The 55,158-nt window shown below is 52.3% G+C and carries 58 protein-coding genes and 2 tRNA genes (2 of these 60 running past the window's edge); 29 read left to right on the forward strand and 31 right to left on the reverse strand.

Features of this window, described 5'->3' with window-relative positions:
• Positions 1 to 66 carry the 5' portion of a type I glyceraldehyde-3-phosphate dehydrogenase gene (gap, locus tag ACTHUG_RS01365; protein WP_440385981.1) on the reverse strand. The gene continues 963 nt to the left of window position 1, outside the view, so only the first 66 of its 1,029 coding nucleotides appear in the window; it begins with the start codon at positions 64 to 66; its stop codon lies off the left edge, out of view.
• Between the two features lie 776 nt (positions 67 to 842).
• Between gap and ACTHUG_RS01370 the strand changes: the two genes are divergently transcribed.
• From ACTHUG_RS01370 to ACTHUG_RS01380, 3 genes are all read left to right on the forward strand, one after another.
• A complete protein-coding gene (locus tag ACTHUG_RS01370; protein ID WP_128582648.1) occupies positions 843 to 2,378 on the forward strand; it encodes a sodium-dependent transporter in 1,536 nt (511 codons plus the stop codon).
• A complete protein-coding gene (locus ACTHUG_RS01375) occupies positions 2,378 to 2,470 on the forward strand; it encodes a methionine/alanine import family NSS transporter small subunit (protein WP_036472778.1) in 93 nt (30 codons plus the stop codon). The genes ACTHUG_RS01370 and ACTHUG_RS01375 overlap by 1 nt, the downstream gene beginning before the upstream one ends.
• A gap of 308 nt (positions 2,471 to 2,778) precedes the next feature.
• The gene (locus tag ACTHUG_RS01380; RefSeq protein WP_128582649.1) at positions 2,779 to 3,156 is read left to right on the forward strand and encodes a hypothetical protein; all 378 of its coding nucleotides are present in this window, start codon (positions 2,779 to 2,781) and stop codon (positions 3,154 to 3,156) included.
• Between the two features lie 80 nt (positions 3,157 to 3,236).
• On the opposite strand, the gene ACTHUG_RS01385 is transcribed toward ACTHUG_RS01380, so the two are convergent.
• On the reverse strand, positions 3,237 to 3,932 hold the full coding sequence (locus ACTHUG_RS01385) for an LrgB family protein (protein WP_039861867.1): 696 nt from the start codon (positions 3,930 to 3,932) through the stop codon (positions 3,237 to 3,239).
• A 15-nt stretch (positions 3,933 to 3,947) separates the two neighbouring features.
• Positions 3,948 to 4,421: a CidA/LrgA family protein gene (locus ACTHUG_RS01390; RefSeq protein WP_003748145.1), complete on the reverse strand. Its 474-nt coding sequence runs from the start codon at positions 4,419 to 4,421 to the stop codon at positions 3,948 to 3,950.
• A gap of 14 nt (positions 4,422 to 4,435) precedes the next feature.
• Here ACTHUG_RS01390 and ACTHUG_RS01395 point away from each other — a divergent pair, with 14 nt between their 5' ends.
• The 6 genes from ACTHUG_RS01395 to ACTHUG_RS01420 all read left to right on the forward strand — a co-directional run bounded on the left by ACTHUG_RS01395 (position 4,436) and on the right by ACTHUG_RS01420 (position 9,242).
• Positions 4,436 to 5,329 (forward strand): LysR family transcriptional regulator, encoded by an 894-nt coding sequence (locus ACTHUG_RS01395; protein ID WP_440385982.1) that lies wholly within the window; start codon positions 4,436 to 4,438, stop codon positions 5,327 to 5,329.
• A gap of 244 nt (positions 5,330 to 5,573) precedes the next feature.
• Positions 5,574 to 7,046: a magnesium transporter gene (gene mgtE / locus ACTHUG_RS01400; RefSeq protein ID WP_440385983.1), complete on the forward strand. Its 1,473-nt coding sequence runs from the start codon at positions 5,574 to 5,576 to the stop codon at positions 7,044 to 7,046.
• A gap of 146 nt (positions 7,047 to 7,192) precedes the next feature.
• Positions 7,193 to 7,810, forward strand: coding sequence for a thiamine phosphate synthase (gene thiE / locus ACTHUG_RS01405; RefSeq protein ID WP_440385984.1), 618 nt, complete (start codon positions 7,193 to 7,195; stop codon positions 7,808 to 7,810).
• 42 nt (positions 7,811 to 7,852) lie between these two features.
• Positions 7,853 to 8,047, forward strand: coding sequence for a sulfur carrier protein ThiS (gene thiS / locus ACTHUG_RS01410; protein ID WP_204788032.1), 195 nt, complete (start codon positions 7,853 to 7,855; stop codon positions 8,045 to 8,047).
• Positions 8,048 to 8,105: 58 nt separating this feature from the next.
• Positions 8,106 to 8,399 (forward strand): YciI family protein, encoded by a 294-nt coding sequence (locus ACTHUG_RS01415; protein ID WP_063068398.1) that lies wholly within the window; start codon positions 8,106 to 8,108, stop codon positions 8,397 to 8,399.
• Positions 8,400 to 8,453: 54 nt separating this feature from the next.
• Positions 8,454 to 9,242 carry a thiazole synthase gene (locus ACTHUG_RS01420; protein ID WP_440385985.1) on the forward strand — a complete coding sequence of 263 codons (789 nt, stop codon included), beginning with the start codon at positions 8,454 to 8,456 and terminating at the stop codon, positions 9,240 to 9,242.
• 71 nt (positions 9,243 to 9,313) lie between these two features.
• On the opposite strand, the gene ACTHUG_RS01425 is transcribed toward ACTHUG_RS01420, so the two are convergent.
• The 9 genes from ACTHUG_RS01425 to ACTHUG_RS01465 all read right to left on the reverse strand — a co-directional run bounded on the left by ACTHUG_RS01425 (position 9,314) and on the right by ACTHUG_RS01465 (position 15,183).
• A complete protein-coding gene (locus tag ACTHUG_RS01425; protein ID WP_440385986.1) occupies positions 9,314 to 10,075 on the reverse strand; it encodes a uracil-DNA glycosylase family protein in 762 nt (253 codons plus the stop codon).
• On the reverse strand, positions 10,069 to 10,512 hold the full coding sequence (gene rimI, locus ACTHUG_RS01430; protein WP_440385987.1) for a ribosomal protein S18-alanine N-acetyltransferase: 444 nt from the start codon (positions 10,510 to 10,512) through the stop codon (positions 10,069 to 10,071). The genes ACTHUG_RS01425 and rimI overlap by 7 nt, the downstream gene beginning before the upstream one ends.
• Entirely contained in the window at positions 10,509 to 11,183 is a 675-nt protein-coding gene (tsaB, locus tag ACTHUG_RS01435) for a tRNA (adenosine(37)-N6)-threonylcarbamoyltransferase complex dimerization subunit type 1 TsaB (protein ID WP_440385988.1), read from the reverse strand. Before tsaB ends, rimI begins: the two co-directional genes overlap by 4 nt.
• A 162-nt stretch (positions 11,184 to 11,345) precedes the next feature.
• Positions 11,346 to 12,020 (reverse strand): glutathione S-transferase family protein, encoded by a 675-nt coding sequence (locus ACTHUG_RS01440; protein WP_440385989.1) that lies wholly within the window; start codon positions 12,018 to 12,020, stop codon positions 11,346 to 11,348.
• A gap of 8 nt (positions 12,021 to 12,028) precedes the next feature.
• Entirely contained in the window at positions 12,029 to 12,424 is a 396-nt protein-coding gene (locus tag ACTHUG_RS01445; RefSeq protein ID WP_049332227.1) for a hypothetical protein, read from the reverse strand.
• Positions 12,425 to 13,591, reverse strand: coding sequence for a beta-ketoacyl-ACP synthase III (locus ACTHUG_RS01450; protein WP_440385990.1), 1,167 nt, complete (start codon positions 13,589 to 13,591; stop codon positions 12,425 to 12,427). It lies immediately after the preceding gene.
• A 19-nt stretch (positions 13,592 to 13,610) separates the two neighbouring features.
• Positions 13,611 to 13,856 (reverse strand): GNAT family N-acetyltransferase, encoded by a 246-nt coding sequence (locus ACTHUG_RS01455; protein WP_440385991.1) that lies wholly within the window; start codon positions 13,854 to 13,856, stop codon positions 13,611 to 13,613.
• Between the two features lie 34 nt (positions 13,857 to 13,890).
• Positions 13,891 to 14,799, reverse strand: a complete 909-nt coding sequence (locus ACTHUG_RS01460; protein WP_440385992.1) for a flavodoxin family protein — start codon at positions 14,797 to 14,799, stop codon at positions 13,891 to 13,893.
• Positions 14,800 to 15,107: 308 nt separating this feature from the next.
• Positions 15,108 to 15,183, reverse strand: a tRNA-Phe gene (locus ACTHUG_RS01465).
• Positions 15,184 to 15,387: 204 nt separating this feature from the next.
• On the opposite strand from ACTHUG_RS01465, the gene ACTHUG_RS01470 reads away from it, so the two are divergent.
• A complete protein-coding gene (locus ACTHUG_RS01470; protein ID WP_440386149.1) occupies positions 15,388 to 15,948 on the forward strand; it encodes a hypothetical protein in 561 nt (186 codons plus the stop codon).
• A gap of 47 nt (positions 15,949 to 15,995) precedes the next feature.
• Here the strand turns inward: ACTHUG_RS01470 and coaD are convergent, their stop codons facing one another.
• From coaD to ACTHUG_RS01485, 3 genes are all read right to left on the reverse strand, one after another.
• Positions 15,996 to 16,508, reverse strand: coding sequence for a pantetheine-phosphate adenylyltransferase (gene coaD / locus ACTHUG_RS01475; RefSeq protein WP_070712092.1), 513 nt, complete (start codon positions 16,506 to 16,508; stop codon positions 15,996 to 15,998).
• 107 nt (positions 16,509 to 16,615) lie between these two features.
• Complete coding sequence (locus ACTHUG_RS01480; RefSeq protein ID WP_070712093.1) at positions 16,616 to 17,302, reverse strand: Bax inhibitor-1 family protein; 687 nt, start codon at positions 17,300 to 17,302, stop codon at positions 16,616 to 16,618.
• Between the two features lie 164 nt (positions 17,303 to 17,466).
• Positions 17,467 to 17,742, reverse strand: a complete 276-nt coding sequence (locus ACTHUG_RS01485) for an oxidative damage protection protein (protein ID WP_440385993.1) — start codon at positions 17,740 to 17,742, stop codon at positions 17,467 to 17,469.
• Positions 17,743 to 17,869: 127 nt separating this feature from the next.
• Here ACTHUG_RS01485 and glnE point away from each other — a divergent pair, with 127 nt between their 5' ends.
• From glnE to ACTHUG_RS01510, 5 genes are all read left to right on the forward strand, one after another.
• Positions 17,870 to 20,554, forward strand: a complete 2,685-nt coding sequence (gene glnE, locus ACTHUG_RS01490; protein ID WP_440385994.1) for a bifunctional [glutamate--ammonia ligase]-adenylyl-L-tyrosine phosphorylase/[glutamate--ammonia-ligase] adenylyltransferase — start codon at positions 17,870 to 17,872, stop codon at positions 20,552 to 20,554.
• A gap of 267 nt (positions 20,555 to 20,821) precedes the next feature.
• Positions 20,822 to 21,916 (forward strand): FAD-dependent oxidoreductase, encoded by a 1,095-nt coding sequence (locus tag ACTHUG_RS01495; protein WP_440385995.1) that lies wholly within the window; start codon positions 20,822 to 20,824, stop codon positions 21,914 to 21,916.
• Between the two features lie 168 nt (positions 21,917 to 22,084).
• A complete protein-coding gene (gene glyS, locus ACTHUG_RS01500; protein WP_440385996.1) occupies positions 22,085 to 24,148 on the forward strand; it encodes a glycine--tRNA ligase subunit beta in 2,064 nt (687 codons plus the stop codon).
• 162 nt (positions 24,149 to 24,310) lie between these two features.
• On the forward strand, positions 24,311 to 25,390 hold the full coding sequence (gene apbC, locus ACTHUG_RS01505) for an iron-sulfur cluster carrier protein ApbC (RefSeq protein ID WP_070459640.1): 1,080 nt from the start codon (positions 24,311 to 24,313) through the stop codon (positions 25,388 to 25,390).
• 59 nt (positions 25,391 to 25,449) lie between these two features.
• Positions 25,450 to 25,525: transfer RNA gene (locus ACTHUG_RS01510), tRNA-Lys, on the forward strand.
• 195 nt (positions 25,526 to 25,720) lie between these two features.
• On the opposite strand, the gene ACTHUG_RS01515 is transcribed toward ACTHUG_RS01510, so the two are convergent.
• The 6 genes from ACTHUG_RS01515 to ACTHUG_RS01540 all read right to left on the reverse strand — a co-directional run bounded on the left by ACTHUG_RS01515 (position 25,721) and on the right by ACTHUG_RS01540 (position 31,446).
• The gene (locus ACTHUG_RS01515) at positions 25,721 to 26,974 is read right to left on the reverse strand and encodes an ABC transporter permease (protein WP_440385997.1); all 1,254 of its coding nucleotides are present in this window, start codon (positions 26,972 to 26,974) and stop codon (positions 25,721 to 25,723) included.
• Positions 26,971 to 27,885: an ABC transporter ATP-binding protein gene (locus ACTHUG_RS01520; protein WP_440385998.1), complete on the reverse strand. Its 915-nt coding sequence runs from the start codon at positions 27,883 to 27,885 to the stop codon at positions 26,971 to 26,973. Before ACTHUG_RS01520 ends, ACTHUG_RS01515 begins: the two co-directional genes overlap by 4 nt.
• Before the next feature lie 28 nt (positions 27,886 to 27,913).
• On the reverse strand, positions 27,914 to 28,657 hold the full coding sequence (locus tag ACTHUG_RS01525; protein ID WP_440385999.1) for an SH3 domain-containing protein: 744 nt from the start codon (positions 28,655 to 28,657) through the stop codon (positions 27,914 to 27,916).
• Positions 28,658 to 28,703: 46 nt separating this feature from the next.
• Positions 28,704 to 29,447 carry an SH3 domain-containing protein gene (locus tag ACTHUG_RS01530; protein WP_440386000.1) on the reverse strand — a complete coding sequence of 248 codons (744 nt, stop codon included), beginning with the start codon at positions 29,445 to 29,447 and terminating at the stop codon, positions 28,704 to 28,706.
• A gap of 80 nt (positions 29,448 to 29,527) precedes the next feature.
• Positions 29,528 to 30,526 carry a BtrH N-terminal domain-containing protein gene (locus ACTHUG_RS01535; RefSeq protein WP_440386001.1) on the reverse strand — a complete coding sequence of 333 codons (999 nt, stop codon included), beginning with the start codon at positions 30,524 to 30,526 and terminating at the stop codon, positions 29,528 to 29,530.
• Positions 30,527 to 30,597: 71 nt separating this feature from the next.
• A complete protein-coding gene (locus ACTHUG_RS01540; RefSeq protein ID WP_440386002.1) occupies positions 30,598 to 31,446 on the reverse strand; it encodes an RnfABCDGE type electron transport complex subunit B in 849 nt (282 codons plus the stop codon).
• Between the two features lie 138 nt (positions 31,447 to 31,584).
• Between ACTHUG_RS01540 and ACTHUG_RS01545 the strand changes: the two genes are divergently transcribed.
• The gene (locus ACTHUG_RS01545) at positions 31,585 to 32,052 is read left to right on the forward strand and encodes a YchJ family protein (RefSeq protein ID WP_440386003.1); all 468 of its coding nucleotides are present in this window, start codon (positions 31,585 to 31,587) and stop codon (positions 32,050 to 32,052) included.
• A 264-nt stretch (positions 32,053 to 32,316) separates the two neighbouring features.
• Here ACTHUG_RS01545 and ACTHUG_RS01550 read toward each other — a convergent pair whose 3' ends face one another.
• Positions 32,317 to 33,105: an inositol monophosphatase family protein gene (locus ACTHUG_RS01550; protein WP_440386004.1), complete on the reverse strand. Its 789-nt coding sequence runs from the start codon at positions 33,103 to 33,105 to the stop codon at positions 32,317 to 32,319.
• A gap of 166 nt (positions 33,106 to 33,271) precedes the next feature.
• On the opposite strand from ACTHUG_RS01550, the gene ACTHUG_RS01555 reads away from it, so the two are divergent.
• From ACTHUG_RS01555 to ACTHUG_RS01570, 4 genes are all read left to right on the forward strand, one after another.
• A complete protein-coding gene (locus tag ACTHUG_RS01555) occupies positions 33,272 to 33,997 on the forward strand; it encodes a 16S rRNA (uracil(1498)-N(3))-methyltransferase (protein WP_440386005.1) in 726 nt (241 codons plus the stop codon).
• Positions 33,998 to 34,103: 106 nt separating this feature from the next.
• Positions 34,104 to 34,394: an acyl carrier protein gene (locus tag ACTHUG_RS01560; RefSeq protein ID WP_003748215.1), complete on the forward strand. Its 291-nt coding sequence runs from the start codon at positions 34,104 to 34,106 to the stop codon at positions 34,392 to 34,394.
• Positions 34,391 to 35,449 carry a beta-ketoacyl synthase N-terminal-like domain-containing protein gene (locus tag ACTHUG_RS01565; RefSeq protein WP_440386150.1) on the forward strand — a complete coding sequence of 353 codons (1,059 nt, stop codon included), beginning with the start codon at positions 34,391 to 34,393 and terminating at the stop codon, positions 35,447 to 35,449. The genes ACTHUG_RS01560 and ACTHUG_RS01565 overlap by 4 nt, the downstream gene beginning before the upstream one ends.
• Positions 35,431 to 36,120, forward strand: coding sequence for a hypothetical protein (locus ACTHUG_RS01570; protein WP_440386006.1), 690 nt, complete (start codon positions 35,431 to 35,433; stop codon positions 36,118 to 36,120). Before ACTHUG_RS01565 ends, ACTHUG_RS01570 begins: the two co-directional genes overlap by 19 nt.
• Before the next feature lie 106 nt (positions 36,121 to 36,226).
• Here the strand turns inward: ACTHUG_RS01570 and ACTHUG_RS01575 are convergent, their stop codons facing one another.
• From ACTHUG_RS01575 to cyaY, 4 genes are all read right to left on the reverse strand, one after another.
• Entirely contained in the window at positions 36,227 to 37,822 is a 1,596-nt protein-coding gene (locus tag ACTHUG_RS01575; protein WP_440418729.1) for a hypothetical protein, read from the reverse strand.
• A 187-nt stretch (positions 37,823 to 38,009) separates the two neighbouring features.
• Positions 38,010 to 38,516 carry an S-ribosylhomocysteine lyase gene (gene luxS, locus ACTHUG_RS01580; protein WP_004518928.1) on the reverse strand — a complete coding sequence of 169 codons (507 nt, stop codon included), beginning with the start codon at positions 38,514 to 38,516 and terminating at the stop codon, positions 38,010 to 38,012.
• A gap of 21 nt (positions 38,517 to 38,537) precedes the next feature.
• Entirely contained in the window at positions 38,538 to 38,957 is a 420-nt protein-coding gene (locus ACTHUG_RS01585; protein ID WP_314059153.1) for a DUF2251 domain-containing protein, read from the reverse strand.
• Positions 38,958 to 38,988: 31 nt separating this feature from the next.
• Positions 38,989 to 39,312, reverse strand: coding sequence for an iron donor protein CyaY (cyaY, locus tag ACTHUG_RS01590; RefSeq protein WP_440386008.1), 324 nt, complete (start codon positions 39,310 to 39,312; stop codon positions 38,989 to 38,991).
• 50 nt (positions 39,313 to 39,362) lie between these two features.
• Between cyaY and lptM the strand changes: the two genes are divergently transcribed.
• A complete protein-coding gene (gene lptM / locus ACTHUG_RS01595) occupies positions 39,363 to 39,554 on the forward strand; it encodes an LPS translocon maturation chaperone LptM (RefSeq protein WP_434061407.1) in 192 nt (63 codons plus the stop codon).
• Between the two features lie 17 nt (positions 39,555 to 39,571).
• On the forward strand, positions 39,572 to 40,792 hold the full coding sequence (lysA, locus tag ACTHUG_RS01600) for a diaminopimelate decarboxylase (protein WP_440386009.1): 1,221 nt from the start codon (positions 39,572 to 39,574) through the stop codon (positions 40,790 to 40,792).
• Positions 40,793 to 40,895: 103 nt separating this feature from the next.
• Here lysA and ACTHUG_RS01605 read toward each other — a convergent pair whose 3' ends face one another.
• From ACTHUG_RS01605 to ACTHUG_RS01615, 3 genes are read right to left on the reverse strand one after another with little or no spacing between them, the layout of a single operon-like run.
• Positions 40,896 to 41,123, reverse strand: a complete 228-nt coding sequence (locus tag ACTHUG_RS01605; protein WP_004518924.1) for a SlyX family protein — start codon at positions 41,121 to 41,123, stop codon at positions 40,896 to 40,898.
• 1 nt (position 41,124) lies between these two features.
• Positions 41,125 to 42,498, reverse strand: coding sequence for a Na+/H+ antiporter family protein (locus tag ACTHUG_RS01610; protein ID WP_254345313.1), 1,374 nt, complete (start codon positions 42,496 to 42,498; stop codon positions 41,125 to 41,127).
• A 60-nt stretch (positions 42,499 to 42,558) separates the two neighbouring features.
• The gene (locus ACTHUG_RS01615) at positions 42,559 to 42,732 is read right to left on the reverse strand and encodes a hypothetical protein (protein ID WP_159069369.1); all 174 of its coding nucleotides are present in this window, start codon (positions 42,730 to 42,732) and stop codon (positions 42,559 to 42,561) included.
• A 112-nt stretch (positions 42,733 to 42,844) separates the two neighbouring features.
• Here ACTHUG_RS01615 and ACTHUG_RS01620 point away from each other — a divergent pair, with 112 nt between their 5' ends.
• Both ACTHUG_RS01620 and adhE read left to right on the forward strand, forming a co-directional pair.
• Positions 42,845 to 44,164, forward strand: a complete 1,320-nt coding sequence (locus tag ACTHUG_RS01620) for an MFS transporter (RefSeq protein WP_440386010.1) — start codon at positions 42,845 to 42,847, stop codon at positions 44,162 to 44,164.
• Positions 44,165 to 44,485: 321 nt separating this feature from the next.
• Positions 44,486 to 47,101 carry a bifunctional acetaldehyde-CoA/alcohol dehydrogenase gene (gene adhE, locus ACTHUG_RS01625; protein WP_440386011.1) on the forward strand — a complete coding sequence of 872 codons (2,616 nt, stop codon included), beginning with the start codon at positions 44,486 to 44,488 and terminating at the stop codon, positions 47,099 to 47,101.
• Positions 47,102 to 47,356: 255 nt separating this feature from the next.
• On the opposite strand, the gene leuS is transcribed toward adhE, so the two are convergent.
• On the reverse strand, positions 47,357 to 50,167 hold the full coding sequence (gene leuS / locus ACTHUG_RS01630) for a leucine--tRNA ligase (RefSeq protein WP_440386012.1): 2,811 nt from the start codon (positions 50,165 to 50,167) through the stop codon (positions 47,357 to 47,359).
• 210 nt (positions 50,168 to 50,377) lie between these two features.
• On the opposite strand from leuS, the gene dnaJ reads away from it, so the two are divergent.
• From dnaJ to ACTHUG_RS01645, 3 genes are all read left to right on the forward strand, one after another.
• Positions 50,378 to 51,529: a molecular chaperone DnaJ gene (gene dnaJ, locus ACTHUG_RS01635; RefSeq protein WP_049322586.1), complete on the forward strand. Its 1,152-nt coding sequence runs from the start codon at positions 50,378 to 50,380 to the stop codon at positions 51,527 to 51,529.
• Positions 51,530 to 51,826: 297 nt separating this feature from the next.
• A complete protein-coding gene (locus tag ACTHUG_RS01640; protein WP_314598666.1) occupies positions 51,827 to 52,405 on the forward strand; it encodes a TMEM165/GDT1 family protein in 579 nt (192 codons plus the stop codon).
• 1 nt (position 52,406) lies between these two features.
• On the forward strand, positions 52,407 to 53,057 hold the full coding sequence (locus tag ACTHUG_RS01645) for a TIGR01621 family pseudouridine synthase (RefSeq protein ID WP_440386013.1): 651 nt from the start codon (positions 52,407 to 52,409) through the stop codon (positions 53,055 to 53,057).
• Positions 53,058 to 53,129: 72 nt separating this feature from the next.
• Here the strand turns inward: ACTHUG_RS01645 and ACTHUG_RS01650 are convergent, their stop codons facing one another.
• Entirely contained in the window at positions 53,130 to 54,056 is a 927-nt protein-coding gene (locus ACTHUG_RS01650) for a LysR family transcriptional regulator (RefSeq protein WP_003748251.1), read from the reverse strand.
• 175 nt (positions 54,057 to 54,231) lie between these two features.
• On the opposite strand from ACTHUG_RS01650, the gene ACTHUG_RS01655 reads away from it, so the two are divergent.
• Positions 54,232 to 54,981 carry a Nif3-like dinuclear metal center hexameric protein gene (locus tag ACTHUG_RS01655; protein WP_440386014.1) on the forward strand — a complete coding sequence of 250 codons (750 nt, stop codon included), beginning with the start codon at positions 54,232 to 54,234 and terminating at the stop codon, positions 54,979 to 54,981.
• A 123-nt stretch (positions 54,982 to 55,104) separates the two neighbouring features.
• Positions 55,105 to 55,158: the beginning of a ubiquinol-cytochrome c reductase iron-sulfur subunit gene (petA, locus tag ACTHUG_RS01660; RefSeq protein ID WP_070606098.1), read on the forward strand. It continues 528 nt past the right edge of the window; only the first 54 of its 582 coding nucleotides appear in the window; the start codon lies at positions 55,105 to 55,107; its stop codon lies off the right edge, out of view.

The following is a 55,158-nucleotide window of genomic DNA, read 5'->3' on the forward strand; positions in this document are numbered from 1 at the left end:
AAAAATAGCGCGCACTACTTGGCGGCCGATGCGGCCGTAACCGTTGATGGCAACTTTGATACCCATGGCTTTTCCTCTTCTTTTGGGTTTGGGTTGTGGATTGAATGGCGGCAATTATAGCAAAAATGTAGTGTTGTGTAATTAATGTTTTATTGAAAAATTTAGGTTCGATTATTTTTGATTGTAGATGATTAGAGTAGAAATGCAGGTTTAAATTTAATGTTATTTAATATTTTTTGAAATTTTATTTTTATTAATTCCATTTTTTGGTGTTTTATGTTCGTTTTAAATCATGGTAATGAAGGAAACGGGAAAAGGCGGATTGTTTTTGTTTATATTAAACGGAATTTTGGGACGGTTTCTTGATTACAACATGCAACAGTGAAATTTTCAGACGGCCCGGATTGGACGGAAGGAAAACAGGCCGTCTGAAATATTTTGATGACGGGGGATTTGAATGCGTTGGGTTGCCGCTTTTCCTTACGGAATAAGGGAAAGGCGGTTTTCGGCGAGGGCGGTTGTCAGTGGGAAGGGGAGGGAAAAACGGGGCTTGGGTGTTGCGTTTGGCTTGTATATAAAGAAGTGTATGAAGATTTTAGTCGTAGTGCATGAAGATTTTCCTTGCAATTTTAATGCAATACTGACTTGCCAACAGTGTTAAATTTTTTTACGATAAGGTCAGATTATGTTTGCATGGCCATAAGCGGTGCATTCTTTAAATGCCGGATATTATCCTTGTCCGAATATCTATTTTAACCGGCCGGTTTGTCCGACCTGATTTCTAAATATATACGCGCAAGGCCGGGAGGCCTTGACGACACTCGATTTTTAAGAGGTTCATTGTGTCAAATTCTCAATCCAGCGAACGCGCGACGTTTAGCAGTCGCCGTGCCTTTATGTTTGCCGCCATCGGCTCGGCCGTGGGCTTAGGCAACATTTGGCGTTTCCCTTACATCGCCTTCGACAACGGCGGCGGTGCTTTCGTCCTCCCTTACTTGGTTGCGCTGTTGACGGCAGGTATTCCGCTGTTGCTGCTCGACTACGCCATCGGCCACCGTTACCGCGGTTCGCCTCCTTTGGCCTTCCGCCGCCTCGGCCGTTGGTTTGAGCCGGTGGGTTGGTGGAACTTCCTGACCAACGTCATTATCTGTATCTACTATGCCGTGATTGTCGGTTGGGCGGCAAGCTATGCCTATTATTCTTTGACTTCGGCATGGGGTGCGGATCCGCAGGCATTCTTCTTCAAAGACTTCCTGCAAATGGCCGATGCCAAAGACTTGGGCTTGGATTTTGTCGGTAAAGTTGCCGGTCCGCTGATTGCCGTGTGGGTGTTTACGCTGGCGATTATGGCTTTGGGCGTGCAAAAAGGTGTGGCCGGTGCGTCCACATTCTTCATGCCTTTGTTGGTGGTAATGTTTGTCATCATGGTGGGCATTGCGCTGACCCTGCCGGGTGCGGCAAAAGGTTTGGACGCTTTGTTTACGCCTGACTGGAGCCGCTTGGCGGATCCGAAAGTCTGGGTAGCCGCATATGGCCAGATCTTCTTCTCGCTCTCCATCTGCTTCGGCATCATGATTACTTATTCTTCTTACCTGAAGAAAAAAACCGACTTGGGCGGCACCGGCTTGGTTGTCGGCTTTGCCAACAGCAGCTTTGAGTTGCTCGCCGGTATCGGCGTATTTGCCGCATTGGGCTTTATGGCTCAAGCCGCAGGCAAAGAAGTCAGCGAAGTGGCATCCAACGGTATCGGTTTGGCGTTTATCGCGTTCCCGACCATCATCAACCAAGCGCCGATGGGCGCGTTGATCGGCGTGTTGTTCTTCGGCTCGCTGGTGTTTGCTGGTGTGACTTCCATGATTTCCATCGTTGAAGTGATTGTGGCCGCAATTCAAGACAAAATGAACATCGGCCGTGTCAGCGCAACGCTGATTGCAGGCGTGCCAATGGCGATTATTTCCACCTTGCTGTTCGGTACGACCACCGGCCTGCCTGTGTTGGACGTATTGGACAAATTCATCAATACTTATGGCATTGTGGCTTCCGGTTTTGTTTACGTTTTGGCGATTGTCTTGTTGAACAAGCTGCCGGAACTGCGCAACCACTTGAACGCGCTGTCTTCCATCCGTGTCGGCAAAGTGTGGACCGCCAGCGTGGTGGTTACCGTTGCTATGCTCGGCTATATGCTTTATCAGGATACTGCCGGCCTCTTAAAAGAGAATTACAGCGGCTATCCTGACAGCTTCCTCAATATCTTCGGCTGGGGCATGGTGGGCGCCATCCTTGTATTGTCGGTCTTGCTGTCATTCTTGCCGTGGAAACACGGTCAGGGCTTCAACGTCAAAGACGAACATGAACACGAACGTGAAGGAGACGAATAATGAGTACTTCAGCCATTATTATGATGCTTGTCGCATTGATCGTCATTTGGGGCGGATTCATCGTCTCCGTCCTGCGCCTGCCTAAAGAATAAGGCTTGAGCAAATGAAAGGGCCGTCTGAAAGTCATTTTTCAGACGGCCTTTTTACCGCATAGCAAGGGGACGGAAGGGGGGGATCATCTTGGTGGACGGCATGGGCAAGATTTTTAATTATGGATGATCGGGTATGATGTATAAATTATATCTATTTGTTTTAAAAAGATTTAAATCCGATTATCGTGTTAATAAACCGTTGTTCCCTTCAATCTTTGCCCGCTGTTTTCTTTGTTCTAGAATAGAGTCCGCAATGCCTTTTATGAGGCATTAGGTACAGTATCCGTTTATTTGTTAAGGAGAACTTCATGGCTAAAGTACATCAACCAAGTAAAGAAAGTGATTCTGAAGATTTTGTTATCCGCCTCGATCCGCGCGAGTGGGACGGTACTTTTTCAGGAGAAGGCAAAGGTCCTAATGACGGCTATGATGATGACCATATCATCCGCCTTGATCCGCGTGAGTGGGAAGGTTTTGAGCCTGCACAGCCGGCCGCGAAGCCGATATTGGAATCCAAAGCTTTCGATGGCGATGAACTTTTGAGCCGTGCGTTTGGTGAGGCTGATCCTCTTGATTCTTCTGCCGGTCTTTCCTCAGACAATGCGACCTATTCAAGCAATGGTATAGGTTCATCTGCGTTGGATACCATTCATGATTTAGCAGAGGCTTCTATTTTCAAACTGTAATCGTTTCATAATATAAAAGGCCGTCTGAAACTAATATATGTTTCAGACGGCCTTTTTGTGTATGGTCATCAGGACGAAGCCTAACTCATCATCCAAATTACCAAATGCACCATGGTCGGGCCAAACAATACCATAAATAGTCCGGCCAAAATCATGGTCAGGCTGGCCATGACGCCTTCGGTTTCGTGGCGTTGTCCGGCGCGCGATGTGCCGAAGCCGTGGGCGGCATTGCCGAATGCTACGCCGTTGGCGGTACGGAAACGGATGCGGGTGAAGGCCAAAAACAGGTCGCCGAATATCATGCCGACAAAGCCGGTGATGATGGTGAACAGGGAAACGAGCGAGGCGGAGCCGTGGATTTCGCTGGCGAGGACGACGGCAAACGGCGTTGAGATGGAACGCGCCATCAGGCTGTTGGTTACTTCGTTGTTGAAGTGGAACATATGGCTCATGAGGAATGCGCTGACTACGCCGACAAACATGCCCACCATAATGGCGATGGAGAGGATGGGCAGTTGGCGGCGGATGACTTCGCGGTTTTCATAAATGGGGACGGCAAAGGCAACGGTAACCGGAGTGAGCAGGAAGACGATGCCTTGGGTATATTTGTGGTAGGTGTCGTAATTGACGCCGAATGCCAGCAGCAGGAGGATGGTGCTGACGGAGACGGTAACGACGGGGGAGAAAATCATTAAGGGTTTTTTGCGGTGGATTTTTTTGGCAACGACATAGGCAAAGCAAGTCCAGATGAAGCAGGCGAGGGCAGTATAGTCCATTTTTATTCTCTATTTTTAGGAGTGGAGTTTTTTGTAGAGGCGGCGTTTCCAGCGGTAGCAGAAATCGAGGGTCAGGGCGGTGCTGATCATCACGAGCGCAGTGCCGACGGCGATGGTCAAAATCAGCTGCCAACCTTCGGACATCAGCAGGTCTTGATATTGCAAGACGGAAACCATGATGGGGATGAAGAAAAAGACGAGTTCGCCCAATGCCCATTTGGCGCCGCGGTCAACCATGCCCGGGCGGATGATGCCGAGCCCCAAAAGGGCGAGCATGAGGAACAAGCCCAATACGCCTGAAGAAATAGGCAGATGCGTGAAGCGGACGATAAGGTCGGAGACGCCCCATACTGCGCCGATGATGGCAAGCTGCAAGGCCGTCTGAAAAAATCTGGTGAGGGAATCCATGATATGGGTGTGTGTTGAATGAAAGGCTTGATTATAGAAACCTGGTTTCTGCATAATATGAATTATTAAACGAATAATCATGCCTTAGAGGAATAATGGACTTCAAAAGCCTGTATTGTTTTGCCGAACTCATCCGCCTACAAAGTTTTTCGGCCACGGCTTCCGCGTTGAATTTGACGCAGCCGACGGTCAGCAAAATCATTCAGGCTTTGGAAGAAGAATTGGGCGTACCGCTTTTATGCAAAGAAAACGGACGCAAAAAGCGGCAGGTGCAGCCGACCGCAATCGGCGAAGAAGTCTATCGCCACGCGTTAAACCTTTTACACGAACGTGATTTGCTGCTGGCCCACATTGACGATTACCGCCATGTCAAAAGCGGGACGCTGCGTTTGGGTTTGGCCTTGTTTGGCAGCGATTTGCTCAGTCATGCGCTGTTTGATTTCCACCAAAAATGGCCGGACATTGAATTGTCGTTTTTGGAACAAGGCTCGCTCGCCATCGAGCAATCCTTGCGCAACAACGAACTCGATGCCGGACAGCTGCTCGCGCCGGTTCACGAAGACTTCGACAGCATCACGTTGTGCGACTATCCGCTGGTGGTCTTGATGCCGAAAAATCGGGCGAGACACGATGCGCTGATGCTCAAAAGCCTGCAACACGAGCCCTTCATTCTGTTCGGCGCCGGCTTTTCCCTCAACGAAACCATTCAGACGGCCTGCCGCAATCAAGGTTTTACGCCCAATGTTGTCTGCCGTACCGGACAATGGAATTTGGTTGCCGACATGGTGGCGCACAATATGGGCATTGCCCTGCTGCCCGAATACTATGCCCGAAAAATCAATCCCGATGTCTTTGCCGCCATTCCTTTGGTCGAACCCGAAATCCGCTGGCAGCTCACCATGGCATGGAAAAAACACCAACGCCCGACGCCGGCCTTAAGAGCTTGGTTGGACGTGGTCAGGGAAGCGTTCGGCAGGCGAAACAAATAAAATCAAATCATCAGGCCGTCTGAAAAAAGGGGTGTCGCTATCACCCGGTTTCAGACGGCCTTTCCCGTTAAAAATGGTAAAACGGCCTAAAAAAGAGTAGAATATACACCGTTTACAACTCTGCGCCTCTCAGCAGGCTCGAATTATGGACCTTCCCAGTTCGCCTTTGAACTTCCCATCAGACACACAACAACCATAATCATCCCGCCGAAATGCCTCCCCGCGTCCGGCGGGCGGAGCATTTATGAGCATCGAACAAACCCCTCCGAATCTCGACCATACCCCCGACAATGAAGCGGTGGAAGACCGTATTTCTGACGATCGTATTTCTGACGATATCGACCGCATCCACGCCTTATGCGAAATCCTCGAGCCGTCCTTTGAACAAATCGAAGCAGGCGTGCCGATTGAAGACGAAAGCCTGCGCGACAAGTTCACCGAGCTGACTGTCCTCTTGGCCGAATTGCACCCTGCCGACGTGGCCGCCGTCTTGGAATCCCTGCCGCCGCGCGAGCGTAACATCGTTTGGCTTTTGGTCGCCCCGGAAGACGACGGCGAAGTGTTGCTGGAAGTATCCGACGCCGTACGCGAAACGCTGATCGAGTCCATGGACAAAGACGAGCTGTTGGCCGCCGTCGATGATTTGGACGCAGACGAATTGGCAGAGCTGGCAGACGACTTGCCGCACCAAGTGGTGTACGAAGCGCTGCAAACGCGTGATGAAGAAGAACGCGAGCAGGTCAAAGCGGCGATGTCTTACGAAGACAACCAAGTCGGCGCAATTATGGACTTTGAATTGGTCAGCATCCGCGCCGATGTGACGTGTGAAGTCGTATTGCGCTACTTGCGCCGTTTCGACAGCCTGCCCGACCATACCGACAAGATTTTCGTGGTTGATGAAAACGACGTGTTGCAAGGCGTGCTGCCCATCCGCAAACTCTTGGTCGCCGACCCCGAAGACATGGTGGCGGACGTGATGGCCACCGATGTCGTGCGCTTCCGTCCCGAAGACGACGTGGAAGAAGCGGCGCAGGCGTTTGAACGTTATGACTTGGTCACCGCGCCGGTTGTCGATGAAAACAAAAAGCTGATCGGCAGAATCACCATTGACGAAATGGTGGACGTGATCCGTGAAGAGTCTGAAGCCGACATGTTTAACATGGCCGGTTTGCAAGAAGAAGAAGACTTGTTCGCCCCGATTTGGGACTCGGTGAAGAACCGCTGGATGTGGCTTGCCATCAACCTGTGTACCGCCTTTATCGCCAGCCGCGTGATTGGCGCATTTGAAGGCAGTATCGAGAAAATCGTCGCACTGGCCGCGCTGATGCCCATCGTCGCCGGCATCGGCGGCAACTCCGGCAACCAAACCATCACCATGATTGTCCGCGCCATGGCAATGGGACAAATGACCAGCACGCAGGCAGGCCGCCTGCTGAAAAAAGAAGTCGGCGTCGCCCTCGTCAACGGCATTATTTGGGGCACCGTGATGGGCGTGATTTCATGGCTGCTCTACGGCAACATCGGCATCGGTTTGGTCATGGTGGCCGCGATGACCTTGAACCTTTTGCTGGCCGCAACCGTCGGCGTCCTCATTCCCGTCATTATGGAAAAAGCCGGACGCGACCCTGCATTGGGCAGCTCGGTGCTGATTACCGCAGTTACCGACTCCGGCGGCTTCCTGATTTTCTTGGGACTGGCCACATTGTTTTTGTTGTAACAACCTTTATCCCAATCAGCAAAAGGGTGGGTTTGTAACATCCTTCTTGATTGTTTAAAATCATTTGATAAGGCCGTCTGAAAACAAATATTATTCAGACGGCCTTTCTGATAACATGACAACAATTTGTCCGATTCGGAGCCGCCATGAATTTCCCGCCACTCAAATCCCCCCTGAAATTTTACGCCGTCGTTCCCACCGCCGACTGGGTCGAGCGCATGGTCAAAGCAGGTGCCGACACGGTGCAACTGCGTTGCAAAACTTTGCATGGCGACGAATTAAAACGTGAAATCGAACGTTGCGTCGCCGCCTGTCAAAACAGCGCAACCCAGCTTTTCATCAACGACCACTGGCGCGAAGCGATAGAAGTAGGCGCATACGGCGTGCATCTCGGGCAGGAAGACATGGACACTGCCGACCTTGCCGCGATTGAAGCCGCCGGTTTGCGCTTGGGTTTGAGTACGCACTCCGTCGCCGAACTCGACCGCGCCCTGTCCGTACACCCCAGCTATGTCGCCAGCGGTGCAATTTTCCCGACCACGACCAAACAAATGCCGACCGCCCCGCAAGGTTTGGACAAACTGCGCGAATACGTCAGACAGGCACGCGGCACGCCCGTCGTTGCCATCGGCGGCATCGATTTGAACAATGCCGAAGCCGTACTTGCCACCGGCGTTTCCTCCCTCGCCGTCGTCCGCGCCGTTACCGAAGCGGAAAATCCCGAAGCCGTGGTTAAAGCGTTTCAGGCTTTGTGGGACCAATAAGGCCGTCTGAAAATAAGAAGTCTGACAAGAGGAGCAAACATCATGAAGATTATATTGAACAATGAAACCATCACATTAAACGGCACAACCGTTGCCGACCTTATCGCCCAAACCGCGCCGCAAAAACCGTTTGCCGTTGCCGTCAATACCCAGTTTGTCGCCAAAGGCGCGTATGCGGAAACGGTTTTAAACGAAAACGATAAAGTGGACATTGTGCGCCCGGTAGTCGGTGGATAAGCGGTTTTACTGCGCGTATAGCTGCGCTATTGGTTTAATGCTGAGAAAAGGAAAAGAGATGTTTATCGTATCGTTGGAATATATTAAAGACTTGGCTGCGGTTGAAACCTACCTGTCCGAGCATATTGCGTATCTCGAACGGTATTATCAAGCAGGTGTATTTGTTATGTCTGGACGCAAACAGCCGCGGACGGGCGGCGTTATCCTGATGAAAGCATCAGGCAGGGAACAGGTGGAAAAGTTAATTGCAGAAGACCCGTTTCACCGAGAAGGCGTAGCGAAATACACGATTACCGAGTTTATTCCGACTAAGGTCGCCGAAGGACTTGAAAACTATTTGGAAACTATCTAAACCGATTTTTCAGAAGGCTATTGCCCCAAAAATAATATTACAAAGGAATCCATCATGTTTACCCTATACGGAGAAACTTTCTCTTCACGGCTGCTGCTCGGTACGGCTGCTTATCCGACGCCGGAAATCCTCAAGCAGTCTGTCCAAATCGCGCAACCGGCGATGATTACCGTTTCATTGCGCCGTGCCGGTAGCGGCGGCGAAGCGCATGGGCAGGGTTTTTGGTCGTTGTTGGAAGAAATGGGTGTGCCTGTGTTGCCCAATACCGCAGGCTGTCAAAGTGTGAAGGAAGCCGTGACTACTGCGCAAATGGCGCGCGAAGTGTTTGATACCGATTGGATCAAGCTCGAACTTATCGGCGATGATGATACGTTGCAGCCGGATATGTTCCAACTTGTCGAAGCGGCGGAAATCCTGATTAAAGACGGCTTCAAAGTGCTGCCTTATTGCACTGAAGACCTGATTGCCTGCCGCCGCCTGCTTGACGCTGGCTGTCAGGCGTTGATGCCGTGGGCGGCGCCGATTGGCACGGGTTTGGGCGCGGTTCATGCTTATGCGCTGAAAGTCCTGCGCGAACGTCTGCCCGACACGCCGCTGATTATTGATGCCGGTTTGGGTTTGCCTTCGCAGGCGGCGCAAGTGATGGAATGGGGCTTTGACGGCGTGTTGCTGAATACTGCCGTTTCCCGTAGCGGCGATCCGGTCAATATGGCACGCGCTTTTGCGCTTGCGGTCGAGTCGGGCCGTCTGGCCTATGAGGCGGAACCTGTGGAGGCGCGTGAGAAAGCGCGCGCCAGTACGCCGACGGTGGGTCAGCCTTTCTGGCATTCGGCGGAATATTGAAAAATATTAGGGCGTGTCGAACACGCCCTTTTTTATTGGTGGAAAACCTGATTTCAGGTTAAACAGAATGTTCAGACGGCCTTGGCCAAAAGCTGTTTTAATGGCTTTAAGATTTGCCATGCTTGCGCTTTGAGTTGCGGCTGCATCAGCAGGCGGGCGGGGTGGGGAATGACGAAATGCGGCCGCTCTGCGCACAATTCGTTCATCAACCCGATCATGTCGGGGCTGTCGAAGATTTTGCCGAGAAACAATACTGCGCGCGCTTGCGAGGCGGTCAGCTCGTTTTGCATTTCGGCAAGCTCGGCGCGGATGTGTTCGGTATCGGGTAGGGCGGTGAACACGGGCGCGGTTTTGACCCATGCGGTTTTGTGCGCCTGCTCGGGCTTGAGGCCGATGGCGGCGAGGATGTTGTCGAGAAGCGTGCCGACGTCTCCGCTAAACAGCGTACCGTGCAGGCTGTCTTCGGTGGACGGACAAATGCTGACCACCATGATTTCAGACGGCCTGATGGTTACGTCAAGGCGGGGCAGATTGTCTGAATGCGCGGCTTTTTCTGTTTTTGCCGGTGTTTCGGCCATGGCCTTGGGCGCCGCTTCGGGAACGCGGACAGCAGGTTTGGCCGTTTGCGCAGTGGCAATGGCGGCGGTGCGTGCCTGATGGGCGCCTGCGGATAAAGTGCGCACGGCTTGCGCGGTATCGGCGGCAATGGTTTTGGGGCGGACGGGCGCGGCTGCGGCTTGGGGCGCGGCATGGATGATTTTAGCGTTTTGGTTCAGCCACATCGGGCCCAAGCCCAAGGCTTCGTGCAGGTGCAGGTAGCGGCTGCTTAACATGATTTCTCCATCAATACGGCATCTTCGCTGCCACCGTCGGGCAGGGCGTAGTAGTTTTTGCGGTGGCCGCAGGTTTGGAAGCCGTGTTTGCGGTAGAGCTGTTGTGCGGTTTCATTGCTTGCGCGGACTTCCAGCAGTAATCGGGTTGCGCCTTGCTGTTGCACTGTGTTTTGCCAGTGTTGCAGCAGGGTGGACGCAATGCCTTGGCGGCGGTATTCGGGCGCGACGGCAATCAGGTGCAGTTCGGATTCGTCAAACACGGTTTGCCACACGATAAAGCCGGTAATTTGGTGGTCGGTCTGGCTGAGCCAAACGCTGTCGGGATGGTGTTGAGCCGCTGATTCAAACTGTTCCGCCGTCCACGGCGAAGGATTGCCTTGTGCATCGATGGCGGCAAGGGTGGGGCAGTCGGCAAGTACGGCTGGGCGCAGGTTCACGGTTTGGCCTTTTGTTGGGCTTGCTCTTGCGCGGTCAGGGCAATTTTATTGCGGACGTAGAGCAGCTCGGCATGCACCGCATCGGTGGCAACATAGCGGCCGCTGCGGGCAAGTTTAAGATAGTCGGCGGCAGTCGGCATATCGGCCTGACCGTCAAAAGGCGGTTTGTCGGCGAGGGCAAAGGCATTGCCGATGCCGCCGCTAGGCGTTTTGCCCTCGGGCGCGGTAATGGCGGCGGCTTTGCCAACTGTGTAATCGCTCAAACGGACGTGGTTTTGCGTATCAAACCATGCGTAGAACACTTCGCCCATACGCGCATCGGTGGCCGCCAGGATGCAGCTTGATGGCGGCAGCAGCGAAGCGGCGGCATCGAGGCAGGGAATGCCGATCATGGGCGTGTCAAACGGCGTGGCCAAACCTTGTGCAACCGCCGCGCCGATACGCAGGCCGGTAAATGCGCCGGGGCCTTGTGCATAAACGATGCAGCCCAAATCGGCGGCCGTGATGCCCGCTTCTTTAAAGAGGTGTTCGATTTGCGGCAGGATTTGTTCGGATTGCTTGGTGCCGACGTTTTCGTGAAACAGGCGGATTTCGCCTTGATGTTCCAATGCGATGGACAGAAAGGATGTGCTGGTGTCGATGGCAAGAGTCGGGCGGTTGTCGGTTGGCATGGTGTTATTTTTTAGAAGGATATGGGTTGCCATTATAGTGGAACGGCGAGGGGGAACAAAGCGTTCAGGCGGCGCTTGGGTAAAAACGCCGTTTGCCGCAAAGCTATTCGATAAGTGAACCAAGGTTTCAGGCCGTCTGAAAACGTTTCAGACGGCCTTGTTTTATTTGTCGAGTTTCAATAAAGGCGAACCTGCTTTTTCAACGGCGCGGCGGTAGGCTTCATGCGCTTCGATGCGTTGCAAATAGGCGCGGATATTGGGGTAGTCGGCGAAATCGAAGCGGTCGGCCGCGGCTTGCAGCGGATAGCTCATCATGATGTCGGCACCGCTGAGGCTGTTGCCGACCAACCATTCGCGGTTTTCCAACTCGCTGTCGATGTGGGCAAGATGCAGCGCGGCTTGCGGATGGATAAAGCTGCTTTTGACGCTGCCGCTGATTTTGCGGGCAATCGGTTTGACGAAAAACGGCATGGGCGCGCTTTCAATCCGGCGGAACACCAGTCCGAGCAGTAATAACGGCATCAGCGAACCTTCGGCATAATGCAGCCAGCGTTGATATTGCCAGTATTCGCGGCTGCCGCGTTCGGGCATTAGATGGCCGTTGCCGTAGGTTTGAATCAGATAGTCTGTAATCGCGCCGCTTTCCGCCAAGATAAAACCGTCATCATCCAATAAAGGCGATTTGCCCAAGGGATGGATGGCTTTGAGTTCGTCAGGAGCGAGCAAAGTGTCGGGATGGCGGCGGTAGGTTTGCAGGCGGTAGGGCGTACCGAGGATTTCAAGCAGCCAAACAATGCGCAGGGCGCGGGATTGGTCGAGCGAATGCAGGGTAATCATGAGGGGCTTTAAATATCGGTTTGTTTGAGGCCGTCTATGCTGATTTGGCAGGCATCGGCGTATTTTTGCAGGGTTTTGGCCGGTAGTTTGGCGAACACTTCGGGACGGAAATGCCGACGCAGCTGCCATTTCCATACGCCTGCCGCCATGGCCAAGCCGGTTTCATCATAACGGCAGCGGAACATATGGTAGTACAGCGGCGAATATTCGCCTTTTTCGACGGCTTCGCGCGCGGCCTGCGTTTGGGCATCGAGTTCGCACACTGCCATTTCGGTGGCGTAGGCTTCGTCCTGCCAACCGTTGCTGGTGGCCGCTTCGTAGTGGCCGTCGCGGGTGCCGTAGATGACTTTGCGGTGGCCGTGGTAGCTGGCGCTGTTGTCTTGAGGGATGTCGTCAATCTTCATTCAGACGGCCTTTACTGCTTCCAAAAGCATGAAACATGTTGAAAAACGGCCGCTTTCCGGAACGTAACACAGGATTTTTTGGCCGTGTTCGATGGGGAAAGTGCGCATAAATTCTTCAAGGATGATGTAAATCGAGGCCGACCCCGTGTTGCCCTTGCTTTGCAGATTGGTAAACCATTTTTCCTGCGGAATGTCGAAGCCGATGTTTTTCAGGCCGTCTGAAAGGCGGTCGCGGAAAAAGCCGGAAGAGTAGTGGGGCAGGAACCAATCGATTTCTTCGGCGCGGATGCCGTGTTTGGAGGCGATTTGGGAGAGGGGTTTTTCCACCGTATAGCGGACGATGTTTTCGTTTAGCAGTTTGACGTCCTGCTTGACCGCCATCAGGCTGTGGCGGCGGCCGTAATCGGCATCGGCGTGTTTCCAGCCTTCAAATACGCCGTCGCGGAATTCTGCGCCGGCATACATGCAGGGCGGCATTTCGTTGGCGTAGGAAAGCAGGTCTATCCAATGGATTTTCAGGCTGAGGCCGTCTGAATTGGGACGGTCGGACAGATGCACCGCGCCTGCGCCGTCAGACAGCATCCAGCGCAAAAAGTCTTTTTCAAACCCGATTTCGGGGGACGCGTTTTCCAGTTTTTTATGGTCGGTTTCACTTTGAAATACTTCGCCGCGCATGACCGCCGAGGCGTTTTCGGAAGCAACGGAAACCGCATGTGCGTGTTCGCCGGTACGCACGGCATTGTAGGCGTGTTTCATTGCCGCCATACCAGCCGCGCATACGCCTGCCATGCTGAACACTTCGCAAGGCGGCATATCCAGCAAGCCATGCACCATCACGCCGTGTCCTGGCATGGTTTGGTCGGGATAGGAAGTGGCGCAAGCCAGGCTGCCGATGGCTTTTGCAGGAACGCCTTGGGCAAACAGGCCGTTGACCGCTTCGGCGGCCAATTCGGCATTGGTGTGCGTCGTACGGCGGCTTTCGGGGTCGATGGCGTAATGTCGCGACAAAATGCCGTTGGAACGCAAAATCATGCGGCGCACGCGTGAAGGCACATCGCCTGCCATGCCGAGGACGGCTTCCATTTCGTCATTGCCGACGGGAGCATTGGGTAAAAAGGCAGAAACGCGGTTGAGATAAACGTCTTTGAGTGTGTTATTCGATGTCATGATGTGTTTGTCAAAATAATCAACCGATAAACCGCGCCGCGTAGTCGCAGCTTGCAGTCAACGGGATGTGGTGTGCTTCGGCGTATTCCATCAGCGCGTCCACCAGCAGTTTGGCAATGCCGCGATGACGGAAGTTGGGCGAGACCTCGGTATGGTTTACGTCCCAGCCGCCGGTGTGTTCGGTATAGCTGATATAGCCTGCTTCCAAACCGTCAATATCGATTTGAAAGCGACGGCGTTCGGGATAGTGGATAACTTCGGGCATGATGGGTTCCTGGTTTGAGGCCGTCTGAAAATTATTATCTGCCTGACGGTTGCGCATAATAGTCCGCCAGCTTTTTCAGACGGCCTTTAAGCAGCGGATGCAGCAGCTTTTTCAAAATCACGCTGACAGGCAAAACCACCAAAATCATCGCCAATAAAAAGACGATGTAAAAGCACAGCAAGGCACGGCGCAAAAGCGGAGAAATCCTGCCTGCCGCCATCAAAAGCCTGCCCCAGACGAAGAAGCTGCGGCCGGCAGCGCGTTCGCTGAAAATCAGTTTTTCATTAACCGTCACTGCGCCCATGTTTTGAAACAGGGTTTCGTCCAAAGGCTGTTGGTTTAACAGCGTATCGCGTAATTTCGCACCAAACCGCGCCGCATCCGCCAATTCTTCTTCAGCAATGCCGGCGGAGGGCAGGGAGCGGAAATAGCGTTTGTCGCCGGTCAGCATCCATGCGGGCGTGGTAATGAAACTTGCCGCGCTGTTGCAGGCATCGATTTTTACGATGTTGCCGATGAGTTTGGCGCCGTTTTGTTTCAGCAAAGATTTCATTTTTTCCTGCGCGCCCAGCCACATATTGCGGCAGCCGATAAGCGTGATGACCGGTTTGCCGTCCAGCAGGCGGCGCGTTTCTTCGCGTTGCAAAAAGGCGGTCATCGGTTGCGAAGGAGAGAGGAACCAAACGGTGTAGGCAATGACCACCACATCGTAATCTTCGGATGGGATTTGCGGCGGCAGAATCGGGGTGGGTTTTAAATGGACGGTTTCCGGAAAGGTATCGAAAAAACGCCAAAACGGCCACGGAAACGGAAACGCCTGCTCCGGTACGATATTGACACAATCGACCTGTATGCCGGCTGTTTGCAACGGCGCGGCAAAATTTCGCGCCAGGTTGGAGAGCTGCCCCGTTTGCGAGTAATGCACAATCAGCACTTTTTTCATTATCTTCCCTGCAATGAGTAAGTTATGGTTGGTTTGGACGGTATTATATAGTAAACCGACCGGCCTTGAACTTTATTCATATTCAGTATGTTCGCGTAAGTTTCAGCCGATTTGGATGGAGGCGCCGTATTCTGTCGGAATGGGGCGGTAAAACGGATTTTTATACCATGCCAACATGAACAACGGCCGTCTGAAATTTTTCAGACGGCCTTGTGTGGAAATCGGGACGCATGGTTTAGAACGGGATTTGCGCTAAGTATGGCGTGCAAATCATATAGATAAAAAAATAACCGCTTCAATGCGGTTGGTGGTGGCCAGAGGCGGAATCGAACCGCCGACACACGGATTTTCAATCCGTTGCTCTACCAACTGAGCTATCTGGCCTTCGCGTATTTCGTTGCGAGATGTGAATTAAACCAAATTTCGTTGCCTTGTGCAAGCGTTTGTAGGCTTTATTTTTGAGGCGGTAAATTAAGATTTTGTTTTGTATTGAATTATTTTTCGTTTTAATTGGCGGTTTTGGGGTTTGCCGGTTTGATTTTCAGACGGCCTAAGATACAATCGGCTTTTTTGCTTTGGATTTATGCCATGCTGTATGTGTTTGTTCGTGATATGTGGGATGTTTTGCGTTTGCGCTATCGTTCGCCGGAGACGTATTTGTATTCGCCTTTGGTGATGGCGGCGGTGTTGCTGCTGTTGGGCGTGGTGAACGCGGCCAACATGTCGCCTTTGTTTGGCAGCGGCGCGGCAGCGGTGTGCCTGTCGGTGATTTTGGTGATGGTGAAATGGTTGGTGTTGAGCCGCTCGATGCGCAAGGTGCTGCATTATTACGGTGCGCCCCGGCTGCCTTTGTGGGGCTTTATTTTGGTGTCTGAGGCTTTGCTGCTGCCGCTGTTGCTGGTGTTGTATGTGCCGGCGTTGGCTGTGTTTGCGCTGTTGTGGCAGGCTTGGGTGTTTGTGGTGCAGGTACGCGGTTTGATGTGGATGGGGAATGTGACGGTAGGCCGTGTTTTAGTGGGTTATGTGTTGTATGGTATCGGCATGTTGTGCGTGGGTACGGTGATTTTGATGTTGTTTATTAACGCCGGTTGGTTGGATATGGAAATGTTAAAACAAAACCTGCAGGCGGTGATGTCTGCCCGTCAATAATCAATGAAATTTGGAAGGCCGTCTGAAATGTTCGGACGGCCTTTGTTTTATGTGTTTGTTTCGTGGTCTTGCAGGATTTTTTGATAGACGGGGTCGGGGAGGTAGCGGCCTATCATGTCGCGCCAGCCTTGGGGGCCGACCAGGCCTTTGACCATGGTGGAGGATACTTCGGCGATTTCGCGCGGCGGCATCAGGAAGACGGTGGAGATTTCGGGGGCGATGTCGCTGTTGATGTAGCGCATCGAGCGTTCGTATTCGTAGTCGGCGGCGGAACGGATGCCGCGGACGATAAAATTGGCTTTAGCTTCGCGGGCGTAATCGACCAAAAAGCGGTTTTCAAACACGCTGATGCGGACGTTGGGGAAAGAGTGGGTAATGGCATCGAGCATGGCGCGGCGTTCTTCTATGGTGTAGGTACTGCGCTTTTCGGGATTGGTGCCGATGGCGACGATGAGTTCGTCAAAGAGGGATTGGGCTTCCTGTATCATCCACAGGTGGCCGAGGGTGGGTGGGTCGAAGCTGCCTGCGTACACGGCACGGCGCGGAGTGGTCGTGGTCATTTTGGGTTGGGAATGGGGGTTGTGTGGCGTTCAGGATAGGGGAGTTTGCCGGTGATGTCAAAAATCAAAAAAGGCCGTCTGAATTTCAGACGGCCTTTGCGGCTTGATCAGTCGTCACCGCTGAGAGAGATGAGGATTCTCAAGAGGCTGCTGAAAATGTTGTAGATGGAGATGAAGATGGTCAGCGCTGCGCTGATGTGGCTGTCTTCGCCGCCGTCGATGACGGTACGCACCTGCCACATAATCATCAGGGAACTGAAGACAACGAAGCCGGCCGCGATGGTCAGGCTCAGGGCAGGGATGTTGAGGAAGATGTTGGCCACAACGGCAATCATGAGCACGATGGCGCCGGCACCGAGGAAGCTGCCGAGTTTGTTCATGTTCATTGTGGTGCGGCGTGCCATGGCGGACATGGTGAAGAATACGCCGGCGGTCATGGCGGCGGCCGTACCGACGATTTGCGCGCCGTTGTTAATCGCCAGGGCGTATTGCAGCATAGGGCTGATGGCAAGGCCCATGCCGAAAGTGAAGATCATCAACAGGGCGACGCCGACGTTGCTGTAACGGTTTTTCTCGATCAGGAAGGTCATGCCGTAGAAGAAGCCGAAGAAGGCGGCCAGGGCAACCCAGTATGAACCGAACATGGCGAAAATGTTAAAGCCTGTTTTGGCGGAAAAGAACGCGCCGGCAATGGCAGGAATGAAAGACAGGCCGAGCAGGCGGTAGGTTTTTTGCAGGACGGTATTTTTGGCAACCGAGCCTTGCGAGGTATAGTCGTAAACGTCGTTTTGCATGGCGTTTGCTCCAGTGTGGATTGAAAATGAATGAAATTTGGATTTTAACAGAAAATCATGGGTTTGTATGATTTATCTGTTCTATTTGCCTAATATGCGGGGCAATCGGGAATTTTAAAGGCCGTCTGAAAATCGGGTTTCAGACGGCCTTGGCTTTTCAATGCTTATTTAGGCTCTTGCGGAACGTAGCCTTGTACGGCATCTGCTCCGTCGCCGAAGAAGTATTGTTCCATCTGCTGGGCGAGGTATTCGCGTGCGCGCGGATCGGCAAGGCTTAGACGGTTTTCGTTGATCAGCATGGTTTGGTGGCGGGTCCAAGCCATCCATGCTTCTTTGGAAACGTTTTCGAAGATGCGTTTGCCCAGTTCGTTGGGCAGCGGCGGAAATTTCATGCCTTCGGCTTCTTTGCCGAGTTTGACGCAGTGAACCATACGGGTCATGGCGGTTTCCTTATGATGGGTTGCAAAGTTGGTATTTTAGCCGATTGCACGGATAGGGGAAAGCGTGGCTTTCAGACGGCCTGAAAGCTTGCTATGATGGTCTTTTCTGTTTATTCAGGCAAAGATTATGAACCGCCTTGATACTGCCCGCCGTTATTCCCTTTTTCTCGCCCGTAATCTTGATTCCGGCAAACTCAAGCCCGAAATTTTCCTGCCTATGCTGGACAAGGCGTTGACCGAAGCTGATTTTCAAGCTTTTGCCGATTGGGACAAAATCCGTGCGGAAGAAAACGAGGAAGAATTAGCGCGGCAGTTGCGCGAGTTGCGCCGTTATGTCGTGTCGCAGATTATCGTGCGCGATATCAACCGCATCAGTGATTTGAACGAAGTAACCCGCACAATTACGCTGTTTGCCGATTTTGCCGTCAATACCGCGTTGAACTTTTCCTACGCCTATTATCGGGATATGTACGGTACGCCGATCGGGCGTTATACGAAATCGCCGCAGCATTTGAGCGTGGTGGCGATGGGTAAGGCGGGCGGCTATGAGTTGAATGTGTCTTCCGACATCGATTTGATTTTCATCTATCCCGAATCGGGCGACACCGACGGCAGGCGCGAACGGGGCAATCAGGAGTTTTTCACCAAAGTCGGGCAGAAACTGATTGCATTGTTGAACGACATTACCGCCGACGGGCAGGTGTTCCGCGTCGATATGCGGCTGCGGCCGGACGGCGATTCGGGCGCGCTGGTATTGAGCGAAACTGCGTTGGAGCAATACCTGATTACGCAGGGGCGTGAATGGGAACGCTACGCGTGGTGCAAAGGCCGCGTGGTTACACCGTATCTGAACGACATCAAATCGCTGGTGCGCCCCTTCGTATTCCGCAAATATCTGGATTACAGCGCGTATGAGGCAATGCGCAACCTGCACCGCCAAATCCGCAGCGAAGTCAGCAAAAAAGGCATGGCGGACAATATCAAACTCGGTGCGGGCGGTATTCGAGAAGTCGAATTTATCGCCCAGATTTTCCAAATGATACGCGGCGGCCAAATGCGTGCGCTGCAACTGAAAGGCACGCAGGAAACGCTGAAGAAACTTGCCGAGCTGGGCATCATGCCGTCTGAAAACGTCGAAACCCTGCTGGCTGCCTACCGATTCCTGCGCGATGTCGAACACCGCCTACAATACTGGGACGACCAGCAAACCCAAACCCTACCGACCTCGCCCGAACAGCAGCAACTGCTCGCCGAAAGCATGGGTTTCGACAGTTATGCCGCTTTTTCAGACGGCCTCAATGTTCATCGGAACAAGGTCAATCAGTTGTTCAACGAAATCTTGAGCGAACCCGAAGAACAAACGCAAAGCAACAGCGAATGGCAATGGGTATGGCAGGAAAAACCTGACGAAGAAGAACGGCTAGGCCGTCTGAAAGAATATGGGTTTGATGCCGAAACCATCGCCACGCGGCTCGACCAAATCCGCAACGGCCATAAATACCGTCACCTCTCCGCACACGCCCAGCCGCGTTTTGACGCGATTGTGCCGTTATTGGTACAGGCGGCGGCCGAGCAACCCAATCCGACCGACACATTAATGCGGCTGTTTGACTTCCTCGAAAACATCAGCCGCCGCTCCGCCTATCTCGCCTTCCTCAACGAACATCCGCAAACCTTGGCGCATCTGGCACAAATCATGAGCCAGAGCTCATGGGTGGCGGCATATCTGAGCAAATATCCGATTCTACTGGACGAACTTATCAGCGCCCAGCTTTTGGATACCGCGTTCGACTGGCCGGCCCTTGCCGCCGCACTTTCAAACGACCTCAAAGCCTGCGGCGGCGATACTGAAGCGCAAATGGACACATTGCGCCATTTCCAACACGCCCAAGTCTTCCGCCTCGCCGTTCAGGACCTTGCCGGATTGTGGACGGTAGAATCACTTTCCGACCAGCTCTCCGCCCTTGCCGACACCATCCTCGCCGCCGCCGTGCAGTGCGCGTGGGCGGATATGCCCAAAAAACACCGCGACACGCCGCAATTTGCCATCATCGGCTACGGCAAACTGGGCGGTAAAGAGCTCAGCTATTCCTCCGACCTCGACTTGGTCTATCTTTACGACGACCCGCATCCTGATGCAGGCGACGTGTACAGCCGCCTTGCCCGCCGCCTGACCAACTGGCTTTCCGCCGCCACCGGCGCAGGCAGCCTCTACGAAACCGACCTGCGCCTGCGCCCCAACGGCGACGCCGGCTTCCTCGCCCACAGCATCGCCGCCTTCGAAAAATACCAGCGCGAAAACGCATGGACATGGGAACACCAGTCCCTCACCCGCGCCCGTTTCATCTGCGGCACACCCGAAATTCAGACGGCCTTCGACCGCATCCGCACCGAAATCCTCACCGCCGAACGCGACCAAACCGCCTTGGCAGGCGAAATTATCGAGATGCGCGAAAAAATGTTCCCCACCCACCCGCCGGTTGACAGCAACGTCAAATACGCACGTGGCGGCGTGGTCGACGTCGAATTTATCGTCCAATACCTCATCCTTGCCCATGCCCGCCAGTATCCGCAACTCCTCGATAACTACGGAAACATTGCCCTGTTGAACATCGCTGCCGACTGCGGCCTCATCGACAAAACCCTCGCCGAACAAAGCCGCACCGCCTACCGCTTCTATCGCCAGCAGCAACACAACACCAAACTGCGCGATGCCAAAAAAACCGAAGTGACGGAAGAATTGCTGACCCATTACGGCAATGTGCGAAAACTGTGGCAGGAAGTATTCGGAGTAGAAGTGAAGTTCGGATAAACAGGCGGACGTATTCAGCGTCAAAGCCTGCACGGCAACACAATTTACTGCCACGACAAACTCACTCTAAATAGTAGGTTTTATGTAAGGAAGATATTTTTATAAAAGCTGATTGGCAGCTTGAGGGAAGATTTTTGTTTACGTATTACTGATTCAGCCCGAACATGATCTGCAAAAACTGTTCTCATTTTGTGTCGATATTGTGATAAAGCAAAACAAGTTCTAAAATATGCAGTTCATTTTCATATTAAAAACAAGGAGAAACTAATGTCTAAGATTGCTGTACTCGGCGGCGGCCTTTCCGGTCGCCTTATTGCGTTCCAATTGGCGGAGCAGGGCGTGGCGGTAGAGTTGTTTGAGAAAGGCGAACGCAACGGCGCGCAAGCCGCCGCTTATGTTGCCGCGGCCATGTTGGCGCCGTCTGCCGAAGCGGTGGAGGCAACGCCCGAAGTCATCCGTTTGGGCAAACAAAGCATCGCGCTTTGGCGTGCGATTGTCGGCCGTCTGAATACGCCGGTGATGATGCAGGAAAACGGTAGCCTGATTGTCTGGCACACGCAGGACAAGCCGCTTTCTGCCGAGTTCGCCCGTCATTTGAAGCGCGGCGGCGTGGCGGAACATGAAACCATACGTTGGAACGCGGATGAAATCGCAGCAAACGAGCCGCAACTGGCAGGACGGTTTTCAGACGGCCTGTATCTGCCGACAGAAGGGCAGTTGGACGGACGGCAGGTATTGAATGCGCTTGCCGATGCTTTGGCATCGATGAATGTGGCGTGTCATTGGTCGTGCGAACGCGAAGTCGAAGATTTGGCGGTGCAATACGATTGGGTCATCGATTGCCGCGGTTATGGTGCAAAGAGCGCGTGGAACAGGCCGTCTGAAAGCGTTTTACGCGGCGTTCGTGGCGAAGTGGCGCGCGTTTACGCACCCGAAATTGAGCTGTCCCGCCCCGTGCGCCTGCTGCATCCGCGCTATCCTTTGTATATCGCGCCGAAGGAAAACCATATTTTTGTGATTGGTGCGACCCAAATCGAAAGCGAAAGCCAAGCGCCGGCCAGCGTGCGTTCCGGTTTGGAACTTTTGTCCGCGCTGTACGCCGTGCATCCGGCATTTGGCGAGGCAAATCTTTTGGAACTGGCTACCGGCCTGCGCCCGACTTTAAACCACCACAACCCCGAAATCCGCTTCAACCGCGAACGCCACCTGATTGAAGTCAACGGTCTGTTCCGCCACGGCTTTATGATTTCTCCTGCCGTTACCGACGCGGCTGTACGTTTGGCCGGTGCGCTGTTTGCTGGAGGCGACATTCCCGAATACGACGAAACCAGCGGTTTGCCGTATATCCGTGCCGCACATTGAAGCCGTTGCGGACGAAGTTGCTTGAAAATCGGGCAAATTGTTTGTGAAAGACAGCCACAGGCCGTCTGAAAATGATAAAATCGCTGTCAATTCAATTAACCTTGCGTCTGAAAACCGCATGATGCTGTATTCAGACGCCAAACCAATTTCCTATTTAACGATAAGCACATGACAACCCAAACCCTTTTAATCGAACTTCTCACTGAAGAACTCCCGCCCAAAGCCCTCAATAATCTGGGCAACCATTTTGCCGCTTCTGTTGCCGAAGGCTTGGAAAAAGCGCAACTGATTGACGGCGCAGCTGAATACACTGCCTATGCTTCTCCGCGCCGTTTGGCCGTTCAAGTCAACAACGTGAAGGCCGTTCAAGCCGATCAAAAAATCGTGAAAAAAGGCCCGGCCGTGGCGAATGCTATGAAAGATGGTGCGCCGACTAAGGCTTTGGAAGGTTTTGCGCGCGGTGCGGGTGCGAAAATCGAAGACCTGACCATCGTCCACGACGGCAAGCAAGACGTGTACGCCTACGAGTACGTCCAAACCGGCAAATCATTGGGCGAACTTTTGGAAGACATCATCAATGCCGCAGTGAAAAAACTGCCGATTCCTAAAGTCATGCGTTGGGGCAGCAGCACATTTACCTTCGTTCGCCCTGTACACAGCCTGATCGTGCTGCACGGCGGCGACATCGTAAACGTCAGCGTTTTGGGCCTGCAAAGCGGCAACAAAACACTGGGTCACCGCTTCCTCTCCAGCGGCGAAATCGCCATCGAAAACGCCGACAGCTACGCCGCACAAATGCGCGAGCAAGGCAAAGTAGAAGCATCGTTTGCCGAACGCAAAGCCGCCATTCAGACGGCCTTGAACGAGCAGGCAGGCCGTCTGAACGCGACCGTTGCCGCCGATGAAGCCTTGTTGGACGAAGTGACCGCATTGGTCGAATGGCCTGTGGTATTGGAAGCCGGTTTTGAAGAACACTTCCTCGCCGTGCCTCAAGAATGCCTGATTCTGACCATGCAGCAAAACCAAAAATACTTCCCGCTGCTCGACCAGAATGGCAAGCTGATGAACCGCTTCCTGCTGGTGTCCAACCTGCAAACCGAAGACCCGTCACACATCATCCAAGGCAACGAACGCGTCTTGCGCGCGCGCCTGTCTGATGCCGAGTTCTTCTACAAACAAGACCAAAAAGCGACTTTGGAAAGCCGCCTGCCGAAATTGTCCAGCGTGGTTTACCACAACAAAATCGGTTCGCAAGCCGAGCGTATCGAGCGTCTGCAAAGCATTGCCGCCCATATCGCCAAAGCGTTGGGCGCGGATGCTGCCGCAGCCGAGCGCGCCGCACGTTTGGCCAAAGCAGACTTGGTGACCGAAATGGTCGGCGAGTTCCCCGAATTGCAAGGCACGATGGGCAAATACTACGCCCGCTTGGACGGTGAAACCGAAGAAATCGCCGAAGCCATCGAGCAACACTACCAACCGCGCTTTGCCGGCGACAACCTGCCAGAGGGCAAAGTGGCAACCGCCGTTGCTTTGGCCGACAAACTGGAAACCTTGGTCGGCATTTGGGGTGTCGGCCTGATTCCGACCGGCGACAAAGACCCATACGCCCTGCGCCGCTCCGCATTGGGTATTTTGCGTATGCTGATGCAATACGGTTTGGACGTAAACGAACTGATTCAGACGGCCTTTGACAGCTTCCCGCAAGGTTTGCTCAACGAGAAAACGCCGTCTGAAACCGCCGACTTCATGCAGGCGCGTTTGGCCGTGTTGCTGCAAAACGATTATCCGCAAGACATCGTTGCCGCCGTATTGGCGAAACAGCCGCGCCGTTTGGACGACGTAGTGGCCAAACTGCAGGCCGTTGCCGCGTTCAAACAGTTGCCCGAAGCTGCCGCGCTCGCCGCTGCCAACAAACGCGTACAAAACCTGCTGAAAAAAGCCGATGCCGAGTTGGGCGCGGTTAACGAAAGCCTGCTGCAACAGGACGAAGAAAAAGCCTTGTACGCCGCTGCTCAAGGTTTGCAGCCGAAAATCTCTGCCGCCGTTGCCGAAGGCAATTTCCAAACTGCTTTGTCCGAGCTGGCTTCCGTCAAACCGCAAGTCGATGCATTCTTCGACGGCGTGATGGTAATGGCTGAAGATGCCGCCGTGAAGCAAAACCGTTTGAACCTGTTGAACCGCTTGGCAGAACAAATGAACGCAGTTGCCGACATTGCGCTCTTGAGCGAATAAGGCCGCGTTTCAGTTGACCCTTTTTTCAGGCTGCCCGATGATTCAGGCAGCCTGAAGTTTTTCGGGCGTATCCCTTGCATGGCGTTCAAGGGTATAATTCGGCAGATTTGTCGCACGACAAATCGCGCACATAAACAATTTCCCACATTCAAGAGGCAGATTATGAATATCCCAGCCATCCGAACCGCACTCGATGCCGTATTGATTCCCCACACAATGCGCACCTTAGGCAGCGAAAAAGCCGTTACACTCCTTGAAGAGCGTTCAGACGGCCTGCATATCGGCCTGAAATTCGCGTTCCCAGTTGCCCATATTGCCGCAGACATTGCCAATGCCGTTCAAGAAGCCGTCATTTCGCATACCGGCGATACCCACATTCACTTGAGTATCGATACCGAAATCGGTACGCATAAAGTTCAACCCGGCGTAGCAACCATCAAAGGCGTGAAAAACATTATCGCCGTTGCATCGGGCAAAGGCGGCGTCGGCAAATCAACGACCACAGCCAACCTTGCCACCGCAATGGCCAGAATGGGCGCGCGCGTCGGCGTACTCGATGCCGACCTGTACGGCCCAAGCCAGCCCACCATGCTCGGCGTACAAGACCGCAAACCCGACCAACAAAACAAAAAACTCATTCCCGTTGAAGCCGAAAGCGGCATTCAAGTGATGTCCATCGGTTTCCTGGTCGATACCGACCAAGCCGTCGTTTGGCGCGGCCCGATGGTCAGCCAAGCCTTGCAACAGCTTATGTTCCAAAGCGAGTGGGACAATGTCGATTATCTCTTCATCGACCTGCCGCCCGGTACCGGCGATATCCAATTGACCCTGTCGCAAAAAATCCCCGTGACCGGCTCCGTTGTCGTCACCACGCCACAAGACATCGCCCTGATTGATGCACGCAAAGCCGTGGATATGTTCAACAAAGTCAATATCCCGATTTTGGGCGTTTTAGAAAACATGTCTGTCCATATTTGCACCAACTGCGGCCATGCCGAAGCAATCTTCGGCGCAGAAGGCGGCAAAAACTTGGCAGAGCGTTTGAATGTACCGTTGCTTGGCCAACTTCCATTAAGCCTGCCTGTACGCGAAGCTATGGATAGCGGCACATCTTCGGCCTTGTTTGAAAACAACCAAACCATCGCCGACATCTACACCGAAGCCGCCTTCCAAATTGCACTGGCCATTGCCGATAAAGGTAAAGACTTCAGCAGCCGCTTCCCGAAAATCGTTGTCGAATAAAAAAATTTAAAAAAGGTGTTGACAGCTGTGTACCCCATCTCTATAATGCACAGCTTATCGGGTCGTTAGCTCAGTCGGTAGAGCAGCGGACTTTTAATCCGTTGGTCGAGCGTTCGAATCGCTCACGACCCACCAAATATGAAAACCTACTTTGAAAAAAGTAGGTTTTTTTACGTTTGGATTTTGGGATTTTATTGAGCATATTTTATTATTGAGACAATCCATAGCGCATCAAGCATCAGGCCGTCTGAAAATATCTTTCAGACGGCCTGAAGTTTTTTATAGGAATGTTTTTGAGAAATAAGCTTTCTACTTAGGGCAGACAAACGTTTAAAACCTTACCTGCGTCTGCAACTGCCTACGATAAACCAATACGGCAGCAGTCAGCGTGGCAAAAGAGAACGCAGACAGTAAAAGCAGATAACGGTCGATTCCGTCCAGTCCGCTGCGGTTGAGCAGCAATTCTTGAAAAGCCTTCAAGCCCCAAGCCATTGGGGAAATCCAAGTGAGTTGCTGCATGGTTTCGGGCATGACGTGTGCGGGCACCATAATGCCGCCGATTGCCGCCATCAGGATAATGCCGCCGCCGCCGAGTACGACGGCGTGTTCGGTAGATTTGGCGCAGACGCTGATTAACAGCGCGTAGCCAAGGGCGGCGGCACTGACGGCAGCGGACAGCAACGCGTAGGGAACAAGGCTGCCATTGAGTATGAGGGCGGGCACGCCGATTTCGGGCAGAAGGTAGCGGCCGAGCAGCAGCATTCCGACAAACTGAAGCTGGTTAATCAGAAAATAGGGGACGAGTTTGGCGGCAATCAGGCCGGACGCGGAAGCGCGGGCGAGACGCAGGCGGGTAATGGTGTTGGTCTGGCGTTCTAATGCCATGACGTTCGACAGCGGTATCATAATGAAAAACATACCGAAAATCAGCCATGCAGGGACGCTGTGCTGTACGGCGTTGGGTTTTTCCACCGTGCCGCTGCCTGCACTCAGGTAATGCTCTTCCAGCATTTTTTTATCTAAAAAGCTGCGCACGGCGGCGAATTGTTCGTCGTTTTTTTCATCCACTTTTTTCTGGATGTCTTTGCGGATGGCGCGGGGCAGTTTTTTATTGTCGATTTTGATGCCGTCGTTGTTGTCGAAATAAGCGTCCAAGCGTGTTTCGGTATAGTGCTGCTGCAAAACGCCTTTGACAGCCGCCAGCCATGAAGGCTCGGTATCGGGCGGTACATAGATTTGCAGGGCTTTGTCGTCGGCGATTTTGCCGGAAGCGGGGTTCGGGTTGTGCAGCACCAGTTGGAAACGTTTGTCGTGCAGGCCGTTTTGCGCGTCGGTCAGTTTTTCAGACGGCATCAGCGTAACATGAATCTGCTCTTTTTCCAACGCGGCGGTCAGCGCGGTATTGATACTGTCGTTTGCTATGCCAACCAGCGCGATACGGCTGTCGGTGTGCGGATCTTGGTCGCGGCTCAGCGCCAACGACATAATCAGCATGAAGGCGATGGGCATCACAAATAACACTGCCAAACCGTGCAGGTCGCGGCAGAGCAGTTTGAGTTCTTTGAGGAGGGAGGAAGTCGTCATTGTGGATTTTGCTTATCTGTTGCCGGTTCGTCTTTGCGCAGGAAATCGAGGTAAAACGTTTCCAGCGAACCGTGTCCCTGCTGGAAGTAGCGGATTTGCGCGCCGCTTTGTTGCAGGGCGGCGTAAACGGCAGCGGCATCGTGTGTCGTTTCCATCATGCCGCGGCTGTCCACTTGCTTGGCACCCAAAGCGGTCAGCGTTTGAGGCGGCAGCGGCGGTTCGACGGTAAAACGCACGACACCGGTTTGCGTACTTAAAAGCTCGTCCAAACCGCCGTGATACACCAGTTTACCGTGTTGCAGCAGCGCGATTTTGCCGCAAAGCTGCTCGATTTCCGACAGATAGTGCGAGGTGTAAACCACCGTTACCCCCTGCCGCGTCAAATCCGCCACGCTGTCGAGGATAAAGCGGCGCGACTGCGGGTCGATGCCGACCGTGATTTCGTCGAGGAACACCAGTTGCGGCGTGTTAATCAGACCGATGGCAAAATTCAGACGGCGTTTAAGCCCGCCCGAAAGATGCTTCGCCGCTTTGTTTTTGTGGGCGGTCAGGTCGGTCTGTTCTAGAAGCGCATTCAGACGGCTTTTGTCGCGCACTTTGTAAAGCGAGGAGAAAAATAGCAGGTTGTCCCACACCGAAAGCTGCGGATAAAACGCGAAATCCTGCGGCACCAAACCGATTTTCTGCCGCTCGCTGCGGCTCAACAGGTGCAACGGCTTGCCGTCAAACAAAATTTCGCCCTGCCGTACTTCCTGCAAGCCAGCTAAAAGCGACATCAGCGTCGTTTTCCCCGCACCGTTGTGGCCGAGCAGCCCCAAACATTCGCCGTCTGCAATGTCGAACGACACATTGTCCAGTGCGGCAGTTTCGGCCTTGGGATAACGGTGGGAGAGGGATTGGATTTGAATCATGGTTTCCAAATTGCCCTTTAATGAATATTCATAGTGATGCAGCCCACACATAACGGCGTTGGAATTTGCTGTCTTTAAATACGAAACACATATCGAAAGAACCGGCATCATTATTCACCGAATTAAACAGATAAAGCATCTTGTCGGTACGGCGGTAATAGGCTTCCCAGCCATCATACGCATTGCTGCTGCGTGCAGTAGCGGCAAAATCGGGCAAGAACAGCCCTTGCAGTTCGGCAGCGGGAACTGCTTGACCGTTCAGCGTAATCTGTTCTATGGCAAATACGCTTTTTGGAATGGAACCGTCTGTACCGTAAAACGGTTTGCCCCGATAGAGAGGCGCGGTGTCACTATTGGGGGCTGTGCCTGAAAAGTCGCTGCGTTTGGGATGGATACGGCGGGCGGCGATGTGTACCGTTTGACCGTTGCCGGACAAAGTCAGTGTGTCGTCGCGATCGAAGTGTTCACGCAGGGTGGCGAAGTTTTTGTCGGAGGCGGGAAATATCAGGCGGCTGCGGTGGATAAAGCCGTAATCGCCGATTGCTGTCTGTTGCAACTTCGCGGTACAGAAATTCGGATTGTCTTTGCTGGCTTCGCCTACACATTCCAACGGCGTGCCGTTGGGAATTTTTGCCAAAACTTTGGCATTCAAATCGGGTCTTTTGCGCAAGTTGGTGTGTCCGTCGGCATCATGAACTAAGGCAAAGCCGTCCGGCGGCGCGGCATGGGTTAAGGCGGAACACAATAATAGGAGTGTGGCTAAGTAACGCATTTTTATCATTTTCTTTGAGTTTTCAGACGACCTTTTCGAGCGATATTTAAATCGCCGCACCCCATAAATAACGGCGCTGGAATTTGCCGTCCTTAAATATAAAGCAAACGCTGAAAGGATTGCCGTCCGAACCTTGTCTGCCGAACAGATAAAGCGTCTTATCATTGCCGCGGTAATAGGCTTCCCAGCCTTGATATACATTGCTGCCGCGTGCGGTGGTGGCAAAATCGGGCGAGAACAGTCCTTGCAGTTCGGCAGTGGGAACTGCTTGACCGTTTAGCGTGATACGCTCAAGCGCGAACACGCTTTTGGGAATCATAGAGTCGATACCATAATACGGTTTTCCTTGATAGAGACGCGCGGTGTATTTGTCTTTGCTGATGCCCGAGAAGTTGCTGCGTTTTGGATGGATGCGGCGGGCAGCGATGTGTACCGTTTGTCCATTGCCGGACAAAGTTAGTGTATCGTCATGACCGGATTGTTCGCGCAGGCGGACGAAGTTTTTGTCGGAGGCGGGAAAGATCAGACGGCTGTAATGGATAAAGCCGGAATTGTCGGCGCTTGCTTGTTGTAGCTGAGCAAAACAGAAGTCCGATTTGTTTTCGCTGAGTTCTTCTATACATTCCAACGGTGTGCCGTTAGGGATTTTTGCCAAGACTTTGGCTTTCAAATCGGGGCGTTCGCGTAAGTTGGTGTGTCCGTCGGCATCATGCACCAAGGCAAAGCCATCCGGCGGCGCGGCATGGGTTAAGGCGGAACACAAGAATAAGACAGTAGCTAGGTAACGCATTTTTAATTTCTTTTAGTTTTCAGACGGCCTGAATGTCAAAATAATTTACGGTAGATTAAGCTGGATCGAATAAATCCTGATTATTTCAATAATCCCCGCCACAACGCTTCTTCATCATCCGCAATTTTGCGCAGAAATTCGGCGATGTTGCGGCAGCCGTTTTCGGACGGTTTTTTGCATTGCTTCACGCACATGGCTGCGAATTGACGCCATTGGTCGCCGATGGAGGTCATTTGTTCCGAGGCCGTCTGAAACGTAGGTTCGTTGCAGATATGGGCGGCTTGTTCGAGGAAGTAGGCGTAGATATAGCGGAAACCTGCGCCGCCGGTGCCGATTTCTTCCTGCATCCGCACCAAATGGCCGAGAAACAGTTTTTGGTATTTCTCATTTTGTTTGGCGGGCAGGGATTCGATTTTTTTGGCTAGTGTGCGGATGCCTTTGACACCGATGAAAAAGACCGGCGCGAGCATGTGTTTGGCGTTTTTGCGTATGGCTTTGCGGATAATGGCGGGCAAGTCTGCCATGATTTGTTCAGACGGCCTGTTGTCTTCCAAGGTGTACATCATGCCTTTTGCCGCCAATACGCCTTTGGCAAAGCGCGCCCGTTGCAAATCTTCGGCGGCGCAGCGTTGTACGGTTTCAAATACGGGGTCGCTGATGAGGTAGTCGTTGCCGTCTTTTCCGTATACTAAAAGATTGTGTGCGTTGAAATGGAAGCGCATTTGCGGCGGGAAGTAGGGCAGCCAGAAGACGGAGGTTTGCAAACCGGCCAGTTTGCCTGAAGACAGTGCGGCATCCAATGCGGCTTGTCCGCTTTGTGCGTCGGAAAATTTGCGGACGGATAATTTCAGCCCCAATGCTTTGCAGGTGTTTTTGATGATGCTGCGCGGCGCGGTACGGTAGGAAACCAGCGGCATGCCGTTTAATTTGATCAGCGGCATCCAGACAAACGTCAGTGCGTGGGCAATGCCGAAAATCATGGCTTCGTCTAAATTGTGGCCATGGTATTTGAGCAGAGTGGACATCACACCGCTTTCGCAATGGGCGGTATGCTGGTGTGGAAATTCTTGTGTGGTCATAAAGTTATTGGTTTTCGTGCAATGTTTTCAGACGGCCTGAAGTGGTCGGAATAGGTTTGTTGTTTTGGAAATCAGTGGGCTTCTTTGGCCGCTTCCTGCTCGGCTTTGTGGCGGCGCAGAAATTCGATGGCGGCGGCTTTTTCGGTTTCGTTGCCGTATTTGGCATCACGTTGAGCGCGGCGCACTTCGGCGCGTTCTTTGGCTTCTTCGATTTGGCGCGCTTTGAAGTCTTCGCGGTTGTCGGAGGAGACGAGTTTGTCCTGTTGCGATTGCGCTTTGGCCATGGCTTTGGCAATCAAATCCATGGGGTTGAATGCGGCGCTTGGTGCGGCTGTTTGGGTTTGTGCCTGTGCGGCCTGTTTGGCTTTGACGGCGGCTTCGCGTTGCGCCAGCAGGGCTTTGCGTTCGGCATCGTCGCGCTGTTTGCGCGCGGTATGGCGTTCAAAACGGCTTTGTGCGTGTTCGGCGGCGGCAAAGCGCAGTTCGGCAGAGGTGCTGAAACGGCGTGCGGACGGCAGGAAGGGCTGCGATACGGGAACCATGTCGATGCAGTCGACGGGGCAGGGGGTAACGCATAAGCCGCAGCCGGTGCATTCGTCGCTGATGACGGTGTGCATCAGTTTGGACGCGCCCATAATGGCATCGACAGGACAGGCGCGGATGCAGGTGGTACAGCCGATACAGGCGGATTCGTCAATCAGGGCCACGGCTTTGATTTGTGTTTTTGCCGGCGCGAGGTAGGGCTTGCCCAACAGGTCGGCCAGGTCTTTCATGACGGTTTCCCCACCCGGCGCGCACAGGTTTATCGGCGCTTCTCCTGCGGACAGGGCGCGCGCATAGGGTAAGCAGCCTTCATAGCCGCACTCGCGGCATTGGGTTTGCGGCAACAGGCGGCTGATGCTTTGGACGGGAATGGTCATATGGATAATCAAAATCGAAAAGGCGCATTATATCAGATTGTTGCGTTTATTTTGGCGAAACTCGCTGCGCTCGTTTTCAGACGGCCTGAGTCGGGTTTGCGTTATAATTTTGAAATAGATTTATTTGGGTAATTAGGAATGACGGCTACACTTTGCCCTTGTCAGTCGGGGCGCGTTTATGCGGAATGTTGCGCACCGTTTCATGCGTGTGAGGCGGCGGCTTCGACGGCGGAAGAGTTGATGCGCTCGCGTTACAGTGCGTATGTTTTGCAGGAAATCGACTATATCGTGGACACGACCGTCCCTGCACAGCAGAATTTGTTGGACAAGCAGGATTTGGCGGCATGGAGTCAGCAGACGCAGTGGTCGGGATTGAAGGTTATCCGTCATGTGCCGTTTGGCAAGCTGCATGCTTTGGTCGAGTTTGAGGCGTATTTTGAGGAGAATGGGCAAACCGAGTGCCATCATGAGTTGTCGGCGTTCGTGAAAATAGACGGACGTTGGTACTTTATTGATCCAACCGTTGCTTTGCCGACGATGAAACAGCCTTGTTTGTGCGGTTCGGGCAAAAAGTTTAAGGCGTGTTGCGGACAGTTTTTCAAATAGTCATGTAAACAGGCCGTCTGAACATTCAGACGGCCTGAGCTGTTTTTGCAGATAAAAAAAACCATTCATACTAAGGGAGAAGTATGAATGGCCAATACATTGCGGGAAAACGTCTTACTTGCTGCACCGCCCAAAAGGGATGAAAGAGCGGTGTTGTGTCAGCGATTAATATTTTACCGTTTTTAGTATTAAATGCTGTTAAGAAGTGAAATAATTTCAATAAGTTGCAAGATAATCGTGATTTTTTGAAGATAAACGGTATTTTTACTGATTTTCGCGAATCCATTTCACCCATTGTTTGAACAGCTCGGGTTGCAAAGCGGCGATGACGGAACGCTTGAAAACGTGCTCGCCACTCCAGAAATCATCGCCTTCCAAAGTGGTCAGGCAGCCGCCGGCTTCTTCAAAAATCAATGCGCCGGCAGCGTAGTCCCACAGCTTTTGACCGCCGTGGATGTAAATATCGTAGCGGCCGCTGGCAAGGTAGCACCAATCGAGCGTGCTGCTGCCCATGCTGCGGATTGTACCGAATGGGGCGAGGGTGTTCATGCGGCTGGCGAGTTTGCCCGAGCGCAGGTATTTGATTTCTACGCCGGCAATGGATTCGCTGAGTTTTTTTTCTACCGAACGCAGCGGCAGCGGCGTACCGTTGAGAAATGCGCCTTTGCCGCGTTCGGCGTAGAAACATTCGCCGCTGACCGGATTGTAAATCACGCCCAACTCGGTGCGCCCGTTTTTAACCAGTGCGACGGATACGGCAAAATGCGGCAAACCGTTGACGAAGTTGTTTGTGCCGTCGATGGGGTCGACAATCCACAGGCCGTCTGAATGTTCGTTCCATAAATGGGTTTGCTCCTGAACGCTCATCTCCTCGCCCAACATCGGACAATCTTCCAATAAGGGCAGGGCGGCGGCAAAAGCAGTTTGTGCGGCCAAATCTGCTTCACTCAAAACCGAACCGTCTTCCTTGCGTCGTGACGGCGTATTCAGAAAACGCGGCATGACTTCGGTTTGGGCGATGTGGCGGACGACTTTCTGTAAACGGTATAGCACGGCATATCCTTGTTTTTTGCAGTTTTGCGCGACAGTGGATTAAAATTCGGGAAGTTTTCAAATTATAGTGGATGAAAGCGAAAGCAGGCAGGAGCATATCGCTGTGTTTCAACTTCATTCATGAAATTTTAAATTTAAATTATATACATGAATAAAGCAGGAAACCATGCCCCGATTTTATGTTGATTTTGCCTTAAGCCCCGACAGCGTGGTCGAATTGCCCGATAATGTGGTGCGCCATCTGAATGTATTGCGCGTGAAAAATACGGAAGAAATCGTGTTGTTCAACGGCAATGGCAAGTCATATCCGGCTTTGCCCGAAGTTTTGGAAAAACGCCGCGCCAGCGTGCGGATTTTGCGTGAAGAGACAACGGACAACGAGTCGCCGCTGAACATTACGTTGGTGCAGGCGGTATCCGCCGCAGAGCGCATGGATTTCACTTTGCAAAAAAGCGTGGAATTGGGCGTGACGGAAATTCGCCCGGTCATCAGCGAACGCTGTGTCGTGCGCTTAAGCGGCGAGCGCGCTGAAAAGCGGGTGGCGCGTTGGCAGGAAATCGTCGTTTCGGCGTGTGAACAAAGCGGCCGCAATATTGTGCCGAAGGTTTTGCCGCTGGTGACTTATGCGCAGGCTCTGCAACAGTTGCCGCAGGAAACGGCCAAACTGTTAATGAGCTTGAACCGCGCTCAAAAGCTAAGCGATGTTCGGCCGCAATCCGGCAAAGTCGTGTTTATGGTCGGCCCAGAAGGCGGCTGGACGGAGAAGGAAGAGCAGCAGGCATTTGATGCCGGTTTTCAATCCGTTACGCTTGGCAAACGGGTGTTGCGTACCGAAACCGCCTCACTTGCGGCCATTGCCGCCATGCAGACGCTTTGGGGCGATTTTGCATAAAGTTCAGGCCGTCTGAAAACGAGCGTAGCGAGTTTCGCTAAAACGAGCGTAGCGAGTTTCTCTCAAACAAGCTGTTGCGTCATGAGATAAAAATGGGAGTTTGAAAATGTCTTACACCTTTACGCTGGCCGAGCACGAGCTGGAAGCGGAATTGAAAAAGTTAATCGTGCAAGAGGCCGATAAGGCCGACGATGTGGATATGGATGATTTCACCGACGATGCGCTTTTGTTTGGCGATGACAGTCCGGTCGGTTTGGATTCGCTTGATGCGCTGCAAATCAGCGTTGCCTTGCAACAGTATTTTCAAGTGCGCCTGCAGGGCGACCGTATGGTGCGCAAACATATGATGTGCGTACGCGATTTGGCGGCGTTTATCCGCGCGGAGCATGGCGCGTGAGTTGGGTTTGCGGTACGGCGGCCACGTCTGCCTTGAATCCGCAAACGGATTTCAGACGGCCTGACGCGGTATCTTATATGTTTTTAAACCAGCCGCAGCAGGCTGCTTATTTTCGTGCATTCGCCGGCGACAGTTTGGGGCGGAAGGAATTTGCGGATATTGCCGAACAACATTTGCGCCGAGCCGCCGAAAATGCAGGCTGGCCGTCTGAAAGCTGGCACGATGCGCCGGTGTTTATCGGTTCCAGCTCCTATGCCATCTCCGAATATGAAAACCGCTATCTTGCAGGCAATAGGGCGGAAGAAGAACACAGTCTGCTTTATCTCGCCGAAGATCTGCGCCGGCGCAGCGGCAATCGGCAGATTTTCAGTTTCGCTACTGCCTGTACTTCATCCGCCCATGCGCTCATTCAGGCGGATAATTGTTTGCGCGGCGGGATGGAGCGTGCCTTTGTACTTGGTATTGAAAACCTCAACCGGCTGACTTTGCTGCATTTTCACAGCTTGGGTTTGCTGGCCGAACACTATCAGCCTTTTGGCGGAAACGGTTTGATTTTAGGCGAAGGTGTTGCCGCACTTGCCTTATCTTCCGCTGCTCCTAAATTTTCTTCAGGCCGTCTGAAACTTATCGGACACGCCGCCAATACAGGCAATGACCTGATTCAAAGCGATGGACAAGCGCAGGAGCAAGTGATGCGACGCGCTTTGGATATTGCAGGCATCGCTCCTGAAAACATTGCAGCCGTTAAAACACACGGCATCGGCACGGCTGACAGCGATGCCGCCGAATTGGCCGCGCTGGAAAATATATTCGGTACGCTGCCGCCTTTGATGGCGTTCAAACCGCAAATCGGACACACGCTTGGCGCAACGGCAGCCCTTGAAACAGCCCTGCTTTTATCCGCTTTAAAACAAGGCAAAAGCAGCGATTATCAGGGGCGGGAAATTCGTTTTTCCGAGTACGCGGCTTTACCAAAAGGCGGCTTTTTCTGTTTGGCCAATCAGTTTGGCTTTGGCGGCAGCAACACATCTTTGGTATGGCAATGGCAACTGTAAATCCTCATATCCGCATTACCGCCGCCGTGCGTTTTGATACGGACGTCGACACCGGCGGTAAAATCCTCAAACAAACCTTAAAGCAGCAAAGCGATATAGATACCCGCCGCCTCAGCCGCTTGAGTTTGATTGCCGCGCTTGGCGCAGGGCAACTGAAGGAACAAAGCGAAATCCGTTCTGATTGCGCTGTTTTTCTCGGTACGCCGTTTTCTTCGCCATCCGTGTTTGAAAAAATGGCGGATAATGTATTGAACCATCACGCCGCGATGCCGTTTGACTTCATTGCCAATCTGCACAATTCCCCCGTTTTTCATGCCGCGCAAGCGTTAGGCACGCATGGTGCAACTTTGGTTGTTGCTGCCGACAATAATATGGATACCTGCTTTCACCCATTATTACTGGCGATGCAGTCTTTGCAAAATGGCGGTCAAGCTGCGGTTGGCTGGACATATGAGCATCAAGCAGCACATGCCGATACCCATGAAGGCAGCGTCTGGATTCTGCTTGAAGTCGGTGTAGAACAGGGTGTTCCCGTTGTGTTGAATGATGAAGGAATGCAGCCTGAGAGGCCGTCTGAAAAGCCGCAATATTATTGGCAAGATATCGCCGACTGGATAGAAAAAGTGATGGCGTGCGAGGGTAGTGATGTGAAGAAATGTACTTTAGCGTGATCGGCAAATGATTTTAGCGAAAGTATTTGTCTGTTGAATAAAAAAGTTTACGTCATTAAAAAGGCCGTCTGAAAAACTTTCAGACGGCCTTTTTCATCACAATCAATCAACGGGACATCTCGCCTTGAATCGCACGGATATTCGCTTTACGGGCATTGATGGTACGGGTCAGCTGTTGGATTTTAATTTGGTCGCCTTTTTGTTTGGCTGCATTCAGCTGTGTTTGAAGGCGGGTAATAGCGGCCTGTTCGTTGCGTACTTCGGTCTGCAATATTTGTTTGCGGGTTTCCTTAGGACTTGGCTTAGGTGCCGGCGTAACCACAGGGGCAGTGCGGATCACAGGGGCTTTATATTTGCTGTATGATGAAGCGCGTGATTTGCCCGGGCGGTTGCGCAAAATAATATTCAGACGCGGATTGGCGGCTTCGGCTGTGTTGGTTACGCTGGTAATCGGTACGTTCGGCAGAATTTTAATATCGCTGTCGTTATTTCCTTTATCCAGCAAAATGTCGGCTGCCGGTTTGTATGCTTTAGGGAAAGGTGTAGGGGCTGTGGTTTTACCATGCTCTGCCGGAGTAGAGGTTGCCGGTGTGCTTGGTTCGGATGAAGTCGTGGTAATTGGTTTGGCAGCTTGTTCTTCAGATGAATGAACAACGTCAGTCTTGTCGGCTTTGCTGCGGCTGAACTTGGCTTTGCGTCGAGAAGATGTTTTGGCATAAGTTTTGCCTTTGCGCTTAGTCTCAGCTTTGGCTGGTGTTTTATCGAGCGCTTCATCTTGAGTTGTTACCGCATGGCTATTTTGGCTAGCTGAAATTTGCGGCTGAACAGTAGGATTTTGAACAATCTCTTGTGGGATTTGAATTGCAGGTACGATAGGTTGATCAACTGTTGTTTCATTAAGAATGGCGAGGCCGTCTGAAACAGTTTTTTCGGTAGAAGCAGTAGGTTGGGCAGGGGCGACAGGAGTTGTATTGCGGACAGTAGTGTCGGCAACATAGTCTTCGGCTTTTATTGTGGGCGGCGCTTCCAGAGTAGGTGTATTGTTGGGAACGATTACGCCGTCTGCAATGGCTTTGTCGGTTGCAACGGTAGGTTGGGTTTGCGCGGCGAGCATTGGAGGAACAATAGTGTTGTCCTCTTGAACGGCAGTTGTCTGCGTTTGTACGGCAGAAGTTGTGTTGTGGGTAGCAGTATCAACAACATAGTTTTCAGGTTTTGCAACGGCTGATATTTCCAAAGCAGGCGTATTGTTGGGAACAATTACGCTGTTTGCAATGGTTTTATTTGCTGGCACAGCTTGTCGAGTTTGTGCCATCGGAATGGAAATAGGTGCAGGGATACCGTTTTCATTTCGAACAGCTATAACAGGGGTTTGTACGGCAGGCGTTACACGGGGGGTATTGATGTAGTCAGCGGCGGTAGCTTTGAATTCCGTTGTCTGTACTGTTTTTAAAACCGGCGTGTCGCTTGGAATTGTAACAGTTTTACTGCTTGCTGTTTCGGATTCGGTGAATACGTTTGGTTCTGCAGCAACGCTGCTTTCCACGGTGTTGTTTGTGTCAACTGTGCGGCAGGTATTGTTGAGTGGGTGTGATGCGTAAACAGTGATGCCTTCAACATTGCAGACATACTCGGCAGCGTTGGCGGCGGCAGGGAAGGTCAGGCTGAGGGCAATAGCGGTTTTGCAGAAAAACGGTTTCATAAAGGCAATAGAATCAGGTTGTTTTTTCAAAGTGCAATTATACTATGTACATTGTCAGCAACCGCCAACTTATTTTTAGGCGGTGTAAAACTGCGGCTGAAAGGTTGAAAATCGAAATAAAAGGTCTTAGGCCGTCTGAAATTTTCTTTCTCTTAAAGTTTCAGACGGCCTTCGTTGTCATCGCGTATTAAGCGTTCAACAGGCTTTCGTCCAATGTCAGCTCTTCGTTTTTATTGACGGCTACTTTGCGTGCCAAAACGTTTTGGGCGATTTCGTGCGCTTCGGCAAGCGAGTGCATCAAGTAGGTACCGCATTGGTATTCGTTCAACTCGGGGATTTTGCTTTGGTCTTGGACGGTCAAAACATCCTGCATCGAAGCGAGCCATGCGTCGGCCACTTTTTGCTCGTCGGGCGTACCGATGAGGCTCATGTAGAAACCAGTGCGGCAGCCCATCGGGGAAATGTCGATGATTTCGACGCCGTTGCCGTTTAAGTGGTCGCGCATAAAGCCGGCGAACAAATGCTCCAGCGTGTGAATGCCTTTTTCGGGCAGGATTTCTTTGTTGGGAATGCAAAAACGCAGGTCAAATACGGTAATGGTGTCGCCTTTGGGCGTGGTCATGGTTTTGGCCACGCGTACGGCAGGGGCGTGCATACGGGTGTGGTCAACTTTGAAACTGTCTAGTAGGGGCATTGGGGTATCCTTTTGGGTGGTTTATATGGGTTTTCTAGATAGGAGTTTGTTCAGTAATTGATCGTCCAACAGGCGGTCTTTGACTTTCAGCCATTCTCCGTGTGCTTCAGGGAAACCGTTGCGGCAATATCCTGCCTGTTCGACAAAATCAAATACAGCATGGATGTAATCATTAATGCACAATGCGGCTATGGTGCAGGCTTCGTCCCATAAGATCAAAATATGATTGGGGATATGTTTGTCGGATACATCTTCGACATTGTAGATGTGTAAGGCATCTAGAATCCCGTCTTGCGAAGCGGCATAGAAGTAACCTGTGTTGCCATCATCTTCAAAGACAACACCATAAGGGATATGCTCGAAAAATGATTCCAAAATTTGAGGCGTGCCGACAGTAAAATCTTTGATTTCGGCAGTCCGATACAGAGGTAATTGTGCCATTGGGTAACAATCTTTTATGGTAAAAATTAAATCACAATTCGGCAATATTGACTGCTTCTCCTGAAGCCGCGCTCAGTGCTTCGTTCAAAACATCGTAGAAATCCCGTCCGTCGCGTGTTGCCAGCCATTTGCCGTTTTGCTCGGCGAAATGGTAGCCGCCGCTTTTGGCGGCAATCCACAATTCTTGGTTGGGCGTGTGGCGGTTGACGATGATTTGCGTGCCGTCTTCGGCTTCGATGGTCAGGACGTTTCCGGCAAACTGGCAGTCGAAATCCCAGCCGTTTTCATCGATTTGATCTTCAATGTGTTCAAACAATTCTTCGCTCAGGTGGATGAATTCGCTTTCGGTCATCATGGCTTTTTGTGTGGTTTTTGTTTAAGATACCGAATCTTGCCACATTCGTAATGATGAAGAAAGTTTTACTGATGAAATACGGCGTATTTTTTGCAGCGGCAACAGCTCTGCTGCTCTCTGCCTGCGGCTACAAAGGCGACCTCTACCTGCCCAGAGAAGGCGACAAGGCGCGCTTCGGCGTGATTCAGACCGGCTTGAAATTCGATACGGCCAAAGAGCCGACCACTCAAACCAACGATTAAAAAAAGACTTCACAAACATGACCTTATCCTGCGAACAAATCCCTTATTCCCACCTTGCCGAGGAATTCGGCACGCCGCTTTATGTGTACAGCAAATCTGCGCTGACCGAGGCGTTTGAAAACTACCAAACCGCGTTTGCTGCTTTGAACCCGCTTGTCTGCTATGCAGTTAAAGCCAATGGCAACCTGAGCATCATCAAACACTTTGCTTCTTTGGGGAGCGGTTTTGACATTGTGTCCGGCGGTGAGTTGGCGCGTGTTTTAGCGGCAGGTGGCGATGCGGCGAAAACGATTTTTTCCGGTGTGGGTAAGAGTGAAGCAGAAATTGAGTTTGCGCTGAATGTAGGCGTGAAATGCTTCAATATGGAAAGCATTCCCGAAATCGACCGTATTCAGAAAGTTGCCGCGCGTTTGGGTAAGGTCGCTCCGGTTTCCCTGCGCGTCAATCCTGATGTCGATGCCAAAACCCATCCTTATATCTCCACCGGTTTGAAAGCCAACAAATTCGGTATTGCCTATGCCGATGCGCTTGAGGCCTATCGTCATGCTTCCCGACAAAGCCATTTGAAAATCATCGGTATCGACTGCCATATCGGCTCGCAATTGACCGACCTCAGCCCGCTCATCGAAGCCTGCGAACGTATCTTGGCCTTGGTCGACCAACTGGCAGACGAAGGCATTGTGTTGGAACACTTGGACTTGGGCGGCGGTGTCGGCATTGTTTACCAAGACGAAAATGTGCCTGATTTGGGTGCGTATGCCAAAGAAGTTCAAAAACTGATCGGTACACGCCGTCTGAAACTGGTTCTCGAGCCTGGCCGCAGCTTGGTTGGTAATGCCGGTGCGTTGTTGACGCACGTCGAGTTCGTCAAATATGGCGAAGAGAAAAACTTTGTGATGGTCGATGCGGCGATGAACGATTTGATGCGTCCGGCGCTTTATGACGCCTATCATCACATCGAAGCGGTCGAAACCAAAGACATTGAGCCTCTGACGGCCAATATCGTCGGCCCGATTTGCGAAACCGGCGACTTCCTCGGCAAAGACCGCACCATCGCCTGCGAAGAAGGGGATTTACTGCTTATCCGCAGCGCCGGTGCGTATGGTTCAAGCATGGCGAGCAACTACAACACGCGCAACCGTGCGGCGGAAGTATTGGTTGACGGCAGCGGATACAAACTTATCCGCCAACGTGAAACCGTCGAGCAGCAAATGGCCAACGAATTGGCTTGTTTGTAAGGTTGGATTGTTTAAAAGGCCGTCTGAAAGCTTGATTGACTTTCAGACGGCCTTTGCTATGAAAGAAAAGGGCATGTATCCAACACGCCCTTTTTTTAGGTTATCAATAATGCGGCGGAATCTCGTCGCGCAGGCTGTACGGTTCGCGTTCGCCGTTTGCGCCTTTGTCCTGCATCCGTTGATACAGCAGCCGCAATTGGCCTTGCTGCAAATCCAAAGCCTGCTGCATCTTGGCGATGGTGTCGTTCAAGCTGCCGATTAAGTCTTCCTGCAAGGCCGTCTGAATTTCCAGCTCGGTGACGCGGTGTTCCAATTCCTGAATATCGCTCATATTACAGCACCATCGCGGCAATCCAGCCGGCAACCATCAGCGGGATATTGTAGTGGATAAAGGTCGGGATAACCGAATCGCGGATGTGGTCGTGCTGACCGTCGGCGTTCAAACCCATGGTCGGGCCGAGCGTTGAGTCGGAAGCAGGGGAGCCCGCATCGCCCAGTGCGCCTGCCGTGCCGACGATGGCCACGGTAGCCATTGGGGAGAAACCTAAGCTGATGCATAAAGGCACATAAATCGCGGTAATAATCGGCAAGGTGGAGAAAGACGAGCCGATGCCCATGGTTACCAGCAGGCCGACAAACAGCATGGTAAAGGCGGCCATGCCTTTATTGCTTCCGAACAAAGCCATGCTGCGTTCGACCAAAGGCTGAATGTCGCCGGTCGCGTTCATGACGGCGGCGAAACCTTGTGCCGCAATCATAATAAAGCCGACCATCGCCATCATTTTAATGCCTTCGCCGAACACATCGCTGGCGGCGGAGCGGTTCATCACGCCCAACATCATAAACACGGCAAAGCCCAACATCGCGCCCAATACCAACGAGTTTTCATACAAAAGCTGGATGGCAAAGCACACGGCAATTGCCACGGCCGCTACCAAGCTGCGATAGGTTGACGGCTCTTGCTGCTGCACCGCTTCACGATTGTCTTCCGTATCGGCGGCGTTGTTTTGATAAATGCGCGGCTTGCGGTAGTGCAAAAAGGCCAGCAGCAAACCGGAGACCATGCCCAAAGCCGGAATCGCCATTGCGTGCATCACATTGATGCCGCCGGTGTCCATGCCTGCCGAGCGGATATTGCCCAACATGATGTCGTTCAAGAAGATGGCGCCGAAACCGTAAGGCAGGAACATATAAGTCGTTACCAAGCCAAACGTAATCACGCAGGCCACCAGGCGGCGGTCGAGTTTCAAACGGTTGAACACCAACAGCAGCGGCGGAATAATCATCGGGATAAACGCGATATGAATCGGCACAACGTTTTGGCTCATCACGCCCATGCACAAAATAATCGCCAACAGTAACCATTTGACCGCGCCTTCGCCTTTCGCATTGCCTTCGCCGCCGTTGAGCTTGCGGATAATCACGCCGGCGAGCTGTTGCGGCAGGCCGGAATGCGTGATGGCCATGGCAAATGCGCCGAGCATGGCATAAGACAGCGCGATTTGCGCCCCGCCTTTCAGGCCTTCGTTAAAAACAGGAATAATCCCTTGCTGCACCACATCGCCGGCCGCGTTGGTTACATTCTCCAAAGGCATACCGGCCACCAAGCCGCCGACAAACGCGCCGACAGCCAAGCTGAGCACCACATGCACGCGCGATAAAGACAGCGCCAGCATGATGATGACCGCAATTACAACCGCATTCATATCGTTCTCCGTTGTTCAGACGGCCTGTTATGTAAAAATAGGCAATCGTCTGTTTACATATTACAAATAAACATCATAACCCAAGCATGAAGCCTTTGCAAAAAACGGCAGGCCGTCTGAAAAAGGACCATCGGTTTCAGACGGCCTGCCGTGAACCCTTTTCAGCGTTTTAATATGGCGTGCGGTTTTGGCGATAAAAATAGCCAAAAAACACGCGCTTCCCATTTTTTGCATAGGGTACCAATGTTAAAATCGACACAATGTTTTGGTTTTAGGTTTGTCACTGAAATTAAAGCATTTATTGATAAAACCCAATTCAATCATACACAAACAAAGGAAAGAAGTGATGGATATTCTGACGCGGCTGCACAATCTGCCGCCCTCCCGCTTTCATTACAAACTTCTGGTTTTGGTCGGCATAGGTTGGCTGTTTGATGCCATGGATACCGGTTTGGTGTCGTTTGTATTGCCGGCTTTGGGCAAAGATTGGGCGCTGGCTCCGGCACAGTTGGGTTGGATTGTCAGCATTGCCTTTGTCGGCATGGCTCTGGGTGCGGTATTCAGCGGCTGGCTGGCGGACAGGTTCGGACGGAAAACCGTTTTTGCCGGTACGATGGTGGTGTACAGCATTGCCACAGGTTTGTGCGCGCTCGCGCCTGATTTGACGGTTTTGCTGGTGTGCCGCTTTTTTGTCGGCGTCGGCTTGGGCGGCCAACTGCCCGTCGCCGTGTCGCTGGTCAGCGAATATGCGCCACCGAAAGTTCGCGGCCGTTTTATTGTATTACTGGAAAGCTTTTGGGGCTTGGGCTGGCTCTCGGCCGCGCTGGTGTCTTATTTCTTTATTCCGCAAACCGGCTGGCACAGCGCGTTTTTATTCGGCGCCTTGCCCCTGTTTTATGTGCCGTTGGTGTTGAAATTCGTTCCCGAATCCGTGCCTTACCTGCTTTCCCGTGGCAAAACCGACGAAGCGCACCATTTGGTATCCGCGCTGGAAATTCAATCGGGCATCACGCCGCCGATAGAAGCCGTTGCCGCACCGGCCGCCCCGCGCGAACGCATCCGCTTCTTCCAACTTTGGCAACATCCGTTTGCACGGCGCACACTGATGCTGTGGCTGGTTTGGTTCGGCATCGTGTTTTCGTATTACGGCATTTTCACTTGGTTGCCCAAATTGCTGGTCGAGCAGGGCAATACCGTGGTAAAAACCTTTGAATATGTGTTGGTGATGATTGTTGCGCAACTGCCCGGCTATATAGCCGCCGCGGCTTTGGTGGAGAGAATCGGCCGCAAAGCAACACTGGCAGGCTTTCTGGCCGCTTGCGCCGCGTGCGCATGGTTTTTCGGGCAAAGCACCACTGCGGCCGAAGTCATGGTCTGGGGCAGCCTGATGTCCTTCTTCAACTTGGGCGCATGGGGTGTTTTGTACACCTACACCCCCGAACTCTACCCTTTGCGCTTCCGTGCCTTCGCATCCGGCTGGGCAGGCGCCATCGGCCGCGTCGGCGGCATACTCGCGCCCATGGTGGTGGCGGCGATGGTGGGCAACAGCGGCGGCTTCGGCAATATCTTTATGATGTTTGCCCTGGTTATGCTGCTGATTGTGGCGGTAATCTTGGTATTGGGTGAAGAAACCAAAGGCCGTACGCTGGAGGACATCAGCCAATAAAAGGCATACATAAATCAAAGGCCGTCTGAAAAAGATTTCAGACGGCCTTTGTTTTATTTCGAGTATGTAATTTTAATACATCGATTTTCTGTTTTTATCTTAATTATCGAGGAAAGCGACGAAGAATAACCGTCTTTGTTTTCGTGTGGATAAAAATATTATACTTCAAAGAATTAAAATGAATAAACGATAAAATGGCCGTCTGAAAAGTTCAATCATGGTTTGTGATGTAGGTCAAAGCAAAATGTAACTAAATTACCTATAGTTATCGTAGTGAAAATTTATTGACCTTATTGCCACCTTTTATTAAGGAGATACACCATGAACGCATCAGCCGACAACGTCGTCAGCCCAGCCGTAGCCGAGGTAAACAGCCTGGTTGACAAGGGTTTACGGGCATTGGACGAGTTTCTTAAGCTCGATCAGGAGCAGATTGACTTTATTGTTGCCAAAGCCTCTATCGCCGCGCTGGACAAACATGGTGTACTCGCCATGCACGCGGTCGAAGAAACGGGACGCGGTGTATTTGAGGATAAGGCGACGAAAAACCTGTTTGCCTGCGAAAACGTCGTGCGCCGCCTGCGCGATTTGAAAACCGTGGGCGTCATCAGCGAAAACGATGTAACCGGTATTACTGAAATTGCCGATCCGGTCGGCGTGGTTTGCGGTATCGTGCCGACGACCAATCCGACTTCCACCACCATTTTCAAATCCCTGATTGCACTGAAAACCCGCAATCCGATTATTTTCTCGTTCCACCCGTCCGCCCAGCAGTGTTCCGCCCATGCCGCGCGTATCGTGCGTGATGCGGCGATTGCGGCCGGTGCGCCGGAAAACTGTATCCAGTGGATTGAAAAGCCGTCTATGGAAGGCACTTCCGCACTAATGAAGCATCCGGGCGTGGCAACGATTTTGGCGACCGGCGGCAATGCGATGGTGGAAGCCGCGTATTCTTGCGGCAAACCTGCGCTCGGCGTCGGGGCGGGCAACGTACCTGCTTATGTTGAAAAAACGGCGGACATCAAACAGGTGGCGCACGATATTGTGATGTCGAAATCTTTCGACAACGGCATGGTGTGCGCCAGCGAGCAAGCGGTGATTGCCGATAAAGAGATTTACAAAGAGTTGGCCGAAGAGTTCAAATCCTACGGCGTGTACTTTGCCAACAAAAAAGAAAAAGCCATGCTCGAAGAGTTTATCTTCGGCGTAACGGCGAATTGCGCCAGCTGCGGCGGCGCGAAACTCAATTCTGCGGTAGTGGGCAAACCGGCGGCATGGATTGCCGAGCAGGCCGGGTTTAAAGTGCCTGAAAAAACCAACATAATCATCGCCGAATGCCGTGAAGTCGGTCCGAACGAGCCGCTGACCCGCGAAAAACTTTCGCCTGTTTTGGCCATGATTAAGGCAGATTCGACCGAACAAGGCTTGAAGTTCGCCGAAGAAATGGTTGCCTTTGACGGCTTGGGACACTCCGCCGCCATCCATACCGCCGATGAAGAATTGGTCAAAACGTTCGGCTCCCGCGTCAAAGCGCTGCGCGTGATTTGGAATTCGCCTTCCACCTTCGGCGGCATCGGCGACGTGTACAATGCCTTCCTGCCTTCTCTGACCCTCGGTTGCGGCTCTTACGGTAAAAACGCCGTCGGCGGCAACGTCAGCGCAGTCAATCTGTTAAACATCAAAAAAGTAGGCCGTCGGAGAAACAACATGCAATGGTTCAAAGTGCCCGCCAAAATCTATTTTGAACGCGATTCCATCCAATATCTGCAAGACATGAAAGACTGCGAAAAAGTCATGATTGTGACCGACCGTTCGATGGTTGATCTGGGCTTTGTCGATAAAATCACCTACCAGCTCCACCAACGTAAAAACAAAGTGACCATCCAGCTGTTTACCGATGTCGAAGCCGATCCGAGCGTCCAAACCGTCTATAAAGGCATGGATTTGATGCGCAGCTTCCAGCCCGACACCATCATCGCGCTGGGCGGCGGCTCGCCGATGGACGCGGCCAAAGCCATGTGGCTCTTCTACGAGCAGCCGCAAGTCGACTTTGAAGACTTGGTGCAAAAATTCATGGACATCCGCAAACGCGCGTTCCGCTTCCCTGAATTGGGCCGCAAAGCCAAATTTATCGGCATCCCTACCACATCGGGTACCGGCTCCGAAGTGACGCCGTTTACCGTCATCAGCGACGGCGACAAAAAATATCCGATTGCCGACTACTCGCTGACCCCAACCATTTCGATTGTCGATCCTGCGTTTACCATGACCGTACCGGCAAGCGTAACCGCCGATACCGGTTTGGACGTATTGACCCACGCGGTAGAAGCGTACGTTTCCGTACTGGCGAACGACTTTACAGACGGCCTCGCCCTGCAAGCCATCAAGCTCGTGTTCCAATACCTCGAACGCTCCTACAAACACGGTGCGGCCGATCCAGAAGCGCGCGAGCATATGCACAACGCCTCCACCATCGCAGGCATGGCGTTTGCCAATGCGTTCTTGGGCATCAACCACTCGATGGCACACAAAATCGGCGGTAAATATCACGTTCCGCACGGCCGTGCCAACGCCATCCTGCTGCCACACGTCATCCGCTACAACGGTACGCGCCCGCAGAAAACCGCCACTTGGCCGAAGTACAACTACTACAAAGCCGACCTGAAATATCAGGAAATCGCCCGTACTTTAGGCCTGCCATGCAGCACACCGGCAGAAGGCGTCGAATCCTTCGCCCGCGCCTGTCATGAACTGGCGGTCAACGTCGGCATCAAAATGTCGTTTAAAGAGCAGGGCATCGATGAGAAAACCTTCCTCGACGGCAGAAAAGAGCTGGCCATGATGTCTTTTGAAGACCAATGCACCCCGGCCAACCCGCGTCTGGCATTAGTCGCCGACATGGAAGAAATCCTGACCAAAGCCTATTACGGCGAATAAAATCGGGGAGATAAAAAGGCCGTCTGAAACCTGAATATAGGGTTTCAGACGGCCTTTCTTTATTCGGTTCTTTGGTTTTATCAAAGCTAAGGTTTTCATTTGAATACGATGGTTCAAAAAATATCTTTAATAACTTTAATTTAATGGTAAACCTTACAATTCAAGGAAATAACGGTTTTAAAAATAAAAGGCCGTCTGAAAGCTTGATTGACTTTCAGACGGCCTTTATCTGTGTGGCTAAACCTTAAAAGCGGTTTAGACGACGATATTCACCAAACGTCCGGGAACGACGATGATTTTCTTCGCAGGCTTGCCTTCCATGAATTTCACCGCGCCTTCGTTAGCGAGTGCGGCGGCTTCGAGGTCGGTTTTGGAGGCGTCGGCGGCAACGGTGATTTTGCCGCGCAGTTTGCCGTTGACTTGAACCATGACTTCGATTTCGGATTTAACCAAGGCGGCCTCATCGACTGTCGGCCAGCCTGTTTCCCACAGTTTCGCGCCGTTCAATTCGCTCCACAGGGTTTCGCAGATGTGCGGCACGATGGGCCACAGCAGGCGTACGACAGCTTCCAATACTTCTTGGGCGACGGCTCGGCCTTGTTCGCCGTTGGTGTCGGTTTTGTCGTATTGGTTGAGCAGTTCCATCACGGCGGCGATGGCGGTGTTGAACTGCTGGCGGCGGCCGTAGTCGTCGCTGACTTTGGCGATGGTGGAATGCAGTTTGTGGCGCAGGTCCTTGAGTTCTTTAGATAAACCGTCTTGGCTGCCTGCAAACGCTTTGACCGCGCCGCCTTGTTTCAGGTATTCGTAAACGGTACGCCACAGACGACGCAGGAAGCGGTGCGCGCCTTCGACGCCGCTGTCGCTCCACTCGAGGGACTGTTCGGGCGGTGCGGCGAACATCATAAACAGGCGGGCGGTGTCCGCGCCGTAGGCGTTAATCAATTCTTGCGGATCGACGCCGTTGTTTTTGGACTTGGACATTTTTTCCGTGCCGCTGATAACGACTGGCAGTCCGTCTGCTTTGAGGACGGCGGAAACGGGGCGGCCTTTGTCGTCGAAAGTCAGCTCGACATCGGCAGGGTTGATCCAGTCTTTGCCGCCTTTGTCGTTTTCACGGTAGTAGGTTTCGCAAACGACCATGCCTTGCGTCAGCAGGCGTTCAAACGGTTCGTCAACATTGACCAAGCCTTCGTCGCGCATCAGTTTGGTGAAGAAACGCGCGTACAGGAGGTGCAGAATCGCGTGTTCGATACCGCCGATGTATTGGTCGACCGCGCCCCAGTATTTCGCGGCTTCAGTCGATACCATGCCTTCTGCGAACTTGGGCGACATGTAGCGGAAGAAATACCAGCTCGATTCCATGAAGGTGTCCATGGTGTCGGTTTCGCGTTTTGCAGCGCCGCCGCAGCATGGGCAGGTGGTTTCGTAAAACTCTGGCATTTTTGCCAGCGGCGAACCCATGCCGTCGGGTACGACGTTTTCAGGCAAGACGACGGGCAGTTGGTCGGCAGGGACGGGTACGTCGCCGCATTTTTCGCAATGGACGATAGGAATCGGGCAACCCCAGTAGCGTTGGCGCGAAATACCCCAGTCGCGCAGGCGGTATTGGGTTTTCGGTTCGCCTGCGTCTTGGCTTTGTAGCTTGGCGGCAATGGCGTCGAATGCCGTCTGAAAATTCATGCCGTTGAATTCGTTGCTGTTTACTAGGAAGTTATCTTCATTGTTTTGGAACTGCATATTCCAATTTAATCTGATGGTTTCCAATGCCCCGAAGATTTCACTCAAATACGGTTCATCGTCAAGGCCTGCCTTATTGACTTGTTCTAATACTCTATCTGCAAAACGTTGCGTTGGATTCTTTGAATAATCAAAAATATATTCAATATCAAACGGTAAGTTATTTTTAGCCGCAATTTTTTGTAATCGTGCTACCGCGCCATCAATCACTTTATTGCTGACAACCCATTTAATCGGCAAACCATATTTGCACGCGAATTCGAAATCGCGTTCGTCGTGCGCCGGAACAGCCATCACAGCGCCATCGCCGTAGCCCCACAATACATAGTTGGCAATCCACACTTCCAGTTTGTCGCCGTTAAGCGGGTTGATGACGTAGCGGCCGGTCGGCACGCCTTTTTTCTCCATCGTCGCCATATCGGCTTCGGCAACGGAGCCGGCTTTGCATTCGGCGATAAATGCCTGCAATTCGGGTTTGTCGGCGGCTGCGGCGGTTGCCAGCGGATGCTCGGCGGCAACGGCGACATAAGTCGCGCCCATCAGCGTGTCGGGACGGGTGGTATAAACTTGCAGGAATTTCGCGTAATCGCCTTCCAAACCTTGTTTGCTGTCGTCTGAAACGGCGAAGCGCACGGTCATGCCGCGAGATTTGCCGATCCAGTTGCGCTGCATGGTTTTGACTTGTTCAGGCCAGTGTTCCAGTTCGTCCAAGTCGTTGAGCAGTTCTTCGGCGTAATCCGTGATTTTGAAGTAATACATCGGGATTTCGCGTTTTTCGATCAACGCGCCGGAACGCCAGCCGCGTCCGTCGATGACTTGCTCGTTGGCAAGGACGGTTTGGTCGACCGGATCCCAGTTTACCGTGCCGTTTTTGCGGTAGACGATGCCTTTTTCAAACAGCTTGGTAAATAGCCATTGTTCCCAGCGGTAGTATTCGGGTTTGCAGGTAGCGACTTCGCGCTCCCAGTCAATCGCAAAACCCAGGCTTTTGAGCTGGGTTTTCATGTATTCGATGTTGTCGTACGTCCAAGCGGCAGGGGCGACATTGTTTTTCATCGCCGCGTTTTCCGCAGGCATGCCGAACGCGTCCCAACCCATAGGCTGCATGACGTTGAAGCCGTTTAAGAGTTTGAAGCGGCTCAATACGTCGCCGATGGTGTAGTTGCGTACATGCCCCATGTGCAGCTTGCCGCTGGGGTAGGGGAACATGGAAAGGCAGTAGTATTTGGGTTTGGAAGCGTCTTCGGAGACGTTGAAAATACGCTCGTCGTCCCATTTTTTCTGCGCCGCAGGCTCGATGGCGGCGGGCTGGTAATGTTCTTGCATGGTCATTCTGTTTTTCGCTTGAAAACGTTGGAAAAAATAAAGATGGGATTATAGCAGGTTGTCGGGCCTGTCGGTTTGACAAAGGCCGTCTGAATGTTTGGATGTCGGAAAAGCACAATTTCAGACGGCCTTGAAAATACTGACTTGAGTTTTTGATACTCGCCCACATATCCCACCCAGTTTGAATTCATTCTTAACACTATCAAAATTATGAGCAATAAAGATTTTTACGAAACACTTGGTGTTGCCCGCAGCGCTAGCGACGATGAAATCAAAAAAGCCTACCGCAAACTGGCAATGAAATACCATCCCGACCGCAACCCTGACAACAAAGAAGCGGAAGAAAAATTTAAAGAAGTCCAAAAAGCTTACGATACCTTGTCAGACAAGGAAAAACGCGCCATGTATGACCAATACGGCCATGCCGCGTTTGAGCAGGGCATGGGCGGCGGCGCGGGCGGATTCGGCGGTTTTGGCGGATTCGGCGGCGCGCAAGGCTTCGATTTTTCCGATATTTTCAGCCAAATGTTCGGCGGCGGTGCCGGAGGCCGCCAGCCGGATTACAGCGGTGCGGACTTGCAGGTCGGCATAGAGATTTCGCTTGAAGAAGCCGCCAAAGGCGTGAAAAAACGCATCAACATTCCGACTTACGAAGAATGTGATGTCTGCCACGGCTCAGGTGCCAAACCGGGCACATCCGCATCGACTTGTTCGACCTGTCACGGCTCAGGCACAGTACACGTCCGCCAAGCCATTTTCCAAATGCAGCAGACTTGTCCGACTTGTCACGGTACGGGCAAAGAAATCAAAGATCCTTGCGTCAAATGCCGTGGCGAAGGCCGCACCAAAACCAGCAAAACGGTTGAAGTCAACATTCCGGCCGGTATCGACGACGGTCAACGCATCCGCTTGAGCGGCGAGGGCGAGCCGGGTCAACACGGCGCGCCGGCAGGCGATTTGTACGTCAATGTCCGCGTGAGACAGCACAAAATCTTCGAGCGCAACGGCTTGGACTTGCATTGCGAACTGCCGATCAGCTTTGCCATTGCCGCATTGGGCGGCGAAGTCGAAGTGCCGACTTTGGACGGTAAAGTCAAACTGCACATTCCGAAAGAAACGCAAACCGGCCGCCGCATGCGCGTGAAAGGCAAAGGCATCAAGTCTCTGCGTTCCAGCTCGACCGGCGATTTGTACTGCCACATTTTGGTTGAAACTCCGGTTAACCTGACCGACCGTCAGAAAGAGTTGCTGGAAGAATTTGAAAAAATCTCCTCCGGCCTCAATCTCAGCCAAACCCCGCGCAAAAAATCGTTTTGGGAAAAAGTAGGCGAAAAAGTAGGCGATTTGTTCTCCGATAATTAATCGTTGTGAAAAAGGCCGTCTGAAACCTGCTTGAATGAGGTTTCAAACGGCCTTTTGTTTTTCTTTTTGTTGCTTCAAGCCATGGTTTGCCTTACAATGCGCGCTTCACTCTTACGGGAGTAGCCATTCGGCGCAATGCCGAAACCGTTGTCAACATAATCGGCTTGTGCGGCCGTGGCAGCGGTATCTTCTCTGCTTTATCGGAAGACAGGCAAGACGTAAGCGTTGTCCATACCCTTGCGGGCGGTATGCACAGCGCTTTTTGTTTGCCCGCTTTTCGGTTGAGTATCTTAAATCATGGAAGCTTTTTTCTCCTCGACGCTGGGCGTTGCCATTGCCGAAATCGGCGATAAAACGCAATTGCTGGCGCTCTTTTTGGCAGCACGTTTTGCCCACAAAAACGCGATTGTTGCCGGTATCTTTGTCGCAACCCTGTTGAACCATCTTGTTTCAGCCGCACTCGGTGTCTGGCTGGCATCCGCTATTTCGCCCGAAGTCATGAAATGGGTGGTCGGCGGCAGCTTTATTGCGGTCGGATTGTGGCTGCTGCTGCCGGATAAAGATGAAGACCCTGACAGCAAGTGGCTGAAATACGGCGCATTTACGGCGACGGTCGTCCTGTTTTTCTTGGCGGAAATTGGCGATAAAACGCAGATTGCGACGGTTCTTTTGGCGGCAAAATACCAATCTATCCTGTTCGTCGTGGTCGGCAGTATTGCCGGTTTGATGATTGCTTCTGTGCCTGCCGTGTATTTGGGCGAAATGCTGATGCGCAAAATTCCGGCCAAAGCAGTGCGCATTGCCGCATGTATCTTGTTCTGTCTGCTGGGTATTTTGACCCTGCTTGGCGACGGTATCGTGTTGAAGGCCGTCTGAAATGTGGGACATTGTTTTTGAACACAAAGACTTTGTGGTCATCAATAAGCCTTGCGGCGTATCGGTGCACAGCGAATCGGAAGGGGAGGTTTGCCTGACCGCATCGCTGGCGCAGCAGCTCGGCGTTAAACGCGTGTGGCTGGTTCACCGTTTGGACAAAGCCACCAGCGGCCTGTTGCTGCTTGCGCTCAACCGCGACAGCGCGGCGGCTTTATCGACACAGTTTGCCGAGAAAACCATGCGTAAAACTTATTTGGCACTCGGTACGCACAAGCCTGCGAAAAAGCAGGGCTGGGTGAAAGGCGGTATGGCGCGTTCGCGGCGCGGTACATGGAAGCTGACGCGAGACGAGGATAATTTTGCCGTTACCCGTTTCAGCAGCCAAAGTCTGAAGCCCGGTTTGCGCCTGTTTGTGTTGCAACCGTTTACCGGCAAAACCCATCAGCTGCGCGTGGCCATGAAAAGCATAGGCAGTCCGATTTTGGGCGATACGCTGTATGGCGGCGATGAGGCGGAACATCTGTTTCTGCACGCTTGGCGTTTGGTTTTCGACTATCGCGGCGAGCATTTCGATATTCGGGTTGCTCCCGATAAAACATGGCCGTCTGAAATCGATTTGTCGGCATGTTTGGGTTCGGATGAATCTGAATAGAAGCAGTGAAATTTTTGTGTATTGAAAAGGCCGTCTGAAAATTGTTCAGACGGCCTTTTGATTGTTTTAAGTTTACATTTCCAATTCGCTCAAGCCCGGCAAGTCGGCAAAACAGCGGTCATGCGTGATTTGGCAGAAGTTGTCCAGATAGCCTTTGTTGGCGTCTTCCGTACGAATGGCGGCATAAAGTTTGCTTTGCAGGCCGTCTGAAGTGATTTTTCGATGAACGACATAGCCTTTTTCCAAATACGGCATGACCGTCCAGTAGGGCAGGGCGGCGATGCCGCGTTTGCTGGCAACCAGCTGAATAATGGCAATGGTCAGCTCGCTGTGGCGGCGCGGCGGATTAATGCCTTTAGGTAGCAGCACTTTTTTGGGCAAATCCAGCATTTCATCGGGGACGGGATAAGTAATCAGGGTTTCGTCGATAAAGTCTTCTGCTTCCCAAACGTCTTTGTCGGCAAGCGGGTGGTCTTCTGCGCAGATGCCGACCATTTCATAGGCAAACAGAGGGCGGTAGCTGATGCCGTTGAGCGGCTCGGCTTCGGAAACGATGGCAAGGTCGGCGCGGTGTTGTAGCAGCAGCCCGACCGGATCGGCTTGGAAACCGGAAACGATGTCCAATTCAACTTGCGGCCATAAGGGGCGGAACTCTCCCATGGCAGGCATCAGCCAATCAAAGCAGGTGTGACATTCGACGGCAAGTCTGAGTTCGCCGGCTTCGCCTTCGATAATCCGAACCAAATCACGTTCGGCGGCGGCAACCTGCGGCAACAGCTCCCGCGCCAGTTGCAATAGGCGCATACCGGCCGGAGTGAAGCGCAAAGGTGTGGATTTGCGTTCAAACAACGGCGTTTCGTAATAATTTTCCAAGGCGCGGATTTGGTGCGACAGGGCGGATTGGGTCAGGAAAACCCGTTTGGCGGCAAGGGAAACACTGCCGGTTTCTTCTAAAGCCAGCAAGGTTTTGAGATGACGCAATTCGATAATAGAGTCCATGTGTTTTCAGACGGCCTGTGGGTAAGGTGGCGTATATTAAAATAATTCATGATGATGTGCAAATGATTAATGTTGGGAATGATTGCTGAAATCGGAATGTAAGAATTTGAGGCATAAACAGATTTTGCGGTTAGAATGCGAAGCTGTTTTTGAAGATAGATATAAGGAGCGGAATATGGCTTTACGCCGCGAAATTCTGGCTTGGTGCGATGAGACTTTGCAGGTCGGGCTGTTTAAGGACTATGCGCCCAACGGTTTGCAGGTTGAAGGCAAAGAAGAAATTGCCAAAATCGCCACTTCGGTTACCGCCAGCAAAGCGGCAATCGATTTTGCCGCAGGGCAGGGGGCGGATCTACTTTTGGTTCACCACGGTATGTTTTGGAAAAGCGAGCCTGTCACGATTACCGGCTGGAAAAAAGCACGCATTGAAACCTTGCTGCAACACCAAATCAATATGGCGGGCTACCACCTACCGCTGGACGCACACCCGCAATTGGGTAATAACGCGCAGTTGGCCGAGAAACTCGATTGGGTGCTCGAAAAACAATTCGGCGAGCAAAACCTGTTGAATACAGGCCGTCTGAAAACCACGCAAACGCTGGCGCAATTGTCTGAACGCATCGAGGCGGTATTTGACCGCAAGCCGACCGTTATCGGCGATCTTGAACGCGAAATCAAACGCATTGCCTGGTGCAGTGGCGGTGCGCAGGGATTTTTTCAGACGGCCGCAGACGAAGGTGTTGATGCGTATCTGACCGGTGAGATTTCCGAAGCGCAATATCATCTTGCCAATGAAACGGGTGTGGCATTTATCAGTGCCGGACACCATGCGACAGAACGTTACGGCATCCGCGCCTTAGGCGATGCTGTGGCAGAAAAATTCGGTATCGAAGTGGTTCACTTTGATGAAAACAACCCTGCCTGAGTATTGAGCAATATCATAAAAACTTTACCTTATTTTAAATAATGCTTTGAGTATTACAACAAACTAGGTAGAATTACGCTGTTTAATGGCTCGGTATTCCCAAAAATTTAGGACGACTGAATAATGGATAATCAAGAAATCAACAACGGCCGCCGCCGTTTCCTGACACTGGCTACT

It is taken from the genome of Neisseria sp. P0022.S009 (assembly GCF_051956675.1).
Classification (GTDB): domain Bacteria; phylum Pseudomonadota; class Gammaproteobacteria; order Burkholderiales; family Neisseriaceae; genus Neisseria.

Bases quoted from the DNA above. Each gene is read 5' to 3' on its own strand.
- ACTHUG_RS01390 (WP_003748145.1), bottom strand. From the start codon at position 4,421: ATGATTATTCGTTTAATAATTCATATTATGCAGAAACCAGGTTTCTAT.
- ACTHUG_RS01610 (WP_254345313.1), bottom strand. From the start codon at position 42,498: ATGAATGCGGTTGTAATTGCGGTCATCATCATGCTGGCGCTGTCTTTA.
- ACTHUG_RS01440 (WP_440385989.1), bottom strand. From the start codon at position 12,020: ATGATTACCCTGCATTCGCTCGACCAATCCCGCGCCCTGCGCATTGTT.
- ACTHUG_RS01495 (WP_440385995.1), top strand. From the start codon at position 20,822: ATGTCTAAGATTGCTGTACTCGGCGGCGGCCTTTCCGGTCGCCTTATT.
- ACTHUG_RS01445 (WP_049332227.1), bottom strand. From the start codon at position 12,424: ATGAAGATTGACGACATCCCTCAAGACAACAGCGCCAGCTACCACGGC.
- ACTHUG_RS01470 (WP_440386149.1), top strand. From the start codon at position 15,388: ATGCTGTATGTGTTTGTTCGTGATATGTGGGATGTTTTGCGTTTGCGC.
- lysA (WP_440386009.1), top strand. From the start codon at position 39,572: ATGACCTTATCCTGCGAACAAATCCCTTATTCCCACCTTGCCGAGGAA.
- ACTHUG_RS01650 (WP_003748251.1), bottom strand. From the start codon at position 54,056: ATGGACTCTATTATCGAATTGCGTCATCTCAAAACCTTGCTGGCTTTA.
- ACTHUG_RS01485 (WP_440385993.1), bottom strand. From the start codon at position 17,742: ATGACCCGTATGGTTCACTGCGTCAAACTCGGCAAAGAAGCCGAAGGC.
- coaD (WP_070712092.1), bottom strand. From the start codon at position 16,508: ATGACCACGACCACTCCGCGCCGTGCCGTGTACGCAGGCAGCTTCGAC.
- adhE (WP_440386011.1), top strand. From the start codon at position 44,486: ATGAACGCATCAGCCGACAACGTCGTCAGCCCAGCCGTAGCCGAGGTA.
- tsaB (WP_440385988.1), bottom strand. From the start codon at position 11,183: ATGCCAACCGACAACCGCCCGACTCTTGCCATCGACACCAGCACATCC.
- ACTHUG_RS01450 (WP_440385990.1), bottom strand. From the start codon at position 13,591: ATGACATCGAATAACACACTCAAAGACGTTTATCTCAACCGCGTTTCT.
- ACTHUG_RS01615 (WP_159069369.1), bottom strand. From the start codon at position 42,732: ATGCAAAAAATGGGAAGCGCGTGTTTTTTGGCTATTTTTATCGCCAAA.
- mgtE (WP_440385983.1), top strand. From the start codon at position 5,574: ATGAGCATCGAACAAACCCCTCCGAATCTCGACCATACCCCCGACAAT.
- apbC (WP_070459640.1), top strand. From the start codon at position 24,311: ATGAATATCCCAGCCATCCGAACCGCACTCGATGCCGTATTGATTCCC.
- glyS (WP_440385996.1), top strand. From the start codon at position 22,085: ATGACAACCCAAACCCTTTTAATCGAACTTCTCACTGAAGAACTCCCG.
- ACTHUG_RS01575 (WP_440418729.1), bottom strand. From the start codon at position 37,822: ATGAAACCGTTTTTCTGCAAAACCGCTATTGCCCTCAGCCTGACCTTC.
- dnaJ (WP_049322586.1), top strand. From the start codon at position 50,378: ATGAGCAATAAAGATTTTTACGAAACACTTGGTGTTGCCCGCAGCGCT.
- ACTHUG_RS01555 (WP_440386005.1), top strand. From the start codon at position 33,272: ATGCCCCGATTTTATGTTGATTTTGCCTTAAGCCCCGACAGCGTGGTC.
- ACTHUG_RS01545 (WP_440386003.1), top strand. From the start codon at position 31,585: ATGACGGCTACACTTTGCCCTTGTCAGTCGGGGCGCGTTTATGCGGAA.
- ACTHUG_RS01540 (WP_440386002.1), bottom strand. From the start codon at position 31,446: ATGACCATTCCCGTCCAAAGCATCAGCCGCCTGTTGCCGCAAACCCAA.
- ACTHUG_RS01395 (WP_440385982.1), top strand. From the start codon at position 4,436: ATGGACTTCAAAAGCCTGTATTGTTTTGCCGAACTCATCCGCCTACAA.
- lptM (WP_434061407.1), top strand. From the start codon at position 39,363: ATGATGAAGAAAGTTTTACTGATGAAATACGGCGTATTTTTTGCAGCG.
- ACTHUG_RS01520 (WP_440385998.1), bottom strand. From the start codon at position 27,885: ATGATTCAAATCCAATCCCTCTCCCACCGTTATCCCAAGGCCGAAACT.
- ACTHUG_RS01655 (WP_440386014.1), top strand. From the start codon at position 54,232: ATGGCTTTACGCCGCGAAATTCTGGCTTGGTGCGATGAGACTTTGCAG.
- leuS (WP_440386012.1), bottom strand. From the start codon at position 50,167: ATGCAAGAACATTACCAGCCCGCCGCCATCGAGCCTGCGGCGCAGAAA.
- ACTHUG_RS01535 (WP_440386001.1), bottom strand. From the start codon at position 30,526: ATGACCACACAAGAATTTCCACACCAGCATACCGCCCATTGCGAAAGC.
- thiE (WP_440385984.1), top strand. From the start codon at position 7,193: ATGAATTTCCCGCCACTCAAATCCCCCCTGAAATTTTACGCCGTCGTT.
- luxS (WP_004518928.1), bottom strand. From the start codon at position 38,516: ATGCCCCTACTAGACAGTTTCAAAGTTGACCACACCCGTATGCACGCC.
- ACTHUG_RS01585 (WP_314059153.1), bottom strand. From the start codon at position 38,957: ATGGCACAATTACCTCTGTATCGGACTGCCGAAATCAAAGATTTTACT.
- ACTHUG_RS01420 (WP_440385985.1), top strand. From the start codon at position 8,454: ATGTTTACCCTATACGGAGAAACTTTCTCTTCACGGCTGCTGCTCGGT.
- ACTHUG_RS01645 (WP_440386013.1), top strand. From the start codon at position 52,407: ATGTGGGACATTGTTTTTGAACACAAAGACTTTGTGGTCATCAATAAG.
- ACTHUG_RS01620 (WP_440386010.1), top strand. From the start codon at position 42,845: ATGGATATTCTGACGCGGCTGCACAATCTGCCGCCCTCCCGCTTTCAT.
- ACTHUG_RS01525 (WP_440385999.1), bottom strand. From the start codon at position 28,657: ATGCGTTACTTAGCCACACTCCTATTATTGTGTTCCGCCTTAACCCAT.
- cyaY (WP_440386008.1), bottom strand. From the start codon at position 39,312: ATGATGACCGAAAGCGAATTCATCCACCTGAGCGAAGAATTGTTTGAA.
- ACTHUG_RS01640 (WP_314598666.1), top strand. From the start codon at position 51,827: ATGGAAGCTTTTTTCTCCTCGACGCTGGGCGTTGCCATTGCCGAAATC.
- ACTHUG_RS01480 (WP_070712093.1), bottom strand. From the start codon at position 17,302: ATGCAAAACGACGTTTACGACTATACCTCGCAAGGCTCGGTTGCCAAA.
- glnE (WP_440385994.1), top strand. From the start codon at position 17,870: ATGAACCGCCTTGATACTGCCCGCCGTTATTCCCTTTTTCTCGCCCGT.
- ACTHUG_RS01460 (WP_440385992.1), bottom strand. From the start codon at position 14,799: ATGAAAAAAGTGCTGATTGTGCATTACTCGCAAACGGGGCAGCTCTCC.
- ACTHUG_RS01375 (WP_036472778.1), top strand. From the start codon at position 2,378: ATGAGTACTTCAGCCATTATTATGATGCTTGTCGCATTGATCGTCATT.
- ACTHUG_RS01425 (WP_440385986.1), bottom strand. From the start codon at position 10,075: ATGTTAAGCAGCCGCTACCTGCACCTGCACGAAGCCTTGGGCTTGGGC.
- ACTHUG_RS01455 (WP_440385991.1), bottom strand. From the start codon at position 13,856: ATGCCCGAAGTTATCCACTATCCCGAACGCCGTCGCTTTCAAATCGAT.
- ACTHUG_RS01415 (WP_063068398.1), top strand. From the start codon at position 8,106: ATGTTTATCGTATCGTTGGAATATATTAAAGACTTGGCTGCGGTTGAA.
- ACTHUG_RS01380 (WP_128582649.1), top strand. From the start codon at position 2,779: ATGGCTAAAGTACATCAACCAAGTAAAGAAAGTGATTCTGAAGATTTT.
- thiS (WP_204788032.1), top strand. From the start codon at position 7,853: ATGAAGATTATATTGAACAATGAAACCATCACATTAAACGGCACAACC.
- ACTHUG_RS01570 (WP_440386006.1), top strand. From the start codon at position 35,431: ATGGCAATGGCAACTGTAAATCCTCATATCCGCATTACCGCCGCCGTG.
- ACTHUG_RS01385 (WP_039861867.1), bottom strand. From the start codon at position 3,932: ATGGACTATACTGCCCTCGCCTGCTTCATCTGGACTTGCTTTGCCTAT.
- ACTHUG_RS01605 (WP_004518924.1), bottom strand. From the start codon at position 41,123: ATGAGCGATATTCAGGAATTGGAACACCGCGTCACCGAGCTGGAAATT.
- ACTHUG_RS01530 (WP_440386000.1), bottom strand. From the start codon at position 29,447: ATGCGTTACCTAGCTACTGTCTTATTCTTGTGTTCCGCCTTAACCCAT.
- ACTHUG_RS01560 (WP_003748215.1), top strand. From the start codon at position 34,104: ATGTCTTACACCTTTACGCTGGCCGAGCACGAGCTGGAAGCGGAATTG.
- ACTHUG_RS01515 (WP_440385997.1), bottom strand. From the start codon at position 26,974: ATGACGACTTCCTCCCTCCTCAAAGAACTCAAACTGCTCTGCCGCGAC.